Origin of the sequence: Microcoleus sp. A003_D6 (assembly GCF_036702825.1) — a bacterium.
Classification (GTDB): Bacteria; Cyanobacteriota; Cyanobacteriia; order Cyanobacteriales; family Microcoleaceae; genus Microcoleus.
This window is the reverse complement of record NZ_JAUBWA010000004.1, coordinates 57672-113183: the sequence shown is the minus strand read 5'-3', so window position 1 is coordinate 113183 and position 55512 is coordinate 57672. Positions and strand designations below refer to the sequence as shown.

Sequence of the window (55512 nt, the reverse complement as noted above, 5' to 3'; positions counted from 1 at the left end):
GAGTTTTTGAGCAACAGCTTGCCTTATATTCAAAGGCAGCTACTTTTAGATGAGCTCATTTTTAGTCTAAACTACAGCAAGAAGCGATCGCCCTCTAAAACATCAAATCATCTGAGAATATTTGTTATTGGGTGAAATAGCGATCGCCTACAGCAAACTTTAGAAGAAAGAGTGGTGGGGCGATCGCCCTCAGTGGCTTTTTACCCTACCCGCCAGTACCCGCAGTGATACTGATGGCGATCTGTTTGGTGGTAAGGCTGCGAAGTCAATCCAGAACGTCTGTCTAATTCTTAGGAGTAGAGTTGGCTATATGGAGTATTTTTGAGATCATAGGGACATTATCTCAACAGTGGCTTTAAGCACCGCCTGAGATACTATCGTTACTGCCACATACCTCAAAGGATTGAGATTTACCGATATGGAAATTAAACGGTTTACTTTAAATCATATCGGGCTATTTGAAAACCTAGAAATCGCCCTAGCTCCCACAGAGAAAAATCCTAGTAACATTACCATCTTGGTCGGTAATAACGGTAGTGGAAAAACCTCTATTCTGCAAGCCTTAGCTACCTCCCTCAGTTGGTTTATTGCCCGTTTACGCACAGAAAAAGGGAGCGGTAATCCGATCCGCGAAGATGCTATCCTCAATAGTGCCAACACTGCTGCAATTGAAATAGAAATCTGTGATTCCCTTGGCTCATCAGCCAATCCGAATAAAAGTGAGACAGGCGATCGCTTTCAGTGGACTTTAGCCAAAACCCGAACAGGGCGTAATACCCAATATACCAGTCAGTTACTAGACTGCACCCGACTAGCCCATCACTACCGCAGTGCGCTCACTGACAATGGCCAAACTAGCCTGCCCCTGATAGCGTTTTATCCTGTCGAGCGCAGCGTACTGGATATTCCACTAAAAATTAGAACTAAACATACCTTTTTGCAACTAGATGGTTACGATAACGCTCTAATTCAGGGTGTTGACTTTCGTCGCTTTTTTGAATGGTTTCGGGAGCGGGAAGATAGCGAAAATGAATCAGTAATTCCTGAAGACATTCTGAAGGAACTAAGACTACTAGCTGAAACCAATCAAGATGTATGGCAACGCTTAAACGAACGTAATGCCTCAGCAAAAGATCGGCAATTAACCGCAGTTCGTACCGCCATTCACCGATTTATGCCCCGCATGGACAACCTTAGAGTCCGTCGTAAACCTCGCCTCTACATGGCGATCGACAAAAACGGTGAAACCCTTAATGTTACCCAACTTTCCCAAGGCGAAAAATCCCTCATGGCTCTAGTCGGTGATATCGCTCGCCGTCTAGCCATGCTGAATCCCGCCCTAGATAACCCCCTAACCGGCGATGGCATTGTCTTGATTGATGAAGTAGATTTGCATCTGCATCCCTCTTGGCAACGTAGCTTATGCGATCGCCTAATCGAAACTTTCCCAAATTGTCAATTTGTGCTTACCACCCATTCACCTCTGGTGATCAGTGACTGTAAGAATGTTTTGGTTTACACCTTAACAAATGGTGAATTGCGCCAATTGCCCTCTCAGTATGGGCAAGATGCTAATACTGTCTTACTAGATGTCATGGATACCAGCATCCGTAATGAGAAAATTGATACTGAACTGAACGATTTACTGGATGCTATACAAGACTCAAAGCTAACTGAGGCTAAACAACTACTTGCAGAATTAACTGAGGAATTATCTGCAACTCCCAATCACCTCGAATTGGTCAAAGCTAAACTACTACTTCGCAAACAAGAATTGCGTCATGAGAACAATTATTAAAGGAACTGAACCGCCCTATTTAACAGTTTGGAAACGAAAAAACCCTCATAAAAAGTACGCAGACTTAGACGGCACAGAAGAGGGTAAAAGCATTCGTGCAACTATTCGAGGCCATGTACTCAAAGAACAATTCTATCTTTGCGCTTATTGCTGCCAACGAATCCAAGACATTGATGCTTGCCATAATGAGCATATAGAAGCTCAAAGCCAGAATCCCACACGCACGCTCGATTTTTCAAATATTGTCGCCAGTTGTAATACTCCTCATCAATGCGGCGATGCTCATAAATCTAAGTACCTACCCCTAACTCCCCTGATGACAGAATGTGAGACAGAGCTTCGATTCAAAATTAGTGGTCGGGTAGAAGGTTTGAGCGATCGGGCAACCGTGACAATTCAAGTCTTAAACTTGGGCGATCGTGAAAAAAACAACCGTGCCCTGATAGAAAAACGCAAGCAATTGTCCAATGTCTTATTGTTGACAAACGGTATAAATCCCGATGAAGGCTTAGAAGATGAAGACTTGTTAAAGATGTTAATCGATGAACTATCACAACCCCAACTGGAGCAGATGGAACCCTTTACTCCAGTGGTAATTAATATCTTGCAAAATTGGCTCCAATCCTAAGATAAAATGTCTTAATAAATTGGTTCTGAATTACAATCCAAAAACTGACAGATAACAGCTCAAATACAGAGGACTGACGGTAGTCTTCCTACTTCGTTTTAAATTCTCTGCTGCCGCTGATTAGAACCGTTACACCGACCCGATCGCTCCGTTTAAGTTATCTGTTTATAGCAGAGATTAAGCAAGCAAAAATAGTTGGCTTCGTTGTTAAGTTCGGAGAGGTGATCGGCGATCGCCCTATAAAACACATCAAATCATTTGAGAATATTTGTTTTTGGGTGAAATAAGCTAATCCGCATTTAAATTGCATAGTCAAATAAATTTTTCCTCTTGTGGGGTGGGCATCCTGCCCGCCCTCAACATACAAATTAAATGCACAACAGCTTAGCGATCGCCTATAGCCAACTTTAACGGTCAAGTCATCGACATTTCCTGCTTGCCCAAGTGGTTCGCCGATCGCCTTATCAATATCTATGGTGGCTTGCTGATAGTTGCGCTTCTGCTTCTTGCGATTAGATTGTTGAGTTGATGGGCAATCAGAATATCCGCCTGCGGATACATATATATATATGATGCGATCGCTATTCTGGATGATATAACCAAAAGCTTTTAACCAGTAACATACATCGTATTTTTAACCAAACCTTCACCGCCAAGTGCTGTATCTTGCCCTTTAAACCTTTAAAAACATGACTAAAATCCCAGAAATTTCTCTAGACGATTTGTGGGAATCAGCACCGAAGAGCGATCGCCCCTTCAATCCTGAATCATTAATCAATCTTCCGAATCTAGCCCGTCGCTATTTGGAGAATGCGATCGCCCCTAATACACCCCTCGCATCCGCCGTTCGATTGTGGATGCACGGTGAAATCAAACTCGATCAAAAATGGCATCCCTTCAAGGGAGAAGAAGTTATCTACGGTGATCGGGGGATGATCTGGCGGGCGACGACTTGGGCGAAGGGGTTGCCGATTTGGGGATGCGATCGCATTGTGGATGGTGTTGGCGAGTCGCAGTGGAAAATCCTCGGACTGTTTCCCGTAATGCAGGCATCTGGTGCTGATATCACCCGCTCTAGTGTGGGCCGAGTTCAAGTAGAGTCGATGCTGCTGCCTTCCATTCTCTGCAATCCCGACATCTCCTGGACAGAGTTGAACGCTTCACAGGTACAAGCAAACTTCACAGCCCTCGGCGAACCTGCCAAACTCACCCTCACAGTTAGCGATCGGGGAATGTTGGAGCAAGCCAAAATCGATCGCTGGGGCAATCCCGAAGGTGAAGCCTTTCACTACGTAGATTTTGGGGGAATTGTCGAGGAAAGCAGTACCTTTGACGGCTACACAATCCCGACTCGTCTTCGGGTAGGCTGGTTTTTGGGGAGCGATCGCTTTGAGTCTGAAGGCGAATTCTTCCGATGTTCGATCGATCGGGCAATCTATCAATAAAGGAGGCATCCATGTCTGAGTCAATGAACCAACAAATTCTGCTTAAAAGTTACCCGACTGGAGAACCCAAAGAGAGTAATTTTGCCTTAGTTGAAACGGCAATTCCAGAACCGGGGGAAGGAGAAATACTCAACCGCACCATTTACTTGTCCCTTGACCCGTATATGCGAGGACGAATGAGCGATCGCGAGTCCTATGCAAGTCCGGCAAAGTTAGGCGAAGTCATGGTGGGGAGCACTGTCAGCCAAGTAGTGAAATCAAACAACCCCCAATTTTCAGCAGGAGACTTCGTGCTGGGATATGGCGGTTGGCAAGATTATGCGATCGCCAAAGCCGAAACCTTGAGAAAACTCGACCCCAGTCAAGTACCAATCTCTTACGCATTAGGCATTACCGGAATGCCCGGAATGACCGCTTATTTTGCACTGCTAGATATTGGCAAGCCGAAAGCCGGCGAAACTGTCGTGGTTTCTGCTGCTTCTGGTGCTGTTGGTGCAGTTGTCGGTCAAATTGCCAAAATCGAGGGTTGTCGGGCAGTAGGCATCGCTGGCAGTGATGAAAAATGCGATTACGTTGTGAATGAATTAGGATTTGATGCCTGCATCAACCGCAAAACTCAAGACCTAAATTCAGCATTAAAAGCTGCTTGTCCCAATGGAATTGATGTGTACGTCGATCATACGGCGGGCCCGATTCTCGAAGCAGTTTTGCAACAGATTAATCTGGGAGCCAGAATTCCTTTAGTAGGTTTAATCTCCCAGTACAATGCCGAAACTCCACCTCCCGGCCCTAATCTGATGCCTCTACTGGTTAAACGTGCGCTGATCAAAGGGTTTCTGGTTGGCGATTACCAGCAGCGTCACGAAGAGTTTATCAATGATATGTCTCAGTGGTTACAGGCAGGCAAACTGAAGTACAGAGAAGACGTTGTAAAAGGGTTGGAAAACGCACCCCACGCTTTTATTGGTTTACTGCAAGGGGAAAACTTTGGCAAGTTAATCGTTCAGGTTGGTGACGATCCAACAAAGAATTGATAGCATCAAAAAAGATTGAGTATTTTGACGCGCATGACCTATTAGACTTTTTGCAAAAGTCCTTTTAATTAATTTGTGGGACGGGCAAAACGCCTATCCCACAAGAAATAAAAAAATGAGATGGGCATTTTTCCCGTTCTGGCTATTTTTACAAGAGGTTTATTTTTGAGGTTCTTGACTGCATTATCAGATTTTGATTGATAAATAAATCCACCTAATTAAACATCAAATACGAATCACTCAAAATGTCGCTGTGTATGTCTTCTTCCTTCTTCCTTCTTCCTTCTTCCATCGGACTGAAATCCGTTACATCCGTTACATCCGTTACATCCGTTACAAAATCCGTTGCCGAACTTCCTTCTTCCTTCTACTTAAATCATGCCAACTGCAACCGACTTCAAAGATTACTACACCATTCTGGGAGTCAGCAAAACTGCAACTCCTGAAGAAATCAAGCGAGCATATCGCAAACTTGCCCGCAAACATCATCCTGATGTGAATCCCGGCAATCCAGAAGCTGAGGATAAGTTCAAAGATTTGAATGAAGCCAACGAGGTTTTATCAAATCCTGAAACGCGCAGCAAGTATGACCAATTTGGGCAGCACTGGAAGCAAGCAGGAGCTGGCGGTGCTCCTCCGAGAGGAACTAGCACGAATGCCGGGGGATTTGATTTCGATCCGTCCACCAATTTCGACGAGTACAGCAATTTTGATGATTTTCTCAAGGATTTGCTGGGTCGCGGCGGCCAAAGCCGATCGCGACAAACTCATTCCGGCACCTCGAATCAGGCTGATGATTTTGCGGGATTTCGCACTCAAGCACCTGCACCTGATACTGAAGCGGCGATCGCGCTTTCGCTTTCAGAAGCATTTCACGGCGTCCAAAAACGCTTGCAGTTGGACGATGAAACCCTTAACGTTCGCATTCCCGCAGGTGCTAAATCAGGCAGTCGAATTCGGATTAAAGGAAAAGGTCGCGTCAGCCCTTTTTCTCAACAGCGAGGCGATTTGTATCTAACAATTGAACTATTTCCCCACTTATTTTTTAAGTTTTCGGGTGATAATTTAAGTTGCGAGGTTCCTATTCGCCCAGATGAAGCTGTTTTAGGTACTCAAATCCAAGTGCCAACGCCAGAGGGGGGTGTGATGATGACTGTGCCGAAAGGGGTGAGTTGCGGGCAATTGCTGCGGCTGCGCGGCAAGGGTTGGATATTACCCAAAGGCGATCGCACCGATCTAATTGTGAAACTTCAGATCGTTTCTCCGAAGGAGTTGAGTGAAATCGAACAGGATTGCTATGAAAAGATTAAGGCGAGTAGCAGTTTTAACCCGCGTTCTGCAATAGAAGAGGTGACACTATGAGCGAATTTAGCTTGTCCACTACGGTTGTTTCCGAAAATGGCGATCGGCTGTATACGTTTGAATATGCAGCTTTCGTGACGGAAACTTCAACAACCGTGATTGAGCAATTTGTGCAAGTGGGATTGATTGAGCCGATCGGCTCAATGCTGCACGCGCGGGAAATTGCGCGCATTGGTCAAATCCAACGGTTGCGTCAGGATTTAGGATTAAATCTCGTAGGAGCGGTAATGGTTCTAGATATGGCGCAAGAAATCGCCCAACTTCGAGCACGGCTAAAAGCATTGCAGTCTTAACTCGAAAAATTATTGATTCTGTTGCAAAAACTTGAAAGATGGTAAGGTGATGAGTTTCCTGTCCGATCTCTGTAGTATAATTTCGATGTCACCGGATTTGAGATTACGACAATTTGCGACTTTAGATAGGGGCGGGTTTTCCAAACAGGAAGTTAGAATTCTATAATCTCTCAAAACCGATCGCGCGCCCAAAAAAATGCACTCCCAAATATTGCGAAAACCAGACGGCCGCCCGCTGACACTCTACAGCCGCTACCCAATCCCAGAAGGCATCGCGGCAGTAAGTCCCAGCAACGAACCCGTACAGGCAAACCCGCATTTTCGCTGGCATCCTTTGCGGGGGGAATGGGTAGCATACGCCAGCCACCGCCAGGGAAGAACATTCATGCCACCGCCGGAATACAACCCGCTGGCTGCTACAATTAATCCCAAATTTCCGACAGAATTGCCGCCGGGAGATTACGATATAGCAGTGTTTGACAACCGCTTTCCCTCGATGACTTTGCAGGCAAAAAACGCACCTGCAAATATTGTCGAAACTCTGCCCGCTCACGGCATTTGCGAAGTGGTAGTGTTTACTCAAGATCCGCTGGCTTCCCTCGGTTCTTTAGAGTTATCTCACTTAGAATTGCTGTTAGAAGTCTGGGCCGATCGCACTTCAGTTATCGGCAGCAATCCCGAAATTCAATATGTTTTACCGTTTGAGAATCGCGGCGTAGAAGTCGGAGTAACTTTGCACCATCCCCACGGTCAAATTTACGCTTATCCGTTCGTGCCGCCAGTGCCAGCCCGGATGTTAGAATGTCAGTCGGTTTACTATCAAAAAAACAGTAGCGGTTTGCTGCAAGATTTGATTCAAAAAGAGATTGCTGACAAACAGCGAATTCTTTATTTAGACGAAGAGGCGATCGCCTTTGTCCCCGCTTGCGCCCGCTACCCTTACGAAGTTTGGATTGCGCCCATCGCCCCCGCTGCCACATTTATCGATTTGACCGAAAAACAGCGCCGATCGCTCGCTAAAGCCTTAAAAACAGTCACCCTCAAATACGACGGTTTGTGGCACCGCCCGTTTCCTTATTTGATGGCTTGGTTTCAAGGGCCGACAGACGGGAAACCCCATCCAGAGGCGCATTTGCACGCCCAATTTTATCCGCCCTACCGATCGAGCGATCGGCTAAAATATCTAGCAGGAACCGAACTAGCCGCCGGAATGTTTGCCAACGACGCTTTACCGGAAGAAAAGGCTAAAGAATTGCAAGCAGTAACGGTCAATCTATTTTAGATTTTAGATTTTAGATTTTAGAGATTGTAGCGATTTACCGTGGGGGGGCGGGTTTACGAGACGAGCATTTTTAGGGGCAATTATTGTTGGTAAACCCGCCCCTACAAGATTGCGGTTAATCCACCAGACACGATCTTACATCCGTTACATCCGTTACAAAATCCGCTGCCGAACTTTCATCTATGATAAACTCATTAAACCCAGAAGTCGATCGCAAACTCGAATTCATCCGCAAAGCCTTAACCGAAACAAAAGCGATCGCCCTTCGCCTGCGCGGCACAGACTGGTTTGCCTGGGCAACAGCCGGCGCTTCCCATACAGTATTGCTAACGGCAGAAACCGGAGTTGCAGAAATATTAATCACCGCCGAAAACGCTTGGGTTCTCACCGATGAAATCGAAGCCCAGCGCTTGCAAGATGAAGAATTGCCAGCCAACTTTCAAATGTACATCTATCCTTGGGCAGATGTTGCACAGCGCGAAGCTTTTGTCAAAGAAATAACTGATGGCGGTAACGTCATGAGCGATCGGCCAAATTCCCAAGAAACGCCAATAATCGCATCTTTACAGTCTCGCAAACAGACAATGATGTCAAGCGAATTAGAGCGATACCGGCGAGTCGGGCGTTTAGCCAGCGAAGCGATGACAGAGGTACTTTCCGCAGCAAAACCAACATGGACAGAATATCAGCTAGCGGGAGCCGGTGCAGAGGCATTGTGGACCAGAGGTTTGCATCCAGCCCTGACATTAGTTGCTGGAGAAAGGCGTTTGCCGCTGTACCGCCACGCCACAGCAACCGCCGAACAAATTGGGCGGCAAGCAATGTTAGTATTTTGCGCGAGAGGATGGGGTTTGTATGCAAATTTAACCAGATTTGTCAGTTTCGACTTTCTTGGGGAAAAGCATTCAGAGTTGCACCGACAAGTCAGAGAAATTGAAGCCGCCGCGCTGAATTCGTGCAGGCCGGGAGTATCGCTGAATGCAGTTTATGATACGCTGAAAACTGCCTACGAAGAACACGGATATCCTCAAGCAATTCGGGAACACCATCAAGGCGGAACTACCGGATATTTGGCGCGGGAAATTGTGGCGAATCCGGCTACTTCAGATGTTTTGGCAGAAAATATGGCTGTGGCTTGGAATCCGAGTTTGTCGGGAGCAAAAATTGAGGATACGTTTGTAATTCACAGCGATGGAACGTTGGAAAATTTGACATTCGATCCGAATTGGCCGAGTGTAGAAGTAGCGGGAAGGTTGCGGCCAATGCCACTGGAAATATAGCCGAAGGAAAGCACGACGCGGATTTTGACGCGGATACACGGATTAATTATCGAGTTATATCAAATCCGGTAGCATCGGAATTAATAATTACCCACAATCAGGACACGGCAGTGCCGTTTCCCTACAATTAATCGGGGTAGGGAAACGGCACTGCCGTGTCCTCTGGATTTAGTCTCATACTCTCAACACAGGCCTTTCAGGATTTTCGGGATTTGGAACTACACGCTGATTCTTGCAATCTACCAGCAAATCTAAAGTTTCTAACACAGTTTGACCGATTAGTACCATATCCCCTAAAACCATTGCCGCCTCAATCGTCTCCCGCCCTTCGATTTCAATAATCATAGGTTCAGTTAAGCCCACTGTTTCTTGTCTGCCATCAGCATACTTTGCTATTTCCTGACTCCGAATTATTAAACCAAGGTGTTCGCAAACTTCTACAGGAATTGCTGTGCGTACTGCACCAGTATCTATCAGTGCTTCTGCTTCGTAAACGCGCAAAAGATTCGGATTGAGCAATCCTCGACGCACTAAGGCTTCATCAATTGCATTCGTTAGCTTGACTTTGACTCGAACTGCACCCATATTGTTGCTGAGTTGAATTTTATCGCGCTCGATATTTATCATACCGTCTCTCTTTGCGTATAGAAAGTATACCTTCAATTATAGCGTTAAATGGGTGCAGCTACAGGTTTTATCCTGTAGGCTGCAACCGCAAATTATCGCTAAAAATTACTAATCTTCAGCATAGATATAGCGATACAGTTCGCTCGGATCGGGTTCGGGGCTTTTCTCAGCAAAATCTACAGCATCATCAATTACTGCTTGAATCTTATTCTCGATCGCCTTTAATTCCTCAGCAGTTGCCAAAGTTCGATCGATCAAATCAGCAGCCAACTTCTTAATCGGATCGCGGGGGAACCAATATTCCTTCTCTTCCTTAGAACGCAATTCGTCGGGATCTGCCAAAGAATGCCCGCGAAAGCGATAAGTCAAAGCCTCGATCAAAGTTGGCCCTTCGCCAGCGCGCGCGCGAGCAACAGCTTCTTTTGCGACTTCCCGCACTGCCAAAACATCCATCCCGTCAACCTCGACTCCAGCCATACCAAAAGCATGAGCTTTCTTGTAAATTAGCGGGTCAGAAGTAGCTCGCTCGTGGGCCATGCCGATCGCCCATTTGTTGTTTTCCACAACATAAAGAATCGGCAACTTCCACAAAGCCGCCATATTCAAACACTCAAAAAACTGACCGTTATTCGCAGCGCCGTCGCCAAAAAAACAAGCAGTCACGCCATCGGAAGTTTCATCTCCCAAGGCTTCGCGCCGGTACTTCGATTGAAAAGCCGCCCCCGTAGCTACAGGAATTCCCTCTGCCACAAAAGCATAGCCTCCCAACAGTCGGTGTTCGGCCGAAAACATATGCATCGAACCGCCGCGGCCCTTCGAGCAACCAGTTTCCTTCCCGAACAACTCCGCCATCACCTCCCGCGCCGGTACGCCCGCGCTCAAAGCGTGTACGTGATCGCGGTACGTGCTGCTGACGTAATCGGTGTCATCCCGGCGCATGGATCGAATCACCCCGGTAGAGACAGCTTCTTGGCCGTTGTACAAGTGGACAAAACCAAACATTTTGCCCCGGTAGTACATCTCAGCGCACTTGTCTTCAAAAAAGCGCCCCAACACCATATCCTCGTAGAGCATCAAGCCCTCATCCCGAGAAATGCTGACGCCTTGCGCGTCAAAAACTGGTAAAGTCCGTTCAACCATAAAAAATTAATACCCGATCGGCTTGGTAAACATCTAAATGTAAACCGACAGAGGACACAACCGCAGCAGAAAATGGTCGAACATTTTTTGTGCAGCAGTTCACAAGTTGTTAAAATCAGGTAGGCCGGGGGCAAAATGCCCGGACTGGCAGAACAGATTACCGTAGAACCCCGACTAAGTTATCACTAATGTTTTTGTTACAAACCAACCTTAGCTAAGATAGGCTAATTCAGTTGCTAGCGCTTTGGGGAAGTGGACGTAGTGTTAATTCCACTAGATTACTACCGGATTTTGGGTCTACCGATTCAAGCTACTGCCGAACAGTTGCAGCAGGCTCACCGCGATCGAACTTTACAGCTTCCGCGCAGGGAGTATTCCGAAGTTGCGATCGTCGCCCGCAAACAATTGCTCGATGAAGCCTGCGCCGTTCTGTCAGACTCAGACGGGCGCAAAGCTTATGATGCCAGTTTTTTAGCAAAAACTTACGATCGAGAGTCGGAAGCGGCAATTTGGGCCAAGCAGAGGTCGAAAACCTCAGCAGGCGCGGCTACAGTTTTGCAAGACGAGGCAGGAGAAACCGCTACCTCTGAGTCTAAGGATTTAGACGATGCTCCCGACCCCCACACTCCAAGTATTGAAATCGATGACAATCAATTCGTAGGAGCCCTGCTCGTACTGCAAGAACTGGGGGAATACGAACTCGTACAGAAGCTGGGTCGCCCGTATCTCAACAATGGCAGCATCGCGATCGCCGAAGGCCGCTTTGGCGACCCGCAGCTAGTGCGGCCAGATATAGTTTTAACAGTAAGCCTTGCCTGTCTAGAACTCGGCCGCGAACAGTGGCAGCAAGGTCAGTACGAAAATGCCGCCAAATCGTTAGAAGCAGGCCAAGAACTGCTGCTGCGCGAAAGCCTATTTCCAAGCGTGAGGGGTGAAATGCAAGCCGACATATACAAACTCCGTCCGTACAACATTTTAGAGTTGCTATCCCTTCCCGAAGAAAAGGTCGCAGAGCGCCGCCAGGGACTGCAAATCCTGCGAGAAATGCTCGAAGAACGGGGCGGTATCGACGGATCGGGAGACGACCGATCGGGTTTAGGAATAGAAGACTTCCTCCGCTTCGTCCAGCAATTGCGCAAACACCTAACCAGCAGCGAGCAGCAGACCCTATTTGAAGCCGAAGCCGGCCGCCCCTCCGCAGTCGCCACTTACCTCTCGGTCTACACTCTGTTAGCCCAAGGATTTGCCGCCAGAGGGCCATCGATGATCCGCCGCGCCAAGCTGATGCTGATGCAGCTCGGTCGCCGCCAAGACGTTCACCTCGAAAAAGCCGTGTGTTCCCTGCTGCTGGGCCAAACAGAAGAAGCCAGCAGAGCCCTCGAACTGAGTTCGGAAAAAGAACCCCTCGCCTTCATTCGCGAACATTCCCAAGATTCTCCCGATTTGTTGCCCGGACTGTGCTTGTACGCCGAACACTGGCTGCAAGAAGAAGTGTTTCCCCACTTCCGCGACTTGGCAAACCAGTCAGTCTCCTTGAAAGATTACTTTGCTGACCCGAAAGTACAAGCTTACCTAGAAGCTCTGCCGCAAGATGCAGAAACCGCCAACGAATGGGTGGTAGTGCAGCCTCGCTCCGGCAAGCCCCAGGGGCGGCTGCAACCAGCGGGCGATCGCCCGCCCGCCCCCCCACAGCCCCCCGCAGCCAAGCAGGGAGCCAGTACCGTCACCTTGACCCCCGTACCGAGCGACAGCTCCACCGCAGCTTCAGGTCTGAAATACCAGGCAACGGCGGTAGGACTAGGCGCGGCCTCCGTCGTTTCTAACCCGACAGCTACGGCGGGAGGCGCACCCTCGACCTCCAAACAGCGCCGGCGCTCACATTCAACCGGGCGCAACGGAGCGATCGGCCAGAAGGTAACAGGTGATTTGGTCGATCGGGCACGCACCACCGCAGCACAAATTTCCGCCCAAGTCAAGTCCATGCCTAGAAACAGGCTGGCTCTGTTTATCGTCGCAGGTGTCCTGAGCCTCTTAATTCTGTGGTTAATACTCAGTCTGTTGGCGAGCGCCCTGCAAGCCCTTTCGGGCCCATCCCTCCAAGGAGAACAAGCCTCCGTCAGCCTGGAAGCACCGCCCGTAGAAATCCCCGCTGTTTCCGCAGTCCCAGAGCCGAGCGCCGCCGCCCCAGCGTCGGGAGCAATCACTGAGGAAGCAGCGGGACAAATAGTTCAAAGCTGGCTGTCGGCGAAAGCAGCGGCTTTGGGCCCCAACCACGCTGTCGAAGAATTAAAGCAAGTTCTGACAGAACCGGCTTTGTCTCGCTGGCAATTGATGGCAGACGCTCAAAAGCGAAACAACGCGCATCAGCGTTACGTACACAAGCTGCAAGTTAAAGGAGTGACGGCGAATCCGACTAATCCCGATCGCGCCGAAGTAGAAGCCCAAGTAGCGGAAAAAGCCGAAGTGTTCGATGCCGATCGGCTAGTTACTTCCCGCAACGAAAACCTCCGCGTTCGCTACGACTTGATCCGCCAAGATGGAGAGTGGCGGATTATGGATTGGCAAGTGATGAAGTAAGGAATTGGTAATTGGTAATTGGTAATTGGTAATTTATGGTTGCTAGTTGCTAATTACCAACTGCTGATGATTATTTTAATTTTTAATTCCTAAAGCGGGATTTTTGAAGTGCAGATTATTGTTGAAGGCTGGCGTTTTATTTGTCATTCCTATTGCGTAGCCAATCAATTTCAACTACTAGAAATGCTCGTGAAGCGCAGCTATCCCGTAGGGAATCGCCCGCGAGGACAAATTGAGCTTTTCCACCGCGATATGCCCTATATAGACGCTGCTTGGGAGACAAAATTTAGTTTGTTCGATCGCCCAAATGAAACTTTACTCCGCAGCATTAACAGCCCTGCGGTAAATCAGTCAGCGGATGTGACGCTGCGAATGTACTGCCCGTGGGACTTCTCGGCATCCAGCAGCGCGGCAACTTGGGTATTTGCAGCGACAGAATGGGGGATTGTTACGAGTTCAGTATTGCAGGGGATGGGGGTTAAGTCGATCGCACAAACCCCCGTTAATTCAGAAGCAAAAATTATTACACCTTCGGCGTGGTCAAAAGCCGGCTTAATTCGCAGCGGAGTTGAGGGCGATCGCATTGCCGTCGTACCTTTGGGTGTCGATCCTCAGATTTATTATCCTCTCTCGGGCGATCGGCGTCAATTGCTGCGCCAAAGCTTCGGCTGGTCAAACTATTTTATATTTTTAAACATCGGAGGGCAAACCGATCGCAAAGGCATTCGCCCTTTATTAAAAGCCTTCGCTGCGGTAGTTGACAAATATCCAGATGCCAGATTAGTTTTAAAAGGTTCAGAACTGCTTTATCCCTCCAGAGACGAAATTGCCGAAGCCAGCCGAGTTGTCCTGAACGATGCCGAAAGAGCGAGAGTTTTGCCGAGATTAATTTATACTGGCAGCCAGCTATCCTTTGCTCAAATAGCTGAGTTTTACCAAGCAGCAGATGTTTATGTTTCTCCCTATCTTGCAGAAGGTTTTAATCTGCCTGTGTTGGAAGCTGCGGCTTGCGGTTTGCCGATAATTTGTACGGAGGGCGGCCCTACTGACGATTTTACGCGATCGGACTTTGCACAGCGAATTGAGAGTAAATTTACGGCTGTTACAATTGAGGGGGAAACCTTATTTATCTTAGCTCCTGAGTGGGAGCATTTGACTGATTTGATGCGAAGGGCGATCGAACAGCCTGCAATTGCTGCGAAAGCTAGGGTTGCGGGCCCGGGTTTTGTGGCTGAGAATTTTACTTGGAGGCGCGCAGTCGATCGATTGCTTGAAGTTATTTTACCATACAAAAAACAAGAAAAAATTGACTTATCAACTTTTGAACCAATAATTTTGTAATAATAAATCAATAGTCCGGACAGTTTTCAATCACTAACGGCAGCATGAGGGTTTGGGCCTCCTCAGCGAGATCAAATGCTAACGGTAGAATGAGGGTTTCAGCCTCTGTCTCAAAAACTGTCCGGAGTATTGATAAATAACAAATAAAGAATAAAGAATAACAAATGACTAATAAGTTAATTGTTGAAGGCTGGCGTTTTTTGCCGCACTCCTACGCAATCACCAATCAATTTCAGCTACTAGAAATGCTGAAATACCCCAACTTAGAAATTTTCCACAAAGACATCCCCTATCTAGATGAAAATTGGCAGCCAGTAATCGGTTTGTTAGATGCAACTGCTGAAGCAGCCATCAAAAATATTCCTCACCCTTCCAAATCTCTAGAAGCAGACGCTAACTTACGGATATCAGTACCTTACAATTTGACACCCTCAAATACAGAACGCACGTGCTTGTTTGCCACAACAGAATGGGGAATTCTACACAACGAAAACTTTAGAATAACGGGGGCAGATTCCCTCCGTGAAGGACACAGCAACTCCGATCTAATTATTATTACGCCTTCCCATTGGTCGAGAACCGGATTTATCCGCAGCGGTGCGAATCCCGATCGCACAATTGTCATACCCTGTGGCATCGATCCAAATATTTACAAACCTGTAACAAAATCGGAACGCGAAGCTTTGCGAAAACAGCTAGGATGGGACGGGTTTGTGTTTTTAAATATTGGTGCAGGGACGCCAAATAAAGGCATCGATTTATTGTTGAAAGCTTTCGCCGCTGTAGTTGAAATTTATCCCGAAGCTAGATTAGTATTGAAAGGAGAAGAATCAGTATATGGGTCGGATTCTTTGATAGCTCAAAACATAGACGAACTGACCTTTGAGGAAGCAGAAAAAATTTTGCCGCGCATCGCATACTTGGGAGAAACATTGACTTTCGCTCGAATGGCTCAACTTTATCAAGCCGCCGATGCTTACATCTCTCCTTATTTAGCAGAAGGATTCAATTTGCCAGTATTAGAAGCAATTGCTTGTGGCTTGCCGGTCATCTGCACTAAAGGCGGCCCGACGGATGATTTTACAACTCCTGATTTTGCTTGGCACGTCGAAAGTACGTTTCAAGAAGGTGTTTCTAACGATCGGCAGATATTCCGCCTGATGCCGAATTTAGAACATTTGATCGCTTTAATGAAAAATATTATAGAACAGCCGGAATTTTGCGATCGCGCCGGGGTTGCCGGCCCAAAATTTGTAGCGGATGGATTTACCTGGAAACACGTTGTAGACCAATTGCTAGATGTACTTTTGCCAACAATTCGCTCGCCAAATTCAAATAAGCTGTTCGGCGTTTAAAGGAGGATAGTAGGTGCGGAGGGTAAATAAGCGTTTCCCATGTATAGTAAGTGTTCTAGCTGACGCACCTTACCTGGATCGTTAATGGTTTAAATACTCCGCAGCTTAGTGCGATCGATAGTAGACCTCTTGCAAAAATAATTAGGACGGGCAAGATGCCCGTCCCACAAAATTTTTTTTCTTGTGGAATGGGCATCTTGCCCGTTCCATCAATTGATGAAAAGGATTTTTGCAAGAGGTACAGTAAAGCAATTTCCGCTCATTAGCCCTTGTAACGTGCTGCAATCTCAAATCCTAATTTTTCCCCGATCGCGCATAACACCGATACCGATCGCGCTACAATTGTCAATCGGGATGAAAATGGCCGATCTAAAAGTAGGGGATAGTTTCTATGGCTACAAGTCGTCGCATTGAGCGTGTAGCTTCAATGATTAAACGGGAAGTCAGCCTGATGTTGCTGAATGGAATCAAGGACGACCGTGTAGGTGCGGGTATGGTTAGCGTTACCGACGTAATTGTTTCGGGAGACCTTCAGCATACAAAAATTTTTGTCAGCATCTACGGTACTGATGAAGCGAAGGCTGAAACTATGGAGGGTTTGAAATCTGCGACTAGCTACGTCCGCAACCAGTTGGGTCAACGGGTGCAACTGCGCCGGACACCGGAAGTGATATTTCTCGAAGACCGTTCTTTGGAACGGGGCGATAAAATGCTGATACTGCTGAATCAGCTTTCCGCCGATCGCAAACCGGATATTCTAGATCCCGAAGAAGAATTCACCGAGGATGAAAGTCCCGATTGAAGCAAGAAGGAAGAGGGAAGAAGGAAGAGGGGAAGAGAAGGAGATAGGGAAAATTCCCACTTCCCAATGCCCGATGCCCTGTTTGCCCTGTTTGCCCGATGCCCGATGCCCGATTCCCAAATCTAAAATCTAAAATCTAAAATCTAAAATCGAATGATTGACAATCTTTCCTTACCAGAACTGGTGGCCCAGATGTTCGTGGTGCGCGCTTCCGGCTGCTTGTTCGACCACCAAATTCGGTATCCCGAATGGGAACCAACTGCCAGCAAACTCCGCTATTATCTGGAAAAGTTGGGCGTCGGCGGTGTGATTTTGGTGGGGGGAAGTGCTGCGGAGTTGGCGGTTCGATCGCACCAATTGCAGTCTTGGGCCAAGTTTCCGCTGCTGCTGGCGGCTGATATTGAGGAAGGTGTCGGCCAGCGGTTTGCGGGGGCGACTTGGTTCGGGCCGCCGATGGCTATTGCCGAAGTGGCGCGGCGCGATGCAGGTAAAGCCGATCGATATGCCGAACAAATGGGCGCTGTGACTGCGATCGAAGCTAGGGCGATCGGTTTGAATTGGATTCTCGCACCAGTAGTTGATGTTAACAACAATCCCGACAATCCGGTAATTAACGTCCGCGCTTTTGGCGAAACACCGGAAATTGTCGGCAAATTGGCCGGGGCTTTTATTCGCGGCGCAGGCCAACACCCGGTTTTGACTACAGCTAAGCATTTTCCCGGCCACGGGGACACTGCGGTTGATTCTCATTTGGAATTGCCGGTTTTGCCGCATTCGCCAGCGAGATTGGCTCAGGTTGAGTTACCTCCTTTTGTCGAGGCGATCGCGGCGGGCGCGGATGCTGTGATGAGCGCTCATTTGCTGATTCCGGCTTGGGATGCTGAGTTTCCTGCTACTCTTTCTCGCAAAATTTTGATTGGGAAGCTGCGAGAAGAGTTGGGATTTGAAGGTTTGATCGTGACGGATGCTTTGGTGATGGGCGCGATCGCCAATAAATACGGCGCTAATGAAGCTGCTGTTTTGGCGGCTGAGGCTGGGGCTGATGTTTTGCTGATGCCGCTTGACCCGGAAGGGGCGATTTTGGCTGTCTGCGAAGCTGTCACTCAAGGGCGAATCTCATTAGCACAAATCAAGGAATCTGTCAAGCGAATTTGGAAAGCGAAAATAAAGGTGGGTTTGCCGATTTCTGACCCCCCCCAACCCCCCCTTGTTAAGGGGGGGAGCAAGAATCTAGAATCGATCGAGTCGATCGACTTAAGTTTGCTGGCCAATCCAGAAGCAAGGGCAACGGCTGCCGGTATTTTGCGAGATTCTTTGAAATTTGGTGGTTCTCTGCCTTTAGTGCAGAAAAAAACCTCCCAGAAGCAGTTTTTGCGGAATTTGATTGTTGTAGATGATGTTTTGGGGTGCGAGTTTTTGGGCAAACAGACTCCGGCGATCGCCCTTCCCGAACAGTTTGGTTACGAATTGCAACTGATTGACGATCGCACAGGGGCGATCGCTGATAATGCAGGTGCAGAGCATTTTTCTCCGACACTGCTGCAAATTTTCATTCGCGGCAATTGCTTCCGAGGCAGTGCTGGTTTGACCGAAGCAGCTCGAGATTGGTTTGAGAAATTATTAAGGACGGGAGAACTGCAAGCTGTGTTAATTTACGGAAGTCCCTACGTTTTAGAGCAATTTTTGCCGCACTTGCCTCCGAGTATTCCTTATGTATTTTGTTTCGGGCAGATGCCCGTAGCGCAATCTCTCGCTTTAGAAGTGCTGTTGGGCCTTGATGGCACGGGCAATGCTTGAGTTGCCGGACTCCTGAATCTTTCCTCTGCTGCTGCGTCAGGACTTAAATTCCTCAACCCGGTTTCTCGCCTGAAATTTTGCCTTTGGCGGCGAAGCCTCCAGAAACCGGGAAGCGGGCGCGGGTTCCTAAATTCAGAATTGAGCTTTGCAGCAGATGGGCCGGCTAGCCGGGAAAATGTGCCACGTCTCAAAATCCCAAGACAAATCCCATCACTTACCGATCGTTCCTATAATTTTTTAAAATTGACCCAGTGAATTGTATACTTCTATACGGACAAAAATTTACTTGCATCTTTGTAAGTTTGGATTATATTATTACCAGGGCCATAATTTTTTTTTTACTAAAACCTTGAGGGCGCATTATGATTCAGTCCACTATCAAAATCCAATACTCTTTAGATGTCATCCAGGATGAAGCCCGCCACCTCGTGCACGAGGGCGTGCTGAGCCGGCAACAGCCTATCTACACGCTGTGCCAATTCATCCCGCCCCGGGAATGGGCCTGTGTAGAGTGCGAGTTAGAAAAATGCGACTTCTTGCTGCGCGATCGCATCGCCGACCTGATCGGTTCTGAAAACTGGGACAATGACTAAAGTTTGGTTCTCTTAAAAAAGTTTCCAAGTAAACTCCGGCTGTGTTAAAGATTCTTAATTCTTTAATCCTGGGAATTTTCGCCCCGCAAATTTTCCAATTCGACCCTCAGCGCTGCCATGCGTGCAGTTAATTCTTGAATCTCTAGCTTTACGTCGGGTTGTACAACCGACTCGGGAGAAGCGTCAGTCGCTGTATCCGATTGCTTGGGCGAGACGGATTCGCTTTCTGCATTCTCCCGATCGCCCGGTTGAGAGAAAATAGTCTCTACAAAATTCCGCGCTTCTCGATCGGTCATTTCTCCTTTTTCCAGCAACTCATCGGCGAGTAAGCTCAAATCTGACTTGAGTTTGTCAAGATTTTCTTCTCGCTTCAGGGGATCTTGCAATGTCTCAATTAAAAAGGAAGTTGCACCTAAAGTCAGGTGAAATCCTGTTTGCAGCATTTGAGGCAGGTTGTCGGGATTCATCTAAAAATGCCGCTAGAATGTTTTTCTGAGTTTTTGGTTCGCCAGTTGGTTGCTCCCAAGTCGGCGCATAAGACCGCTTTTGGGCAGGAAGATGCGAAGTTGTCGATCGCGATCGCCCCGAGTCAGGAAAGATACGCCTTTGAGATGATGCTTTTCTTTTGGGCGGATACTAATTCTATCATTACTTCGTAAATTGATAAATGTCAACTGTAAATTTTTGTAACTAGAAAGAGAAACCTCCCCACTAGACCTCTTGCAAAAATAATTAGGACGGGCAAGATGCCCATCCCACAAGAAAAAATAACTCTTGTGGGACGGGCATCTTGCCCGTCCCATCAATTGATGAAAGGATTTTTGCAAGAGGTCTATTTAAGATTTGAGACTTGGAGATTTGAGATTGAATCCAGTTAAGGATACAGCGCCTTACCGGTGGATGGGTCAAATATAAATAGTCGATCGAAGTCAAGCTGTACCGTCAGCCGATCGCCCGATCGCAAGCGAACACTCGCAGGTATTTGTAACTGTACAGTAGTTTCAGCGCTCAACGAAGGCAAACCCGCCCGAATTAAAGTTTCTCGCCCCAGAGGTTCCACTACCTTTACCTCTACATCGAGAGGGACTTTTTCTAATGCCCAAAAATCGGTTTTCAAATCATCTTTTTCTGCTGTTTGCGGCGTAAAGATTTCTATATTTTCTGGACGTATGCCCAAATCAAATCCTTGTCCTTCTCTCGCCTGTAATTTTTTTTGAATCGAGGGCGGACAGGCTAAAGATTGATTTCCCACTTGAAAAGATTCGTTAGTATAAATTGCAGGCAAAATGTTCATGGCGGGATTGCCTAAAAATGTGGCAACCATTCGGTTAGCCGGTTTAGCGTAAATGCTTTGCGGGTCTCCAATTTGCTGAATTTTTCCCCCATTTAAGACTACAATTTTATCAGCTAAAGTCATGGCTTCCACTTGGTCGTGAGTAACATAAACCGTCGTAATTCCTAACCGTTGATGGAGTAGTTTGAGTTCGGCTCTAGTGTCGTCTCGCAGTTGGGCGTCGAGGTTGGAAAGCGGTTCGTCTAAGAGGAATACTTTCGGTTCGCGAGCGATCGCCCTTCCGAGTGCTACGCGCTGCTGCTGTCCGCCTGATAGCTGTTTGGGCTTGCGCTTGAGGAGATGGTCGATCGAGAGCGATCGGGCTACTGTTTCGACTCGTTCTTGAATTTTAGTCTGGTCAACATTTCGCATCCGCAATCCAAAAGCCAGATTTTCTGCGACAGTCATGTGCGGGTAAAGCGCGTAATTTTGAAACACCATTGCTACATCCCGCTGTCTCGCCGGAATGTTGTTAACTAAATTATCTCCGATGTAAAGATTGCCGGAAGTTGCTGTTTCTAAACCTGCGATCGTCCGCATAATTGTAGATTTCCCGCAGCCGGATGGCCCGACTAATACCCAAAATTCCCCGTCCGGGATTTTGAAGCTGATGTTTTCAATCGCGGTAACGTTTTGGTAGCGTCGGGTAATATTTTCTAAGCGAACATTTGCCATTTTTTGACTGTAATTGGTAGTTGATAATTAGTGATTTTTACCTTCAGCCTTCAGCCTTCAGAAAACTGTTCTAATTCTAAAACTGTGCGGTCTAATTCTTCAACTATAGGCGTTAACTCAGCTTGGCGTAATGCTTCTACCACAGAACGATAATACCAGAGAGAACCTTCTTTGCCGCCTTTGAAGCGTTCCCAAACAGTATCGCCTAATTGACGGAAATCTTTCAGGATCGATCGAGCATTATAAAGTTTATCAGCAGCCGAGACTAATCTGACTGAGCCAGAAGCTGTGAGAATGCGATCGATGTAGGCTTCTTTTCGCTGACGCCAAGGGGGTTTCGGCGTTGCGTCGCTGTCTGTACAGCCGTCTACAATAGCTGTGACGTTATCGCCAAAGCGGGCGCGGATGGCTTCGCGGGTGGTGGGGCCGCCTCGATCTTCGATCGCATCGTGAAGCAAAGCTGCGATCGCCTCATCTTCCGAAGCCCCATATTCTAAAGCTATACTAGCAGTGCCCAACAAATGAGCGATGTAGGGAACACCCGAACCTTTGCGGACTTGAGTTGCGTGCAATTCGGCGGCATAGGTGAGGGCTTCAGAAAATCGGTTTGAGAGAATCATGAAAGTCACCTTTCTGAATTGGTATGATATATAAATTGTAGGGCTAAGTTGAAAAGACAAAAATTGGATTCGATCGATAGCTGATATCAACTCGCCTTGCTAAATTCAATAAGATCGTAAAGATGCGATCGAGAGCGATCGCCTGTAAACTTAGAATCATTAAAGAGAGGTTGCGCTTGTGACAGCTACTATAATTATACCCAAAAATGCCGACACTAAAATAGTTCCAGAGTCACAGACACAATTAGAAATTACAGCAGAAATTCAGCCCAAATCAGAGCCAGAAAAAGTCATATCTCTCGAAGAGTTTTTAGTCAAGCCCCCTGATAGAATGGAATGGGTTGACGGCAACTTAGTGGAGAAAACAGGAATGACATTCAAGCACAGTCTAGCTCAATCTAAATTAGCCCGTTTCTGGGGAAATTATAAAGACTCCAGCGGACAGGGAGGAGAAGTTCTTACTGAAATACTTTGTCGCACTGGCAAACAAGGCCGCCGTCCCGATGTCGCTTACATCACTTCTGAACTGCTGCCGCAATCAGGCAATTTTACAGCATTTTCCCAAAGTTTTCCCTTAATAGCAGAAGTTGCGTCCCCGGAAGATAGTGGGGAAGAGTTATTTGCGAAAGCTCAAGAATATTTGGAATCGGGATGTTTAGAAGTTTGGTTGCTGTTTCCTGAAGCTAGATTAATATTTGTGAATGCAGGGCTAAGCTGGCGGTTGTTTAATGCAGATGAAGTTGTTAACACTCAAACTGTACTTACAGGTTTTAGCGTGGCAGTCAGTGAATTGTTGGCTTGAGGAATTTGTTAAAATAATTTATTAAAACCATAAAAATAGAAACTCAAGGTGAGAAACTTTAGCTTAAGACTGGGTTTAATGAGAAGGTGGGAGCGATCGACCTACAGGTAAGTTTGAAATATTGCTACAGTCGAGCGCGATCGAGCTATATCGAGCTATATCGAGCTATAACGTAATGGGGTTGGGAGATTGTTGGTGAAGCGCGATCGCCTTGAAATTTGAGCCAGAACGATCGCCTGCGGATCTGGGCGTTGCTGAATACAGGTATGAATTCAAGATTTCCCAATAGCTATAAGCCCGCTTGATGGTGAGTTTTGTAACATCAAGCGAAAAGTTAATTCATACCGTGAATCAGCAACGCCACAAATCGTTGCAGCGGCGGTATAAAGATGATTAGTGATGCTGCAAAATATCTGCCCCCGCTCAACTCAACCGTTGTTATCGATAATACCATTAACGGAACAATTCCCAGTATGCCAGATGAATCATCGTTTCCTTTCTTCCCCAAGCTCTTTAAAGAAGTGCCATTACAGGCGATCCTAGTTGTCCCGTTTGTGGTTCAAACGGTGGGGGCAGTGGGTATTATCGGTTATCTTTCCTTCAGGAACGGACAGAAGGCAGTGAACGATGTAGCTGCTCAGTTGCGCCACGAGACGATCTCACGCATCGCACAAAATCTAACTCACTTGGTTGCCACTCCTTTTCAAGCGTTTGAAAGTTATGAAGCTGCACGAAGCCAAAACCGGATCGACCTTAATAACGGCAGGGATATAGAGAAGTTCCTGTGGCGGCAACTTCCTGCCTTTCCAAATCTCAGCCTGACAGCGTTCATTACAACCAACCAAGAGTTTTTTGGTGCTGAGCGGCTAGATGATGGTGCGATCGCGATCCGCACTTCTTCGGTAGAAACTAATCGTGCGCTGATCACCTACCGTACTAACTCAAGTGGCGATCGACTCGAAGTCATAAGCGCTGGCTGGCCGAACTTTGAGCCACACAAACGGCCCTACTACACAATTCCAGTCCAACAAAGGCAAGCAACCTGGGGAAAAGTGTTTCCGCACGTCAGTGGCAAAACGATGTATATTGCCCCCGGTCAACCCGTATACAACCAGGCAGGCGATCTGCAAGGCGTGTGGATAGCAAGCTTAAACCTGTCAGCGATTGGGGATTTTCTCAGAAGCCTCAAAATAGGAACAACCGGACAAAGTTTTATTCTGGAACGCTCTGGAGAATTGATTGCCACCTCTACAGGCGAAAAACCCTTCCGATATTATCCAGACAAAGTTGTGCAATTGCCAGAACAGCGGGTTGAACGACTCAATGCGATCGATAGCGAAAATTCCACCACTGAGAAAACAAGCCAATTTTTGCTAGAACAGTTTCAAGATTTCGACCAGATCCAGGGATTTCAGCAGCTTGAGTTTTCCATTAACGGTATACGCCAGTTCGTGCAGGTTGCTCCTTTTCGGGATGGCAGGGGCATTGACTGGCTGGTGGTTGTCACCGTTCCAGAATCAGACTTTATGGCACAAATTAATGCCAATACTCAAAGTACGATTTTGTTAAGTCTACTGGCGCTAGCTATCTCTCTGGGAATTGGCATACTCACCAGTCGCTGGATTACTCAACCGATTTTGCAGCTCAATCAAGCATCTTCGGCAATGGCTGCCGGATCTCTGAGCCAAGCGGTGACAAAATCATCTGTGTATGAGTTGCAAGAACTCACGCAGTCGTTTAACCGTATGGCTCAACAGTTACAGGAATCATTTAACACGCTGGAACAAGCCAACGAACAATTAGAGCATCGAGTCGAAGAACGCACGGCCCAGCTAAAAGCGGCAAAGGATGATGTTGAAACTGCCCTCAAAGAACTACAAATGGCCCAGACTCAACTGATTCAAAGCGAGAAAATGTCGAGTTTGGGGCAGCTAGTTGCCGGAGTTGCCCATGAAATCAATAACCCAGTGAATTTTATCTATGGCAATCTCGATCATGCCGATGAATACACTCAAGAACTATTAAAACTCCTGCAAGCCTACCAGACTCATTACCCCGAACCGATCGCAGCGATTGCAGAGCAGTCAGAGGCGATGGATTTAGATTTTATGGTTAACGATCTATCTAAGCTGATCGGATCGATGAAAGAGGGGGCGCGACGAATTCGAGAAATTGTCTTAGCATTACGAACATTCTCTCGACTGGATGAAGCAGAAGTTAAATCAATCAATATCCATGATGGAATTGATAGCACGCTGGTTATTCTGGGTAGCCGTCTCAAGCCCACGCTGAATTATCCAACAATAGAAATCCTGCGAAACTATGGTTCTCTTCCCCTGGTGGAGTGCTATCCGGGCCCGCTCAATCAAGTTTTTATGAACATCTTATCTAACGCCATTGACGCCATTGACATCGCGTTTAAGCAGGGAAAAAAAATGACTCCCGCAATCTCCATTCATACGGCCCTCATCGACAAGAGTCAGGCCCAGATCCGAATTGGGGACAACGGCAGCGGCATTCCAGAAGCTATTAAACAGCAAATCTTTGACCCCTTCTTTACAACCAAGCCGGTTGGAAGTGGCACTGGCATGGGACTGGCAATCAGTTATCAGATCGTCACCGATCGGCATCAGGGTACTTTAAGTTGCAGTTCACAATCTGGAGAAGGTACGGAGTTTGTAATTCAAATTCCGCTAAAACAGAAGTTGAGAGATTAGGGGCTATCTAGAGAGTGAGTAGTTGTCATTGGCGATCGCGATCGGCGCTTCACAAGGCACGCTCAGTCGATGAAACAAGCTACAAAGGAGTGGTTCACCACAGGAAGACGATCGTCATTAAAGGTTCTTTATTCTTTGGCTGCATTCTATCCGATCTCTCGAAGTGTTGGGCCAGATCGCTTCTTCAAACCATCCAAACTATTGATATAGTAGTACGCGGTGCAAAAAACGGTAAACCGTGACAGCAATAACTCTCGTAAAAAATTTTGAGTACCAACCTCTATAAAAACCCAATCAGTTAAGTTGCGGAACCCGGTAAACAGTGATTGTCAGCGGCCCGACGGTAAAAAGTGCGATCGTCTCGCCCGGGCTGCGCTAACGGCAAAAATTTACAAGCTCAAGAATATGCTGCGATCGGGTAACTTTACTAGGACTCAGGTTTTAGCGTAGCTGTCAACGAATTATTAGTTTGAAAAACTTGCCAAGAATGCCATCTTATGAAATAATTTAAAATGTTCAAATTTTCAACTATAGCGACCTTCAAAAATAAAAATATATATGGATAGATTTCGAGTAGAAGTTATTTCTCAAACGCCAAATCCTCAGCAAGTAATTTATGCAGCCCTCCATCAAGACTATACCGAGAATTTCGTATTTGACGATCGCGATTCCTGGCCCTCAGACGCAGAATGCGGCGAAATTATCGTAAAAAGGCTCCTCGCAGGCGATCGGGGGCATTACGGCCCCTTAGAACATCCCCAAATTATTTTTAATTGCGGCTACTTTCCCCACAGTGTCATGCAGCAAGCCAGGACACATCGTGTTGGAGTATCCTTTGATGTGCAATGTCTTGCTGCTGATACCGCAATCACTTTTGTTAATTGCGAGGGAAGTGCTGGCAAAAATTTGAGCAAAACAATTGGAGAACTGTATGACCTTTGGACTAATGGGGAAAAAGCGATTCGTTCTCGGTCTATTCGAGGTCGAAATGGTGAACCACCAGGCGAATATCGTCGTGACTGCAAGCAAAGAATCCGTAAAATGCGCTTGCGAGTTTTAAATGAACAAACTGGCTTGTTTGAAGTGGGTCATATCAAAGATGTAATGTGTAGCGGTATTCAACCCGTTTATAAAGTTACATTGGAAGATGGCAAGACTTTAGAGTGTACTACCAATCACCGTTTATTCACCGCAAGCGGTTGGCAAACAATGAAAGATGCGGTTGGATTGACAACCGCATCTGATGGCAATGTCGTTAGCATAGCCAAAAACTCCTATGTCATGTGCAATGGTTTATCAGTGACGGATGATAGGCTTTACACAGACAAATCATGGCTAGAAGCCCAAATCGCCAAAGGATTAACTATCAAAGAAATTGCTGGTTTATCGGCTTGCTCTATTGCTACGGTTAAAGTATGGATTGATAAATTTGAGTTGTCTTTAAAATGCTCGAGTCCACATTATCTTGACAATCATAAACCTTGGAATTACGATCCTAATGCCCTCTATCGCAACAAGGCTTGGTTGGTAGAGCAACTTAATCAAGGAATGCACGCCAATGAAATAGCGACTTTAGCTAACTGTTCAATTGATGCGGTTAAAAAATGGATATATGCTTATGGATTGTCTCTAAATAAGCGAAAACCTGGAAGAGATGAACCTTGGAATAAAGGTAAAGGAGGTTATCAACTTAACCTCTCTGAAGAAAGCCGCCAGAGACGAATCGAAAATGCAAAAATTTACACGCAAAGAGGTGCTGAGTCTAATTTTTGGAAAGGTGGTACTTCTACGGATCGAGAATTAATTGGCGCTTGGACGCGGCAAATTGCGCCCCAAGTTCATAAAAAGTTTGATTTTATTTGCCAGAAATGTGCTGTCAGAGGTGGTGTTCTTCACGCCCATCACTTAATACCAGTTTTTGCAGATAAATCTCTTGCTTATGATTTTGATAATCTAGTGACTTTCTGCAAAGAATGTCACGAATATATTCATCAAAACAACTTAGAGCTAGAATTTGCTAAAGCTTACTCGCCAATATTAGAGCCTGAAAATTGGCAAGTCAAGCCAAAGCAAAAAGGGAGAAAATTGCGTTCTCATCCCGTAAAAGTCAAGAGTGTTGAATATGTTGGCGAACAAATGACTTATGACCTAGAGGTGGATGGTGAATGGCATAATTTCGTTGCTAATGGTTTAGTAGTACATAATTCCCTGCGTTATACAGGCAATCAATTCCTGGATGCAGCAACCGGCAAAAAAGATATAGAAGATATTTTCTATTTGCGTCCAGTAGATTATTATACAGATCGCGAAGGCAAAAAATACTACTATTCTCCCGAACAAAGACAACAAGATTTACAGTGGTGTCTAGAAGCCGCTAAACGTTATAAAATTGACTTCGACGGCGGTATGTCCGAGGAACACGCCAGAGGCAAATTACCCTTTGACTACCGCCAGCATTTTGTAGTCAGTTTCAATTTAAGGTCTTTCCTGCATTTTGCTGACTTGAGAAACAAGAAAAATGCTCAACTGGAAATTCAAAAACTCTGCGAAATGATGTGGCCTCATTTTGAGAATTGGGCACCCGATATTGCCAAGTGGTACACAGCAACTCGTCTCGGAAAAGCCAGACTAGCCCCGTAATAATTGCGATCGTCGAAATTATTCATCACTCTCTTCTCCTCCTCTGTGTCCTCTGCGCTCTCTGCGGTTAAATAATTCCGATACAACTCAAATTGGGATAGCTAAAAACCTTTCTGTATAATCACTCTTCCTCGATCATTCCACTCACCAAACAAAATGAAATTAAAAATTCAGCAACTGCATGAATCAGCCATAATCCCCAAATACGCCCACGATACTGATGCTGGAATGGACTTATTTTCGATAGATGAATTAGAAATAACTCCCGGAGAAAGCCAGTTAATTCATACAGGCATATCCATAGAATTGCCCCAAAAAACAGAGGCCCAAATCCGTCCCAGAAGCGGTTTAGCTCTCAACCACCAAATCACTGTACTCAATGCACCAGGAACCATAGATGAGGGCTACCGAGGCGAAATCAAAGTAATCTTAATCAATCACGGTCAAACTTCTTTTCAAGTGACAAAAGGCATGAAAATTGCTCAAATGGTAATCGCGCCGGTAATTCGCGTGGAAATTGAAGAAGTAAAAATGTTGAGTACCAGTTCAAGGGGAGATAATGGATTTGGATCGACTGGAATCTCGCCATAAATCAATTGTCTCGATACAGTTATAATTCTACATTTTAAATGGACAATACACCAGACAACTACGAACCCCTTCAAAGACCAAATTGGGACGAATACTTTTTGATGTTGGCAAAATTAGCCGCCACTCGATCGACTTGTCTGGCATTTCCCGTAGGTGCGGTAATAGTTAAAGACAGGCAAATTTTAGCCACGGGTTATAACGGTTCGCCGTCAGGTTCAGCACACTGTACGACTCAAGGATTCTGCTATCCTGGTTTAAGCAGTTGCGACGCCAGCAAAATTTTGCCTTCGCGGGCGGTTCACGCAGAAGCAAATGCGATCGCCAAAGCTGCAAAACACGGCATATCTACCGCTGGGGCTAGTATTTACGTCACCTTAGAACCCTGCATCTATTGTTTGAAATTAGTCATTGCGGCTGGGATTCGAGAAGTGTTTTACGAAACGACTTTTAACAGCGGAGAAAAAGCCGCTTTGAGAGATACTTTTATCAGTGAAGGTATTGTTGAGTTAAAACAAATTCAGCTATCTGAAGATACAGCAAAAAAGGCGGCTTTGTTTTTGTTGAATCCTACATCAGTGTCCAAAAAATTAGTGTAAAATCAATCCTCCCCGTGGTTGTCGCCGCCACAGAAAATAACTGTGCTGTGTGCCTATAAATGATATTTATACCATTTCTCTAAAATCGTACAACACTCTTCGACCCCCCCTAGCCCCCCCTTGCTAAGGGGGGGAACAAGAATACTGTTGCATTCTTTTTTAAAATTGGTATTACAACAAATAGAGATGGCAATTCACCAAAAAACGTCCTTACAAATTGTGAATGCCGTGTAGTTCGCTCAATCAAACTCATTCACAGCTTGCAAATAGTCGATCGCCGCATCTATCCTCGAAGAATACCTAAAAGCAAACTGATCGAACCAATACCCCTCATCGGAATTTTTATCCAACTTTTTCAGCCAAACCTGAGCTTGCCTCACTTTCTGTCTGTGCGTTTGTACTTCCAACTGCGGCCCGGCGACTTTTTCTGCTGGCTGCGGTTCAAGTGAAGCCACTTCCTGAGCTTTATTTGGCGCTTCGTGCTCAGCCTTAAGCGGTTGCAGTGAAGCCACTTCCTGAGCTTTATTTTGTGCTTCGTACTCAGCCTTAATTTGAGCTAAATCCTTGTCTAAAGCACCAGCAGACAAATTTATATCTGATGTTTTAAATGTTTGATTTGACGGCACTGCTGCTGGTGCCAAAGGCGCTTGTGCTTGCACCAGCGGCTGACTTTTCAACTCATCAGCTTGTTTTTGAGATGCTTGATACTCTGCCTTAAGTTCAGCTAACAGGCGATCGATCGATTCCATAACTTAAACCCCCTAAAAAATGCTGTTGCGCCAACTAACACAAATACAATCGCGCGAAGTTTACCAGAAAGAATTGGTTTAAAGCCGGAACCCTTGTAGGGAGAAATTAAAAGAAGACTATTACATCACTCCAATCCTCTTGCTTCCAGGTAGAGGTCGCCCTCTTGCGGTCAACTGTCAACTGTCAACTGTCAACTGTCAACTGAATAAACCGCCTCCTCAATCAGTTATTGCATTCAGCAATACCTCTGTCAGGGTCATTCCTTCAATATCATCCATCGTGACAGTATCAACGATATCGAATTTAGCCCCGGCGCTTTGCAGTTCGTCGTCCAATATTTTGAGAAATTTAGTAGCTTCCGGCGCATTTCCTACTTGAATGAAAGAAATCGCCAACTCTTCATCTCGATCGAGCTTCCGCGAAGCCTCTATAATCGTTTTCATCACTTCTTTGCGATCGTCCGGTTCCCCGTCCGTCACCACTAATATAGTTTCCCCATTTTGCTTGGTCTTACCGGATGCTTTGCGCTGAAAAAAACTGTTCAGAGCGTCTTGCAGAACAGCACCTAAATTCGTGGTGCCGGAAGGTTCGTTTTCTTGGAATATTTGCACGACTTTAGCTGATGTTACGTTGTCGTAGCGCTTGAATCGACCGGAAAACACATAAACAGTTATGCCATCAGGATCGAGTTCTTCGCATTTATTCGCCAGTGCGATCGTCGATTCTTGCATTAGCGCCCACCGACTTTTTCCGCCCATCTGGTCTTTTGTGTACATACTGCCGCTTTTGTCAATGATTATGGTATAATCGCGGTTCTGAAGCATTAAATTTTTCCTGTTAATTAAGTTTTTCCAAAAAAGAGCAAAACCAGCGAGCAGAAGCTATGGAGCTTTTGTTGCTCGCTGCGTTTTTTTAGTTGATTTGCGATCGCAAATACCGGAATTTAAGCTGCAACTAAAGCATCTTTAAGCGGCTTCCAGCTAAAAGCTCGATCGCCCCCCATCTCCACTGCTATTTTAACTCGCGGTTCTAACGTCGGCAAAACAGTCAAATACTCAATCTCCTGACTCGACAAAATCTGCCCTTCAATAATCCACAGCACCAGTCCTTTTGCTTTCGGCGGCAAATTGTCTAATTGAGTTTTCAACATCGGCGGCACGTAGTACGTATAACCCACAGCCCCTTCGTTGCCTGTAGTTTTCTTGCCCAAATGCGGCGGTCGCACCCCGTGAACCCCCGTCAAATACATCGCCAAATCGCCCAAACCCCGCGCCGAAATCGTGTACGCACCGTAACCAGCAGCCCTCAGCCTGCGCAGGTAGCGCCCCTCAAATCCTCCCTCTAAAGGAACGTACAGGGCCAGCGACCCCGACTTTTCCAAATCCCGAATCAGATCCGATCCCGTCGTAATCAGTCCCATAAATTTGTCTTGCCTGCTATCTTAAATTTGGTCGATCGCTGCTTGCGAGCTTGAGATATTATAAATCCTCGCTTCTGAGGCGAAAAGTTATCTTCCCGGCCTTGACAAACTGCAAACACTTCATGTACTATAGTGAGTTGTCGCCGTAAAAGGATACTGAATAGTTTACTGCTCAAGTCCTGGCACAAACAAGCAAGACCGAGATAAAACTCGGAGATCGAACAGGTAAAAAGCCGCGAATCTCAACCCTTGCAAGACTTCCACAAGCTCGCTCCCAAATTTAAAACTCAAATTTTAAACACCGAGGAAGGCTGTTGGTTGATAACAGTTAATTGCAGGAACACTGAAATAAATGTTTCTGCACAAGAGCAAGCGGATTGACGTAAACTTCGCAATCCGAAACCTCTTGCGTAAATAAAAGGAAGAAAATCCGTGTCTGTAGGCATTCTTGGCACTAAACTAGGCATGACTCAAGTGTTTGACGCTGAAGGGAGAGCAATCCCCGTCACCGTCATACAAGCAGGGCCTTGTACAGTAACTCAAATCAAAACAAAACAAACTGACGGCTACGGTGCCGTTCAAGTCGGATACGGCGATGTTAAGCCGAAGGCTCTCAACAAGCCAGAATTGGGACACCTTGCCAAGTCGGCAGCGACACCAGTGCGCCACTTGCAGGAATACCGCTTGGAAGATACCAGTTCCTTTGAATTAGGTCAACAACTAAAAGCAGATACCTTTACACCGGGACAAATAGTAGATGTCATCGGTACAAGCATCGGTAAAGGTTTTGCAGGCTTTCAAAAGCGCCACAACTTTAAACGAGGCCCCATGTCTCACGGTTCCAAGAACCACCGCGAGCCAGGCTCGATCGGGCCTGGAACTACTCCCGGTCGCGTTTATCCCGGTAAAAAAATGGCAGGACGTATGGGCAACGTTCAAGTCACCGTCCGCAAACTAACAATTGTCCGGGTGGATACAGAGCAGAATTTGCTGCTAATTAAAGGAGCAGTTCCCGGCAAAGCTGGCGCCTTAGTCAATGTTGTGCCTGAGAAAAAAGTAGGACGTTAGTCAGTAGTCAGCAGTCAGTAGTCATTAGTCAGTAGTCATTAGTCAGTAGTCATTAGTTGGCGGTTAGTAGTCAGCAATAACTAAGAACTAAAAGCTGAAAACTAAAAGCTGAAAACTAAGAGCTAATAACAGACAGACAACAGATAGCTAAAAACAGACAACAGATCACTAAAAACAGACAACTAACAACAGACAAAGGACAAAAGATATGGTTAACTGTGTAGTGCGAAATTGGCAAGGCGAAGAAGTTGGGGAAACAACTTTAGAACTGCGCGTAGCCAAAGAAGAAAATGCGTCTCACATCGTTCACAGAGCATTGACGCGGCAACTGAATAACGCCCGTCAAGGAAATGCTTCCACCAAAACTCGATCGGAAGTCAGAGGCGGCGGCCGCAAACCCTGGCGTCAAAAAGGAACCGGTCGAGCCAGAGCAGGTTCTATCCGTTCTCCGCTGTGGCGTGGTGGCGGTGTCATCTTCGGGCCAAAACCGAGAGACTTTGAAGTCAAAATGAACAAAAAAGAACGCCGTCTCGCTTTGCGGACAGCATTCTACAGCCGTACCGAAGACATCATTGTGGTTGAAGAATTTGCAGAGCAATTTCAGAGACCGAAAAGCAAAGAATTGCTGAGTGCGATCGCCCGCTGGGGCATCGAACCCGATACAAAAGTTCTGTTAATCTTGCCAGAACCGCAACTAAACGTCTACTTGTCAGGACGAAACATCGAATTAGTAAATGTCATCTTGGCAACTTCCCTGAATGTTTACGACGTTCTTGCGGCGGACAAAATTATCGTCACATCTACAGCCATAGCAAAAATTCAGGAGATTTACGGTGAGTAAAATCGACCCCCGCGACTACGCAGATTTGATCCAGCGTCCGATTCTCACCGAGAAAGCTACCCGAATGATGGAATTAAATCAATTCACATTCGACGTAGCCCCCAAAGCGACGAAGCCTCAAATCAAAGCTGCAATCGAAGAACTATTTAAGGTTAAAGTCACCGCAGTTAACACCCAAAACCCGCCGCGCAAAAAGCGCCGAGTTGGTAAATTCGTCGGCTTTAAACCTTGTTACAAGCGAGCAACCGTAACTCTGACCGACGGAGACTCGATCCGCAAACTCCTATTCCCAGAAGTTTAGCCAATTTTGGATTTTAGATTTTAGATTTTAGATTGCGGTTAACTGGTGAAAATACCAAGCCCAGAAAGCTAGCCAGTTAACTGATAATCCCAAATCTAAAATCCAAAACCGCCAAGTCCTTGCATCCCAAATCTAAAATCTAAAATCTAAAATCGATTATGGGCATCCGTTCTTACCGACCTTATACCTCCAGCACCCGAGAACAAACCGTCTCGGACTTCGCTGAAATTACCAGATCAGAGCCAGAAAAGTCTCTAACCAGCAACAAGCACACCAAACAAGGCCGCAACAACCGAGGCGTCATCACCTGCCGCCACCGGGGAGGCGGTCACAAACGGCTGTATAGAGACATCGACTTCCGCCGCGACAAACACAGCATTCCCGCTACCGTCAAGGCGATCGAATACGACCCCAACCGCAACGCCCGCATCGCCCTCCTGTTCTACAAAGACGGCGAAAAACGGTACATCCTGCACCCGCTCAACTTAAACGTCGGTACAGTAATTGTCTCAGGCCCAGACGCGCCGATCGAAATCGGCAACGCCCTCCCCCTGAAGAACATTCCCCTCGGTACCAGCATCCACAACGTCGAGCTAGTACCGGGCAAAGGCGGGCAAATCGTCCGTTCCGCAGGCTCCAGCGCTCAGCTAATGGCAAAAGAAGGTAGCTACGTCACCCTCAAACTGCCCTCCGGCGAACAGCGCAAAGTCCGCGCCGACTGCTACGCCACCATCGGTCAAGTCGGCAACACAGACGCCAGAAACCTCAGCCTCGGCAAAGCTGGCCGCACCCGATGGAAAGGTCGCAGACCCACCGTTCGCGGTAGCGTCATGAACCCGGTAGACCACCCGCACGGCGGTGGCGAAGGCAGAGCGCCCATCGGGCGTCCGGGGCCTATGACTCCTTGGGGCAAACCAGCATTGGGTGCCAAAACTCGAAGCAAAAACAAGCGCAGCGACGCTTTAATCGTCCGCCGCCGCCGCAAATCTTCCAAGCGCGGCAAGGGCGGCAGACAAAGTTAAGGAAGAAGGAAGAAGGAAGAAGGAAGAAGGAAGAAGGAAGAAGGAACAACCAAAAAGTTTTCCGCGCTCTTTTATTCCTCCGACTTTCTTCCCAATTCAATTCCAACTGCTAATTACTAATTACCAAAACCATGTCTCGATCGCTAAAAAAAGGCCCGTTTGTCGCAGATCATCTGATGACAAAAATCGAAAAACTCAACGCCGCAGGCCAAAAACAAGTAATTAAAACTTGGTCGCGAGCTTCCACAATCCTACCCCAAATGGTAGGCCACACCATCGCCGTTCACAACGGCAGACAGCACGTACCCGTCTACCTCACAGACCAAATGGTAGGTCACAAACTCGGAGAATTCTCCCCCACTCGCACCTTTAGAGGTCACGCGAAAAGTGGTGATAAAAAGGCAAAAAGATAGCCGAATTAGGTGACAGGTAATAGGTAATCGGACAAACTTTTTCCCAATTACCAATTACCTTTTTCCCAATTACCAATTACCAATTACCCAAATCGAAATGGTTATAGATACCACATCCGAAATTAAGGCGATCGCCCGTTACATACGGACATCCCCCTTCAAAGTGCGCCGAGTTCTCGACCAAATTCGAGGCAAAAGCTATCAAGAAGCGCTGATTTTACTCGAATTCATGCCTTACCGCGCCTGCGAACCCATAGTTAAAGTTTTGCGATCGGCAGTAGCCAACGCCGAACACAACGCAGGATTGGACAAAGCCAAGCTAGTAGTTTCTCAAGCTTACGCAGACCAAGGCCCAGTCCTCAAACGCTTTAGACCCCGCGCTCAAGGTCGCGCCTACCAAATCCGCAAGCCAACTTGCCACATTACCGTAGTAGTAGCACCGCTCGTAGAAAACTAACCAGGGAAAAAGTAATAGGTAATAAACAGCTTATAAGTTGAAAAAAACCGGTAATCACCAATTACCAATTACCAATTACCAATTACCAATTACCAATTAACTCATCAACTTTTATGGGCCAAAAAATACATCCAATTGGTTTTCGCCTCGGCATTACCCAAGAGCACCGCTCTCGCTGGTTTGCCGACCCGAAAAACTATCCAGAACTCTTGCAAGAAGACTTTAAAATTCGCAAGTACGTCCGCAAAACCCTCAGCAATGCTGGGATTTCCTCGGTCAGAATTGAGCGCAAAGCCGATCAAATCGACCTAGAAGTGTTCACCGCCAGACCGGGCGTTGTCGTCGGCCGCGGCGGAGCAGGCATCGAAACCTTGCGCGTCGGTTTGCAGCAGCAACTCGGCAGCAACCGCCAAATCCGCATCAACGTTATCGAAGTTCAGCGAGTAGACGCCGATGCCACACTGATCGCGGAATACATTGCACAGCAACTAGAACGGCGCGTATCCTTCCGCCGAGTAGTCCGCCAAGCAATCACCCGCGCCCAAAAAGTAGGCATCCAAGGCATCAAAATTCAAGTCAGCGGACGGCTCAACGGTGCAGAAATCGCCCGTACCGAATGGACCCGCGAAGGCAGAGTCCCCTTGCACACGCTGCGGGCAGACATCGACTACTCCTACTGCACTGCTCAAACCATCTACGGCATCTTGGGCATTAAAGTTTGGGTTTTCAAAGGCGAAATTATTCCCGGACAGGAACCAGAGGCTGCACCAAATGCAGCGGTACCCCGCACCAAGCAAAAGCGCCGCCGCCAGAATTTTGAAGATCGATCGAACGAAGGCTAACAGTCAATTGACAGTTGACAGTTGACAGTTGACAGCGAAGGGCGAGTAAGTTCGTGCTGTCCGCTATACCGATTACCAATTACTGAATTCCCCAGCCATGTTAAGCCCTAAAAGAACAAAATTCCGCAAACAACAGCGCGGGCGAATGAGCGGTATTGCCACCCGCGGCAACACAGTTAGCTTTGGCGACTTCGCGCTCCAAGCCATCGAACCCGCCTGGATCACTTCTCGCCAAATAGAAGCCGGACGCCGCGCCATGACTCGCTATATCCGCCGGGGCGGCAAAATCTGGATTCGCATTTTTCCCGACAAACCAGTCACCCAGCGCGCAGCAGAAACCCGGATGGGTTCCGGTAAAGGTAATCCTGAGTTTTGGGTTGCCGTTGTCAAACCCGGCCGGGTAATGTTTGAAATTGGCGGGGTAACTGAAGAAACTGCCCGCGAAGCAATGCGTTTGGCATCTTTCAAATTACCAATTAAAACCAAGTTCATCACCCGCGAAGAAGCCCAGTCATAGCGATAATCGAAGGTAGAAGTAAGTCGGCATTGGTCAAATTTTTAAACGGCTACAGCAATTTAAAATCTGCCATTCATAACTTTTCTTTCCTTCGACATTCAGCATCTAGACAATTCTGTCTTCTGTCATACCGATCGCTAACGAGAAAGCACACAATTATTATGTCTTTGCCCAAGATTAAAGAAGCTAGAGAATTAAGCGATGCAGCACTAGCAGAGCAAATTTTAGCCGTCAAGCGCCAACTAATGGAATTGCGGCTCCAGCAAGCTACTGGCCGCATGGAAAAGCCTCACCTGTTCAAGCACGCCAAACACCGCGTCGCTCAATTAATGACAGTTGAACGCGAGCGCCAAGTTGTTGCTGAGGCAGAAGCGGCAGAAAAATTAGCCGCCTCAAAAGAGGCAGCACAGCCTGCTCCAACCGCAGCAGTCAGCCAAGAGTCAGAAGCAGCCGAGCCGACGATCGCGCAGTAGTTAAAAAAAACTCAATTGCACAACAAAAATAGGTAGGTATGGCAATTAAAGAACGAGTTGGCGTAGTAGTCAGCGACAAAATGGACAAAACCGTCGTGGTAGCGATCGAAAACCGCTCCTCCCACACCAAATACGGCAAAATCGTAGTCCGCACCAAGCGGTACAAAGCTCACGACGAAGAAAATCAGTGCAAATCGGGCGATCGCGTCCGCATCACTGAAACCCGCCCCTTGAGCAAAACCAAACGCTGGACTGTTGCTGAGATTTTCGGGACAAAAAACGGCTAACAGTTGACAGTTGACAGTTGGCAGTTGACAGTTGACAGTTGACAGTTGGCAGTAGTAACCAATTATCAATTACCAATTACCAATTACCAATTACTTTTTTCCCAATTACCAATTACCATGATTCAACCCCAGACATACCTCAATGTCGCCGACAATAGCGGAGCCCGCAAACTGATGTGCATCCGCGTATTGGGAGGCGGCAACCGCCGCTACGGCGGAGTCGGCGATGTCATCATTGCCGTCGTCAAAGACGCCATCCCCAATATGGCAGTCAAAAAATCAGATGTCGTCCGGGCCGTCATTGTCAGAACCCGCAAAGGTCTGCGCCGCGACAGCGGCATGAGCATTCGTTTTGACGACAACGCCGCCGTCATTATCAACGTAGACGGCAACCCGAGAGGCACTCGCGTTTTCGGCCCCGTCGCCCGCGAACTGCGCGACAAAAACTTTACTAAAATCGTTTCCTTAGCCCCGGAGGTACTTTAAAATGTACGGAAAAAAGGGTAAACCAACTAGCGAACCGCAGCGCTACAGAATGCACGTCAAAGCAGGCGACACCGTGCAAATAATTACTGGCAAAGAGAAAGGAAAAGTCGGAGAAATCTTAAAGACATATCCTAAAGTCAGCAAAGTAATTGTTAAAGGTGTAAATATCAGAACCAAGCACGTCAAGCCCCAGCAAGAGGGAGAGTCCGGGAAAATAGTCACGTTTGAGGCTCCCATTCACAGCTCAAATGTCATGCACTATTCCGAAAAAGAGAAAATAGCCAGCCGCGTCTGCTATACATTTAGCGAAGATGGCCGCAAACTCCGACAGCTCAAAAAAACAGGAGAAATCCTCGATAATTAGTCATTGGTCATTAGTCATCAGTCATTAGTCATCAGTCATTAGTGCTTAACTGACAACTGACAACTGACAACTGACAACTAACAACTGACAACGGCCAACTGACAACGGCCAACTGACAAGAGACAAATTCCCTGACCAAGCCCAGGGACAGTTAACGAAACACAAAAACTATGCCGGACAAACTCAAGGTTCTTTATCAAGGAAAAATCGTTCCCACACTGATGGATCAGTTTAAATATACTAATATCCATCAGGTTCCCAAACTCGTCAAAGTCACCGTGAACCGCGGTTTGGGAGAAGCATCTCAAAATGCTAAGGCACTGGATTCTTCGATCAACGAAATTGGCATCATCACCGGGCAAAAACCCGTGGTGACGCGCGCGAAAAAAGCGATCGCAGGCTTCAAAATCCGCAAAGGAGTACCCGTCGGCGTGATGGTGACGCTGCGCGGCGATCGGATGTACGATTTTCTCGATCGGCTGATCAACCTCGCACTCCCCCGAATCCGCGACTTCCGCGGCATCAGCCCCAAAAGCTTCGACGGTCGCGGTAATTACAGCTTGGGTCTGAGAGAACAGCTAATTTTTCCAGAAATAGAATATGACCGCATCGATCAAATTCGAGGCATGGACATTTCAATTATCACCACAGCAAACACTGACGAAGAAGGACGCGCTTTGCTTAAAGAAATGGGAATGCCGTTCCGGGACAACTAAGCACTAGAGTAAGAAGCAAAAGATGGCAGCTAACGATACCATAGCAGATATGTTGACGCGCATTCGCAATTCTTGCATGGCGCGCCACCAAACAACGCAAATTCCAGCTACAAAAATGACCCGCAGCATCGCCCAAGTCCTCAAAAGTGAAGGCTTTATCAGCGAATTTGAAGAAGCAGAACCAGAAGGGATCAAGCGACATTTAGTGCTTTCTCTAAAGTACAAAGGTAAAACTCGCAAGCCCATCATAACGGCACTTAAGCGAGTCAGCAAACCAGGACTGCGCGTTTACTCGAACCGTAAAGAATTGCCCAGAGTATTAGGCGGAATTGGCATAGCCATTATTTCCACCTCCAGCGGCATTATGACCGATCGAGAAGCCCGACGCCAAGGTTTGGGCGGTGAAGTGCTTTGTTATGTTTGGTAGTCATCAGTCATTAGTCAGCAGTCATTAGTCATTAGTTATTAGTTATGGGTTAGTAGTTAGTAGCAAATAATGACAGCTAACAACTAACAACTGACAACTAAAAACTGACAGCTAACAACTGACAACTGGCAACTAACAACTGACAACTGACGACTAATTAACTAAAAACAAAGGACAAAAAATTATGTCGCGAATTGGCAAGCGTCCGATTAGCATTCCCACGAAAGTCACCATCACCCTAGACGGTCAAAAAGTAGCCGTCAAAGGCCCTAAAGGTGAACTTTCCCGAGTTATCCCAGCCGAAATCCTCATGGGACTCGAAGGCGAGACTTTACTCGTCACCCGCCGCGACGAATCTCGCGTCGCCAGACAACTGCACGGCTTGTGCCGCACCCTAGTCGCCAACATGGTCGAAGGTGTATCAGAAGGTTTTCAGCGGCGTCTCGAAATTATCGGCACAGGTTATCGGGCCCAGGTTCAAGGACGGAACCTGATTTTAAACGTCGGTTACAGCAAGCCCGTTGAAATGCCCCCTCCAGAAGGCATCACAATGGCAGTTGAAGGCAACACCAACGTCATCGTCTCCGGCATTGACAAAGAACTCGTAGGCAATACAGCAGCCCGCATCCGCGCGGTGCGTCCGCCCGAAGTCTATAAGGGCAAAGGCATTCGCTACAGCGGCGAAGTCGTCCGGCGCAAAGCTGGTAAAACAGGCAAAACAGGTAAGAAGTAACCATGAAGCTTACTCGCAAAGAATCAGTCCACCGCAGACACCGCCGGGTGCGGCGCAAGGTGTTCGGCACCGCCGAACGTCCCAGACTAGCGGTATTTCGATCGTCCCAGCACATCTACGCCCAAGTAATCGACGACACGGCACAGCACACTTTGGTCGCCGCGTCAACCCTAGACCCGGATTTGAAGTCCGTTCTCACTTCGGGAAGCAACTGCTCCGCGAGCGTGCAAGTCGGTCAGTCGATCGCGAAACGCTGTGCCAGCGCTGGCATAACCAAAGTTGTATTCGATCGCGGAGGCAACCTCTATCACGGTCGCGTCAAAGCCCTCGCAGAAGCAGCTCGCGAAGCCGGGTTAGACTTCTAGAGGAGGTAATGGGTAGCGGGTAATGAGTAATTAAAAAGTAAAAAGTCAAAAGTTGAAAGTTAAAAGGCAAAAACCAGATTTCTTCTATTTTTACTTTTTACTCAAACAATTACCAATTGCCGATCGCCTTTCACCAATTACTAATTCCCACAGGACAAAACTATGGCAGAACAAAAAGAACAGCGCAACAAGAAAAAAAGCAGCAGCAACAACAAAGGGCGCGAAAAAGAATCCGAATGGCAAGAACGGGTCGTTCAGATCCGGCGCGTTACCAAAGTAGTCAAAGGCGGTAAAAAACTCAGCTTCCGCGCCATAGTCATTATCGGCAACGAACGCGGTCAAGTTGGAGTGGGAGTCGGCAAAGCTAGCGACGTAATCGGTGCCGTTAAAAAAGGCGTCGCCGACGGCAAAAAGCACCTAATTGAAGTCCCCCTCACCAAATCTAACTCGATCCCTCACCCCATCAACGGTGACGGCGGCGGAGCTAAAGTGATGATGCGGCCGGCAGCACCCGGAACCGGGGTAATTGCAGGGGGAGCAGTGCGAACAGTTCTCGAACTAGCCGGAGTCCGCAACATCTTAGCCAAACAGCTAGGTTCCGGAAATCCCTTAAACAACGCCCGAGCAGCAGTCAATGCCCTCTCCACCCTCCGCACCTTGTCCGAAGTTGCTCAAGAGCGCGGAATTCCAGTAGAAAATCTCTACGGTTAGGGCACGCGAGAATGGGAAACTGTAAGTTTTGAGTGTTAAGTGCTTGCGGTGAAAATAAAAAAATCCGCAACTTAAAACTCACGCACTCAAAACTACTGCGTACCCGCTCTCTAAATACCAATTACCAATTACCAATTACTAAAACTATGAGATTGCAAGACGCCCGACCCAAAGCAGGCTCCCAAAAGCGCCCCCGACGCTTGGGCAGAGGTATTTCTGCCGGGCAAGGCGCGAGTTCCGGCAAAGGGATGCGCGGTCAAAAATCTAGAGCCGGTAGCGGCACTAGACCCGGTTTTGAAGGCGGTCAAAATCCTCTTTACCGCCGCCTCCCCAAGCTCAAAAGCTTCCCTCTAGTGAACCGGAAAGAGTACACTACCATTAATGTAAGTAAATTAGCATCGCTGCCAGCAAACACAGAAGTTACTCTCACCTCTTTGATTCAAGCAAAAATTGTCACCACAGACGACGGGCCGCTGAAAATCTTAGGAGATGGCGAACTAAATGTGCCTCTGCAAGTACGCGCCAAGGCTTTTACCGCAGGTGCTCGCACCAAAATAGAAGCGGCAGGCGGAAGTTGTGAATTAGTTGCCTAAAGATTTGAGGTTTGAGAATCTGTCCAAATCTCAAATCCTCAACCTTGCTATCAGAAAATGATTTAGTCGAAAATCCCAAATCTAAAATCCAAAATCGTAACTATGGACGTTAGTAGAGAGAAAGCGCCAACTGCACAAGAGACGTTCATGCAGATGGCTCAAGCTGCTGGTTTGCGAGGCCGTATCCTCGTAACCATTGGCTTATTGATTTTAGTGCGCCTGGGTGTCCACTTGCCAGTCCCCGGCATCGATCGAGTCGCCTTTGCCCAAAACGTCCAAAATAGCCCTTTAATTGGCTTTCTGGATTTGTTCTCAGGAGGCGGCCTGTCAGCTTTGGGGATTTTCGCGCTGGGGATTTTGCCCTACATTAATGCTTCAATTATTGTGCAACTTCTAACTGCGGCTCTGCCAAGTTTAGAAGACTTGCAGAAAAATGAAGGGGAAGCAGGACGGCGCAAGATTTCTCAAATTACTCGCTACGTTTCTTTGGGCTGGGCAATTCTGCAAAGCGTGGGCATTGCGATTTGGGTCAGCCCTTTTGCTCAAGCTCCCTCGCCTTTATTCATACCACAAACCGCTTTGGCTCTCACAGCCGGATCGATGTTTGTAATGTGGATATCGGAAGTGGTGACGGAACGAGGTATCGGGAACGGAGCATCGCTGTTGATCTTTATCAACATTGTGTCGGTCTTGCCGCGTTCTTTGGGACAAACTTTTGAGTTAGCCCAAAGTGGCGATAACGCGATAGTCGGCCGCGTAATTGTGCTGCTGCTGGTATTTTTGGTGACGATTGTCGGGATTGTTTTTGTTCAGGAAGGTACTCGCCGCATTCCGATTATTTCGGCCCGCCGCCAAGTCGGAAAAAAGGTTTATCGGGAGAGTCGCAGTTATCTGCCCCTGCGCTTGAATCAAGGCGGAGTGATGCCGATTATTTTTGCATCTTCGGTGTTGATTGTGCCTTCTTTCCTCGCTCAGTCTCTCAATAACCCGTTTTTGGTTCAAGTGGCTAATGTCTTGAGTCCAAACGGGCCGGCGCCTTGGGCTTACGCGCTGTTTTATCTGACTTTGATTCTGTTCTTTAGCTATTTCTACGCTTCGTTGATTGTCAACCCCGTAGATATGTCTCAGAACTTAAAGAAAATGGGTGCCAGCATTCCTGGGATTCGTCCAGGTCAGAAAACCAGCGATTATGTGGAGAAGGTTTTGAACCGTTTGACTTTCTTGGGAGCGATTTTTCTCGGTCTGGTGGCTATTGTACCAACTGCTGTGGAAAGCGCGATCGGCGTGCAAACTTTTAGAGGCTTTGGCGCAACTTCCCTACTCATTCTAGTAGGTGTGGCGATCGAAACTGCTAAGCAAATTCAAACTTACGTCATCTCCCAACGATATGAAGGAATGGTGAAGTAATCGCAATGCAATTTATTTTCATGGGGCCTCCAGGGGCGGGAAAGGGAACTCAGGCTCAGATATTAGCCGCTCTCTGGAAAATACCCCACATTTCTACGGGCGAAATCCTGCGCGCCTGCGTGGTGGCGAAAACTGCCTTGGGCCTAAAGGCGCAAGCTTACATGGACAGGGGTGAGTTGGTTCCCGACCAATTGCTGATGGATATCGTGCAGGAACGCTTAAATGAACCGGACGCGAATGCGGGCTGGATTCTCGACGGTTTTCCCCGCACTGTTGCCCAGGCAACTTTTTTAGACAAACTGCTGCACGAACTTAGCGGTGCGGGGGGGAGTACACCGAATGCGAAAGTTAGTCTAAAAGCTGTGAATCTCGACGTGCCTGATGACATTTTGGTGGCTCGCCTGCTGTCGCGCGGTCGCCAGGATGACAATGAGGAGACGATCCGCCGCCGGTTGCAAGTTTATCGCGAGCAAACTGAGCCTTTGATTGATTTTTACAGCGGCCGTCAACAGTTAGTTGCGGTTGATGGCGATCGATCGATGGAATTAGTTACCGCAGAACTTCAAAAGGCTCTCTCTGGCGACTCTTGAACCCTCTCAATCAAGCTTGTTACTCACCAGCTTTTGCTAAGATATGTTAACTAGGAGCTTTTTGTGCTATCAGGTTTTGTGAGGGTTGCTAAAAACAGGATTGAACTCGATACTAATTGCCGCAACTTTACTCGAATAAAGCTAAAGCGAGCGGTTGGTTGAGTCAAGAAGTCGATCGAGTCGCCCTAATTATTGCCCCCCTTCCCGTTTGACTCCTACCAGTAAATAGGTTTTGAGGTCAACGCTGGAACACTCCTAGTTAATCAAATGTAGAGTTGAGGTAAATACCAAATTGTCTAAGCAAGATTTAATTGAAATGGAAGGGACAGTGACGGAATCCCTGCCCAATGCGATGTTTCGCGTTGACCTAGATAATGGGTTTAACGTGCTAGCTCACATTTCCGGCAAGATCCGCCGCAACTACATCAAAATTCTGCCTGGCGATCGCGTCAAAGTCGAATTGACTCCCTACGACTTGACCAAAGGCAGGATTACTTATCGCCTTCGGAAAAAATAGGCTTAGATAAAACTTTCTAAAAACTAATTCTAAGTTTAATTAGAGAGAATTTGGTAAAAAGCTTCAAATTTATGCTATAATGCTACGTTTGTAGTGTTGCCGAGAAGGGCGTCAACAACCCAGCGGCGTACCGGGTTAAATCATTGATACGCCGCCTAAGTATCGATCGCCAACATTTTTGTGCAGGCGAACTTTACCCCAGCAATGGGAGTGGGTGCAAGCGGGCTCCTTCATGAAACAACCCGCACTTTATACAATTTAATCGAGGAGAGGCCTACACCTTGCCCAGCCTCTCCTCCCACCGCTCGCTCGGGCAGTCCCAGCGTGCCTGCTATCCGGTAGAGCGGGGTTCTCCAGGCAGGAAGAAAGATGAAAGTTCGAGCATCTGTCAAAAAAATTTGTGAAAAATGTCGCGTCATCCGCCGTCGCGGTCGAGTGATGGTGATATGTACTAACCCGAAACACAAACAGCGCCAAGGTTAGAAAACAGGAAGATTGGGCACTGCACGCAAGTGCTGCCTAATTGAATATTGTAGCCAAACAGGAAAACTAGGGAGACAAAAAGTGTGGCACGGATTGCCGGGGTAGACCTTCCACGCGATAAGCGCGTCGAAATAGGTCTGACATACATTTACGGAATAGGCCTGTCGCGGGCCCAAAAAATTATCGCTGCAACAGGCGTAAATCCTGACACTCGCGTCAAGGATTTAACAGAGGCCGACGTGACAGCTCTGCGGGCTCATGTAGAAACCACATACCAAATCGAAGGAGACCTCCGGCGCTGGGAGTCAATGAACATCAAGCGCCTGATGGACATCGGAACTTATCGCGGTCGGCGTCACCGTTTGGGTCTGCCGGTGCGGGGACAACGAACCCGTACCAATGCCAGAACCCGCCGTGGCGTCCGCCGAACAGTTGCGGGCAAGAAAAAGGCACCTTCCAAGAAGTAACATCTTTTTTGGAAAAATACGCTGGGGGCTGCTGGCTCCTAGCGCTTCGGGACATTAGTTGAGAGAAACGTTAAAGAGACTAATATGGCGCGACCACAAACAGGCAAGAAATCTGGTGCAAAAAAGCAGAAACGGAATGTACCCAATGGGGTAGGCTACATCCAGTCTACCTTTAACAACACGATTGTAACTATTACCGACCTCAACGGCGAAGTAATATCCTGGGCATCCGCAGGTTCCAGCGGTTTTAAAGGAGCTAAAAAGGGGACTCCCTTTGCAGCTCAAACAGCAGCAGAAAGTGCTGCCCGCAGAGCCAACGACCAAGGAATGCGCCAAATAGAAGTAATGGTGAGCGGCCCCGGAGCAGGTAGAGAAACTGCAATTCGGGCGCTGCAAGGGGCGGGACTGGAAATCACCCTGATTAGAGATGTTACCCCAATTCCTCACAACGGCTGTCGCCCTCCCAAGCGGCGTAGAGTCTAAAACGATTTGAGATTTTAGATTTTAGATTTTGGATAATGGCTAACTGCTTAAAGTCAAAAACTAATGGTTCTAACTGTTGCCCCGTCCATCCAAAATCCGAAATCCGTTCAGGGGTATGCTCTGCAATCTAAAATCCAAAATCAAAAATCCAAAGTGGAAAAGGGAGGTCACTCCGTGGCGCAGTTTCAAATTGAATGTATAGAGTCTAACACTGACAAAGACCGCAGTCAGTACGGAAAATTTGTCCTGGAACCGCTCGATCGCGGTCAGGGAACAACTGTTGGGAATGCGCTTCGGCGAGTTCTGCTGTCAAATTTGGAAGGAACGGCAGTAACTTCAGTCCGAATCGCGGGCGTCAATCACGAGTTTGCCACGATCGAAGGGGTACGTGAGGACGTTCTGGAAATTCTCCTGAACATGAAAGAGGTTGTCCTCAAAACTCATTCTCAGCAGCCGCAAATCGGCAGGTTGCGGATTGAGGGGCCAGTCACAGTTACGGCCGATAGGTTCGATTTGCCCTCTGAGGTGGAATTGATCGATAAATCGCAGTACATTGCGACTCTCTCGCCCGGCTCAGTTCTGGAAATGGAATTCAGAATTGAAAAAGGCATCGGATACCGAGCAGTAGACCGCAGTCGCGATGATGGGTCGGCTTTGGATTTTCTCCAAATTGACGCCATTTTTATGCCGATTCGCAGAGTCAACTACAGCGTTGAAGATGCTCGGGTAGGCGGCACAGTCGAGAAAGACCGGCTGATTATGGAAATCTGGACTGATGGCAGCGTGACTCCTCAAGAAGCTTTGAGTCAATCTGCCCACATCCTGGTAGATTTATTTGCACCTCTCAAAGACATCACCCAAGATTCTCTCAAACCCGAGTATCCAGGTGAGGCCGATCCTACGAGCCAAATTCCGATCGAAGAATTGCAGTTGTCCGTCCGGGCTTACAACTGTCTCAAGCGGGCTCAGATCAACTCAGTCGCAGACTTATTGGATTATACCCAAGAAGACTTGCTCGAAATCAAGAATTTCGGGCAGAAGTCCGCAGAAGAAGTGATTGAAGCTTTACAAAAACGCTTGGGCATTACCTTGCCACAGGAAAAATCAGCTAAAAGTTAATCAACGGGTAACGGGTAAAAAAGTTCTGAATTTTAAGTAGGTGAGTTTTTAAGTTAAAGAAATCACCGCTCAAAACTCGCGGACTATCCCGGCGCCCAATTACCACTTACCAATTACCAACTGCCATGCGTCACCGCTGTCGCGTTCCCCAACTCAACAAACCGGCTGACCAGCGCCGCGCCATGCTGCGCTCGCTGACCACCGAATTAATCCGCCACGGTAAAATTACTACCACTCTCGCCCGCGCCAAAGCGCTGCGCCCAGAGGCGGACAGAATGATTACCCTGGCAAAAGAGGGCTCCTTGGCTGCTCGCAGGCAAGCTATGGGCTTTATCTACGACAAACAGTTAGTACACGCCTTGTTTGAGGCGGCCGGGGAACGGTACGGCTCGCGCAACGGGGGCTACACCCGCGTAGTGCGAACTGTCCCGCGCCAAGGAGACAATTCCGAAATGGCGATCGTTGAACTGGTTTAATTCAATTTTGGGTTGGAGATTTGTGATTTATGACTGACAATCCAAAATCCCCAATCGAAAATCCCCAATCGATACAGCGCGTTGCTCTGGTGATCCAATACCTCGGCACTAACTTTCACGGTTGGCAGCGACAGCCGAACCAGCGTACAGTACAAGAAGAAATTGAAACAGCAATATCGACTGTTCTGGAACGCCCGGTAACGCTGCACGCTGCCGGGAGAACTGATGCGGGAGTTCACGCTGCTGCTCAAGTAGCCCATTTTGACGCCCCGGGCCCAATTCCGGCTCACCGCTGGGCAAGCGTTCTCAACTCTCGACTGGCAAAAGATATTTTAATTCGAGCTTCGGCAAAGGTGGAACCTACCTGGCACGCTCGGTTCTCAGCCAGTTGGCGGCGCTATCGCTATACCCTTTATACAGACCCGACCCCTAATTTGTTTGTGCGTCCTTTTGCTTGGCACTGCTACCGGGCCCCTGTGGATGAATCTTTGATTCAGACAGCATTGACACCGCTAATCGGGCGGCATCACTTGGCTGCTTTCCACCGTGCGGGGTCTGCCCGGCCTCATTCTTGGGTGGACGTACAAGCAGCAGAGTGTCACCGTTCTGGGCCTCTTGTCTATATTGAGGTTCAGGCGAGCGGGTTTTTGTACGGGATGATGCGGCTGCTGGTGGGGTTGCTGGTACAGGTGGGTCGCGGGGAAAGGTCGATCGACAATTTCACAGATGTTTGGGTCAACGAACGCCGAGAAATGGTAAAATATGCCGCTCCCGCTCAAGGTTTGTGCCTGCTGCGGGTTGGCTATTGTGAATTTCCCTTTCCCCCAGATGTCTGGTACGACACTCAGCCAAAATTAGTCATTAGTCATTAGTCATTAGTCATTAGTCAGTGGTCAGTGGTCAGTGGTCAGTGGTCAGTGGTCAGTGGGTAACTATGAATAAAAAACTAATTACTGACAACTAAATAACTGACAATTGATAACAACTCAAAAATTGCCAACTGACCACTGCCAACTGCCAACTGCCAACTAACAACTGACAACTAACAACAAACAATGAACAAAACTTACGTCCCTACTCAAGACTCCCTAGAGCACAAGTGGTACGTGGTCGATGCCGCCGACCAGCGGCTGGGCCGTCTGGCAACAGAAGTTGCCATGTACCTCCGGGGAAAACACAAACCGACTTACACTCCTTCTATGGATACCGGCGATTTCGTAATTGTCATCAATGCTGACAAAATCGCTGTTACTGGCAAAAAACGCACCCAGAAAATCTACCGCCGCCATTCTGGAAGACCGGGCGGCATGAAAACAGAAACTTTTGCCAAATTGCAAGCACGTTTGCCCGAAAGAATCGTCGAAGAAGCTATTCGGGGAATGCTGCCTCACACTTCTTTAGGCAGACAACTGTTTACGAAGCTGAAGGTGTACGCTGGCCCAAACCACCCGCACCAAGCTCAACAACCAGAAGAATTAATTGTTCACACGATTCCGGGAGGAAATGAGTAATGCAAGCAACAGATACCGGCCGCGCTGTGTACTGGGGTACCGGCCGCCGCAAATGTTCAGTAGCGCGGGTACGTTTGGTTCCCGGCACTGGCATACTGACTGTCAATGGTAAAGAGGGGGATTTGTACCTGCAATTCAACCCTACTTATTTGGCTCTCGCTAAGGCCCCTCTGGAAACTTTGGGTCTGGAAAATGAGTACGATATTTTGGTAAAAGTCGAAGGCGGTGGCTTGACAGGTCAGGCTGACTCGATTCGCTTGGGTGTCGCTAGAGCACTTTGTCAATTAGACCCGGACAACCGCAAGCCTCTCAAGACTGAGGGCTATTTGACTCGCGACCCGCGCGCCAAAGAACGGAAAAAGTACGGTTTGCGGAAAGCTCGCAAGGCCCCTCAATACTCGAAGCGGTAATCGAGGGCAGTTCGGCAACGGATGTAACGGATGTAACGGATGTAACGGATGTAACGGATGTAATGGAAGTTCGGCAACGGATTTTTTAACGGATGTAACGGATGTAACGGAAGTTCGGATTGACGGATTGACGGATTGACGGAAGAAGGAAGAAGGAAGGAAGAAGGAAGAAGGAAGAAGGAAGAAAGAAAGAAAAGGCAAGAATCATTCAGATTTTATCTGCCTTTTTTTGAAGTTTATTTCCGATTCCTGATTCCTGGTTCCAAAAGGTATAAGAGAAAATTGGTGCTGTTGTTGGTTTAGAAGTCCTGCGGCAGCTAAAATGGTTGTAAAGTCAAAAATTAGAGAGTAAAAAAAATGGCGAAAGATGGCATTCACCCTGAGTGGTATCCCGAAGCTCAGGTTTATTGCAACGGGGAACTTGTGATGACTGTGGGTTCAACTAGACCAAAGCTTCAAGTTGATGTCTGGTCGGGAAATCATCCTTTTTATACTGGCACTCAGAAGATTATTGATACTGAAGGTCGTGTGGAGCGCTTTATGCGGAAATACGGCATGACGGAGGTAGAAATGCCGAAGGCAGATGCTTCCTCGGGACCTCTGAAAATGGAAGAGCCGAAAGCAGATGCTGCTAAGGCTGCTGGTAAAGGCAAAAAGAAGAAGTAGCCGGATTGTCATTTGTCCGCAGTTTGTTGAAAGTAGTTCTTTCTACTGGCAACTTACCGCCCTCGGATTTTAGATTTTAGATTGAAGACTGGCTATGCAGGCAGTTGAGTTCGATCGACATTCTATCCTAACTGCTCTTGAGTTCTAAAATCTAAAATCGCTCCGCCCTCGGATTTTAGATTTGAGATTGAAGACTTGCTATGCAGGCCAGTTGAGTTGGCAGAAAATTGAGTTCGATCGAGATTCTATCGCAACTGTTCTTCAAATCTAAAATCTAAAATCTAAAATCTAAAATCTAAAATCGATTGACAAAGGACAACTGACAATGGCTGAATCTTATTTGCTGGATAAATTGAAGTCGGTAGAGCAAACTTTTAATGAGTTGACTCGCCGCATGGCTGACCCGGATGTGGCTAGGGACAATCAAGAGTTTCAACGGGTGGCAAAAGCTCGATCGTCCTTGGAGGAAGTGGTCGATACTTTTGATCTGTGGAAAACCACTCAGGAAGATTTGGTGGGCACGCGACAGGTTCTCAAGGAAGCCGCGGGCGATCGAGAAATGCAGCAAATGGCCGCGCTGGAAGTTGAGGAACTTGAATCTAAGCTGGAAAATTTGGAAACCCGTTTGAAGGTTTTGCTGCTCCCCCGCGACCCGAACGATGACAAGAATATTATGCTGGAAATTCGGGCGGGTACTGGCGGAGATGAGGCCAGTATTTGGGCGGGAGATTTGCTGCGGCTGTATTCCCGTTACGCTCAAACTCAAGGCTGGCAGGTGAAGTTGGTGAGCGAGTCGCTGGCTGAAATGGGCGGCTTTAAAGAGGTGATTCTGGAAATTACGGGCGATAGCGTTTACAGCAAGCTGAAGTTTGAGGCTGGGGTACACCGGGTGCAGCGAGTGCCTGTGACTGAGGCTGGCGGCCGGGTGCATACTTCGACGGCGACGGTGGCTGTGATGCCGGAGGTTGATGATGTGGAGATTCACATCGATCCGAAGGATATTGAGATGAGTACGGCTCGATCGGGCGGTGCTGGCGGCCAAAACGTGAACAAGGTGGAAACTGCTGCGGATTTGTTTCACAAGCCGACGGGAATTCGGATTTTCTGTACTGAGGAGCGCAGTCAGTTGCAGAATAAGGAGCGGGCGATGCAGATTTTGCGGGCTAAGCTCTATGAGATGAAGTTGCGGGAGCAGCAGGATGAGGTGAAGTCGCGGCGTTTGGCTCAGGTTGGTACTGGTTCGCGATCGGAGAAGATCCGCACTTACAACTATAAGGACAATCGGGCTACGGACCACCGTTTGGGGGAGAATTTCTCGCTCAATACTGTTTTGGAAGGGGATATTGAGGGGATTATTCAGACTTGCATTTCTCAGGATCAGCAGGAACGTTTGGCTGAGTTGGCTGCTTCTACTAATTGATGGAGTGATGGGGGACTAGGCGCATTGTTTGCTCAGCCTCAGTTCCCTTGTTACGCGGGAGATGTGGTTGAGTAGGGCTTCCCAAATTGCATCGGCGATCGCCACTGGATATTTGAAATGTTCGAGGTCGTACTGTACTATGATTTCTAGGGGTGCGAGAGTTTGCTGGTTTTTGCAACTGGCTATGGCTGCGATCGCCTCTTGCTGCCATCTGGCAAATAGGCGGTAACTGAAAAAGGAACTGCATTTTTGTCCTTTCAGGTTCAGGTAAACTACTATTACTTGATGTTGTTTGGGGTAGACTTTGACTATGCGGTTGACGGGCATTCTCAGGGCTTCGGCTGCTTCTTTTTTGGAGATTTGCCAGCACTGGGGTTTGAGCCAACCGGAGGCGGTGAGGCTTTGACGGTTGCGACGTGAATTGTGGGTGTTTTGGCTGCGTCTTTTGGTCATTTTTGGGGACTCCTGGATCGTGAGGGGCGCTCCGATGCAGTAAAACTATATCTATACTTTGTATTTTAGACTAAGCTTAGTTGTATGTCAATAGTTACAAGTTAAGATTTAAATGATAATTATTTATAAACTGATAAGTTTAGTTGTAGGTAAAGCCGAGTAGCTTTTAAGTCGTGAACAACATCCAAAATAGAGAAAAACTTAGTGAAATTATCAAAACAGCGCGCGGGACAATGAGCCAGCGAGCGTTTGGTAAGCTTTTGGGCGTTTCCGCTACCGCTGTTCAGCTTTGGGAAAGAGGTGATACGGTTCCCGATACTGAAAACTTGGCTAAGCTCGCTGCGAGATCAGGTTATACGCTGGAAGAGTTTCTCAGCATTTTGGATGGCAATCCAGTCTCGCAAGCCCCAGAAATTAACGATATTGTCAAAAAAATTCAGTTTTTGCCTCTGAGTCAGGTGGCGCTAATTGCTAAAGCTGTAGCGGATAGATTCGCTGCGTCGGCTGAGGCTGCTGGAGAATGAATATGAGGCAAATTTATCTGTAAACTAGGAGTTGTGTTTATCTGGTGACTAATACTGTGGACGCAGAAGCTAAGAAAAAAGGCGTTGCTTAATCAGGGTATGAAAAAATAATTTTAAAATCCAGAAACTGTGTCGAAAATGGTTTCTATGACTTGCAGATTTTGCCTTGCATACCGTAAATCAGCAACGCCAATTTTTTTCTTGTGGAATGGGCCGGAGAGCCCGTTCCAGAATTTGATTAAAAGGATTTTTGCAAGAGGTCTAATATATCTCAAATGGGTTCTATATAGCCATAATTGGATAGTTGCTTTTCATGAGTGTCAAGAATGGGTTGAGGAATCAATCACTTCTCTTCGCAATAAGCGCAGATTGTATCAAAAGGGCTTGAGGGCTATAAACCTCATACAGCAACCATTCTAGGATGCTTGTCGCCCCCTGAAGCCAGAGGCTTGGAAAGGCGAAGAATGAAAATTGGAATTGAGAATGAAACAACCATGCGTCAGGTCAGGGGGGCGACCTCTTGGCTTAGGTATCCAACTATGCTCTTAGGGCAAGTTAAATGTGGAACAGCTTATTAAACCTACCAACTTATTTTGCTAAGATTTGAAGTTGGAGTCGATCCAATTCCATCCAAGTAAATAAAGCGACTATTAGGGAAACTAAAATATCCACAGCAGTTAAGCTATAATAAATCCCATTTATTCCTATGAATAGCGGCAATATTAACACTACTGGTATAAACAGAAATACTTGTCTAGCCACAACTATAATTCCCGCAATTTTACCATTGCCTATGGACTGAAACAAAGTAATGCTACAGAATACAAAAGACAGTAGGGGTAGCAATATAGTCACAATCCGAAAGTTTAACAGATCGTTAGCACTGAAAGCAACCTTCGGTAGCAACCAACTTAGAAAAGTTGCAGGATATAATTGTAGAGGCAACCAGATTATGCTTAACAGAATAGTACCGCCAATACCAAAAATAAAATATGCTTTCTTCATTCTGTGATGATTTCCCGCTCCATAATTTATTCCAATTACTGGCTGTAGAGCTTGTACGAAGCCATAGACAGGAGTTACTGCTAAAGAATACAGGTTCAATGTTGCTCCAGCGAAGGCAAGATCGGTATCGGTTCCATAGTAGGCGAGCGATTTAAAAATCATTACCTGTTGAACTACAGTCATTACTTCCATGATGAATACCGATATACCCACCGATAAGATTGGTGGCAGTAAATCTACTGACAAAGTTAACTTTTTTACTTGAACCGGGATCGAACTTTTACCGGAAAGAAAATAACTACAATTTACGATCGCGTAAACGAAATTAGCAACAATCGTCGCGATAGCTATTCCTTGAATACCCCAGTGAAAAACGCCTACAAAGAGAGGATTTAAAATCGTATTAGTCACAACCGAAATAGCAGCAAAGATGGTCGCTAAACCGATTTTCCCTTCAGATTTGATTAACTGACTAGAACCTACCGCTAGTACAAAAAATACCGAACCCAACATATAGGTTTTAAAATACTCCGAACCTAAGGAGGCAACTTCACCTTTCCCTCCCATAAATGAGATTAATTGTTCGCCAAAACTGTAACCTAAAATGGTGATAAAAAAGGAAACAATCAGACTCAGAATTACGAAAGTACCGAAGATGTTAGATTGAGTTTTGATATCTCCCGCGCCAATGGCGCGGCTGAGAACCGAAGCAGAACCTATCCCAACTAATAAAGCACATCCAACTACAACGATCGTCAGAGGCAGCGCGATGGAGATAGCTGCCAAAGCGTTTTCACCAATTAGTCGTCCTGCAAATAAAGCATCAAGAAAAGGGTTCAAGCCAATCAGCAGCATTCCCACAATACCGGGAATGGATAATTTCAACATCAGTTGAGTTAGATTGCCTTGGAGGATTTCATTTGTAAGTTGTGTTTCCTGTTTTGAAGTCATTATTTGCTATGGTTTTATAACGAGGTCAGAAACCGGGTTTCTTCGTAGATTTCTAGGTGAGAAACGCAGATTTTTCATAGAAACCCGGTTTTTTTGCGTAAGTCCTGAAATTTTAGCTGGCTTGTAATTTGTATACGAATGTCAATTAATAACATTCGTATACAGATCGCTAAAGATAGCAGCAAAAGAAATTACTGCCAGAAATCACCTTTTATCAAATTTCAAGTCTCTTTCTACAAACGAATAAAAAATGTTATAAAAAAGCCGAGTAGGAAAGAACTTGTTACAGGTCAAGAAAAAGAGGTCTTCCCCGACAATATAGTGCCTTTTGGGTTTACGATCGTCCAAAGACTTTAAAATCGTATTTGCGACTTTTTCGGGTGGCATTCCTTCCTGATTTTCCTTGACCACTTCCATCATATAAGCTTTGTGATTGTTGCCATACATCGCTTTGGCTTCGGGTGACATATTGGCGATCGTTTTCAAATAGCCAGCCTCCACTTTCTCGGAAACTTCTGTATTAATTGGGCCTGGTAGGATCGAGATGACTTCAATTCCCCAAGGAGTTAATTCCATTCTCAAAGAATCTGTGAGTGCCTCCAATGCAAATTTAGAAGCAGACAAGGCGGCGAAATATGGCAGAGCAACTTTACTAGCAACCGAACCAATATTAACGATCCGACCTTTGGCTTTTCGGATCGCGGGGAGAAATGCTTGCATGACAGCAATTTGACCGATAACATCGACTTCAAATTGCAACCTCAAGTCATCGATCGGAATACATTCCAACGGCCCGTCTACGGCAACACCCGCGTTGTTCACTAATCCTACCACTCCTTTATCGCCCACTATTTGCGAAACAAGTTCTGCGGCAGATTTAATTTGTTCCGCTTTTGTGATATCGAGGATAATAGGT

65 protein-coding genes (1 of these 65 cut by a window edge) are annotated in these 55512 nt (G+C 47.1%); 54 read left to right on the top strand and 11 right to left on the bottom strand.

Annotation, left to right across the window (positions count from 1 at the left end; all coding sequences use genetic code 11):
• The first annotated feature begins 418 nt into the window (after window positions 1-418).
• From QUB70_RS02625 to QUB70_RS02590, 8 genes are all read left to right on the top strand, one after another.
• Window positions 419-1798, top strand: a complete 1380-nt coding sequence (locus QUB70_RS02625; protein WP_332978178.1) for an AAA family ATPase — start codon at window positions 419-421, stop codon at window positions 1796-1798.
• Window positions 1782-2426 carry a TIGR02646 family protein gene (locus QUB70_RS02620; protein WP_332978177.1) on the top strand — a complete coding sequence of 215 codons (645 nt, stop codon included), beginning with the start codon at window positions 1782-1784 and terminating at the stop codon, window positions 2424-2426. Before QUB70_RS02625 ends, QUB70_RS02620 begins: the two co-directional genes overlap by 17 nt.
• Before the next feature lie 689 nt (window positions 2427-3115).
• Entirely contained in the window at window positions 3116-3871 is a 756-nt protein-coding gene (locus QUB70_RS02615) for a DUF6920 family protein (RefSeq protein WP_332978176.1), read from the top strand.
• 11 nt (window positions 3872-3882) lie between these two features.
• Window positions 3883-4905 carry an NADP-dependent oxidoreductase gene (locus tag QUB70_RS02610; RefSeq protein WP_332978175.1) on the top strand — a complete coding sequence of 341 codons (1023 nt, stop codon included), beginning with the start codon at window positions 3883-3885 and terminating at the stop codon, window positions 4903-4905.
• Window positions 4906-5283: 378 nt separating this feature from the next.
• The gene (locus QUB70_RS02605; protein WP_332978174.1) at window positions 5284-6267 is read left to right on the top strand and encodes a J domain-containing protein; all 984 of its coding nucleotides are present in this window, start codon (window positions 5284-5286) and stop codon (window positions 6265-6267) included.
• The gene (locus QUB70_RS02600; protein ID WP_332978173.1) at window positions 6264-6560 is read left to right on the top strand and encodes a chaperone modulator CbpM; all 297 of its coding nucleotides are present in this window, start codon (window positions 6264-6266) and stop codon (window positions 6558-6560) included. Before QUB70_RS02605 ends, QUB70_RS02600 begins: the two co-directional genes overlap by 4 nt.
• 196 nt (window positions 6561-6756) lie before the next feature.
• Window positions 6757-7842, top strand: a complete 1086-nt coding sequence (gene galT, locus QUB70_RS02595) for a galactose-1-phosphate uridylyltransferase (RefSeq protein WP_332978172.1) — start codon at window positions 6757-6759, stop codon at window positions 7840-7842.
• Window positions 7843-8024: 182 nt separating this feature from the next.
• Window positions 8025-9122 (top strand): M24 family metallopeptidase, encoded by a 1098-nt coding sequence (locus tag QUB70_RS02590; RefSeq protein WP_332978171.1) that lies wholly within the window; start codon window positions 8025-8027, stop codon window positions 9120-9122.
• Window positions 9123-9296: 174 nt separating this feature from the next.
• Here QUB70_RS02590 and QUB70_RS02585 read toward each other — a convergent pair whose 3' ends face one another.
• A complete protein-coding gene (locus QUB70_RS02585; RefSeq protein WP_332978170.1) occupies window positions 9297-9749 on the bottom strand; it encodes a clan AA aspartic protease in 453 nt (150 codons plus the stop codon).
• 108 nt (window positions 9750-9857) lie between these two features.
• Entirely contained in the window at window positions 9858-10889 is a 1032-nt protein-coding gene (pdhA, locus tag QUB70_RS02580) for a pyruvate dehydrogenase (acetyl-transferring) E1 component subunit alpha (RefSeq protein WP_332978169.1), read from the bottom strand.
• Between the two features lie 261 nt (window positions 10890-11150).
• Between pdhA and QUB70_RS02575 the strand changes: the two genes are divergently transcribed.
• The 7 genes from QUB70_RS02575 (at window position 11151) to QUB70_RS02545 (ending at window position 19354) form a co-directional block, all read left to right on the top strand.
• Window positions 11151-13466: an IMS domain-containing protein gene (locus QUB70_RS02575; RefSeq protein ID WP_332978168.1), complete on the top strand. Its 2316-nt coding sequence runs from the start codon at window positions 11151-11153 to the stop codon at window positions 13464-13466.
• 108 nt (window positions 13467-13574) lie between these two features.
• Complete coding sequence (locus QUB70_RS02570; protein WP_332978167.1) at window positions 13575-14807, top strand: glycosyltransferase family 4 protein; 1233 nt, start codon at window positions 13575-13577, stop codon at window positions 14805-14807.
• A 164-nt stretch (window positions 14808-14971) separates the two neighbouring features.
• Entirely contained in the window at window positions 14972-16162 is a 1191-nt protein-coding gene (locus QUB70_RS02565; RefSeq protein WP_332978166.1) for a glycosyltransferase family 4 protein, read from the top strand.
• A 391-nt stretch (window positions 16163-16553) separates the two neighbouring features.
• A complete protein-coding gene (rbfA, locus tag QUB70_RS02560) occupies window positions 16554-16964 on the top strand; it encodes a 30S ribosome-binding factor RbfA (RefSeq protein WP_332978165.1) in 411 nt (136 codons plus the stop codon).
• Window positions 16948-17097, top strand: coding sequence for a hypothetical protein (locus QUB70_RS02555; protein ID WP_332978164.1), 150 nt, complete (start codon window positions 16948-16950; stop codon window positions 17095-17097). The genes rbfA and QUB70_RS02555 overlap by 17 nt, the downstream gene beginning before the upstream one ends.
• A gap of 20 nt (window positions 17098-17117) precedes the next feature.
• Complete coding sequence (locus QUB70_RS02550) at window positions 17118-18761, top strand: glycoside hydrolase family 3 protein (RefSeq protein WP_332978163.1); 1644 nt, start codon at window positions 17118-17120, stop codon at window positions 18759-18761.
• Window positions 18762-19123: 362 nt separating this feature from the next.
• Window positions 19124-19354, top strand: coding sequence for a DUF4327 family protein (locus QUB70_RS02545; protein WP_242719673.1), 231 nt, complete (start codon window positions 19124-19126; stop codon window positions 19352-19354).
• A 62-nt stretch (window positions 19355-19416) separates the two neighbouring features.
• Here the strand turns inward: QUB70_RS02545 and QUB70_RS02540 are convergent, their stop codons facing one another.
• Entirely contained in the window at window positions 19417-19821 is a 405-nt protein-coding gene (locus QUB70_RS02540) for a hypothetical protein (protein ID WP_332978162.1), read from the bottom strand.
• A gap of 6 nt (window positions 19822-19827) precedes the next feature.
• Between QUB70_RS02540 and QUB70_RS02535 the strand changes: the two genes are divergently transcribed.
• Window positions 19828-20013, top strand: a complete 186-nt coding sequence (locus QUB70_RS02535; RefSeq protein WP_332978161.1) for a hypothetical protein — start codon at window positions 19828-19830, stop codon at window positions 20011-20013.
• 215 nt (window positions 20014-20228) lie between these two features.
• Here the strand turns inward: QUB70_RS02535 and QUB70_RS02530 are convergent, their stop codons facing one another.
• Entirely contained in the window at window positions 20229-21362 is a 1134-nt protein-coding gene (locus QUB70_RS02530; protein ID WP_332978160.1) for an ABC transporter ATP-binding protein, read from the bottom strand.
• A 50-nt stretch (window positions 21363-21412) separates the two neighbouring features.
• Window positions 21413-21982: an HD domain-containing protein gene (locus tag QUB70_RS02525; protein WP_332978159.1), complete on the bottom strand. Its 570-nt coding sequence runs from the start codon at window positions 21980-21982 to the stop codon at window positions 21413-21415.
• Window positions 21983-22160: 178 nt separating this feature from the next.
• On the opposite strand from QUB70_RS02525, the gene QUB70_RS02520 reads away from it, so the two are divergent.
• The 6 genes from QUB70_RS02520 to QUB70_RS02495 all read left to right on the top strand — a co-directional run bounded on the left by QUB70_RS02520 (window position 22161) and on the right by QUB70_RS02495 (window position 29328).
• Window positions 22161-22784 carry a Uma2 family endonuclease gene (locus tag QUB70_RS02520; RefSeq protein ID WP_332978158.1) on the top strand — a complete coding sequence of 208 codons (624 nt, stop codon included), beginning with the start codon at window positions 22161-22163 and terminating at the stop codon, window positions 22782-22784.
• Window positions 22785-23173: 389 nt separating this feature from the next.
• Complete coding sequence (locus tag QUB70_RS02515) at window positions 23174-25501, top strand: ATP-binding protein (RefSeq protein WP_332978157.1); 2328 nt, start codon at window positions 23174-23176, stop codon at window positions 25499-25501.
• 14 nt (window positions 25502-25515) lie between these two features.
• Window positions 25516-25743 (top strand): hypothetical protein, encoded by a 228-nt coding sequence (locus tag QUB70_RS02510; protein ID WP_332978156.1) that lies wholly within the window; start codon window positions 25516-25518, stop codon window positions 25741-25743.
• Window positions 25744-26059: 316 nt separating this feature from the next.
• On the top strand, window positions 26060-28141 hold the full coding sequence (locus QUB70_RS02505; protein WP_332978155.1) for an FAD-dependent thymidylate synthase: 2082 nt from the start codon (window positions 26060-26062) through the stop codon (window positions 28139-28141).
• A gap of 156 nt (window positions 28142-28297) precedes the next feature.
• Window positions 28298-28732, top strand: coding sequence for a dUTP diphosphatase (gene dut, locus QUB70_RS02500; RefSeq protein ID WP_332978154.1), 435 nt, complete (start codon window positions 28298-28300; stop codon window positions 28730-28732).
• Between the two features lie 38 nt (window positions 28733-28770).
• Window positions 28771-29328 (top strand): deoxycytidylate deaminase, encoded by a 558-nt coding sequence (locus tag QUB70_RS02495; protein WP_332978153.1) that lies wholly within the window; start codon window positions 28771-28773, stop codon window positions 29326-29328.
• A 239-nt stretch (window positions 29329-29567) separates the two neighbouring features.
• Here the strand turns inward: QUB70_RS02495 and QUB70_RS02490 are convergent, their stop codons facing one another.
• The 3 genes from QUB70_RS02490 to QUB70_RS02480 form a co-directional block, all read right to left on the bottom strand.
• Complete coding sequence (locus tag QUB70_RS02490; protein ID WP_332978152.1) at window positions 29568-30077, bottom strand: salt stress protein, Slr1339 family; 510 nt, start codon at window positions 30075-30077, stop codon at window positions 29568-29570.
• 219 nt (window positions 30078-30296) lie between these two features.
• Window positions 30297-30902 (bottom strand): vWA domain-containing protein, encoded by a 606-nt coding sequence (locus tag QUB70_RS02485; RefSeq protein WP_332978151.1) that lies wholly within the window; start codon window positions 30900-30902, stop codon window positions 30297-30299.
• Window positions 30903-31021: 119 nt separating this feature from the next.
• Entirely contained in the window at window positions 31022-31498 is a 477-nt protein-coding gene (locus QUB70_RS02480; protein WP_332978150.1) for an NAD(P)H-quinone oxidoreductase subunit N, read from the bottom strand.
• A gap of 432 nt (window positions 31499-31930) precedes the next feature.
• Between QUB70_RS02480 and rplC the strand changes: the two genes are divergently transcribed.
• The 31 genes from rplC to prfA all read left to right on the top strand — a co-directional run bounded on the left by rplC (window position 31931) and on the right by prfA (window position 51663).
• Complete coding sequence (rplC, locus tag QUB70_RS02475; RefSeq protein WP_332978149.1) at window positions 31931-32566, top strand: 50S ribosomal protein L3; 636 nt, start codon at window positions 31931-31933, stop codon at window positions 32564-32566.
• Window positions 32567-32774: 208 nt separating this feature from the next.
• Window positions 32775-33407, top strand: a complete 633-nt coding sequence (gene rplD, locus QUB70_RS02470) for a 50S ribosomal protein L4 (protein ID WP_332978148.1) — start codon at window positions 32775-32777, stop codon at window positions 33405-33407.
• Entirely contained in the window at window positions 33400-33708 is a 309-nt protein-coding gene (locus tag QUB70_RS02465) for a 50S ribosomal protein L23 (RefSeq protein ID WP_172190395.1), read from the top strand. The genes rplD and QUB70_RS02465 overlap by 8 nt, the downstream gene beginning before the upstream one ends.
• A 158-nt stretch (window positions 33709-33866) precedes the next feature.
• The gene (gene rplB / locus QUB70_RS02460; RefSeq protein ID WP_332978147.1) at window positions 33867-34730 is read left to right on the top strand and encodes a 50S ribosomal protein L2; all 864 of its coding nucleotides are present in this window, start codon (window positions 33867-33869) and stop codon (window positions 34728-34730) included.
• A gap of 131 nt (window positions 34731-34861) precedes the next feature.
• Window positions 34862-35143 carry a 30S ribosomal protein S19 gene (gene rpsS / locus QUB70_RS02455; RefSeq protein WP_332978146.1) on the top strand — a complete coding sequence of 94 codons (282 nt, stop codon included), beginning with the start codon at window positions 34862-34864 and terminating at the stop codon, window positions 35141-35143.
• Window positions 35144-35240: 97 nt separating this feature from the next.
• Entirely contained in the window at window positions 35241-35600 is a 360-nt protein-coding gene (gene rplV / locus QUB70_RS02450; protein WP_332978145.1) for a 50S ribosomal protein L22, read from the top strand.
• 113 nt (window positions 35601-35713) lie between these two features.
• Window positions 35714-36442: a 30S ribosomal protein S3 gene (gene rpsC, locus QUB70_RS02445; RefSeq protein WP_332978144.1), complete on the top strand. Its 729-nt coding sequence runs from the start codon at window positions 35714-35716 to the stop codon at window positions 36440-36442.
• Window positions 36443-36539: 97 nt separating this feature from the next.
• The gene (rplP, locus tag QUB70_RS02440; protein ID WP_332978143.1) at window positions 36540-36959 is read left to right on the top strand and encodes a 50S ribosomal protein L16; all 420 of its coding nucleotides are present in this window, start codon (window positions 36540-36542) and stop codon (window positions 36957-36959) included.
• Window positions 36960-37120: 161 nt separating this feature from the next.
• A complete protein-coding gene (rpmC, locus tag QUB70_RS02435; protein WP_332978142.1) occupies window positions 37121-37432 on the top strand; it encodes a 50S ribosomal protein L29 in 312 nt (103 codons plus the stop codon).
• A gap of 38 nt (window positions 37433-37470) precedes the next feature.
• Window positions 37471-37719 carry a 30S ribosomal protein S17 gene (rpsQ, locus tag QUB70_RS02430; RefSeq protein ID WP_006634992.1) on the top strand — a complete coding sequence of 83 codons (249 nt, stop codon included), beginning with the start codon at window positions 37471-37473 and terminating at the stop codon, window positions 37717-37719.
• Window positions 37720-37836: 117 nt separating this feature from the next.
• Window positions 37837-38205: a 50S ribosomal protein L14 gene (rplN, locus tag QUB70_RS02425; RefSeq protein ID WP_172190401.1), complete on the top strand. Its 369-nt coding sequence runs from the start codon at window positions 37837-37839 to the stop codon at window positions 38203-38205.
• 1 nt (window position 38206) lies between these two features.
• On the top strand, window positions 38207-38569 hold the full coding sequence (gene rplX, locus QUB70_RS02420) for a 50S ribosomal protein L24 (RefSeq protein WP_265233163.1): 363 nt from the start codon (window positions 38207-38209) through the stop codon (window positions 38567-38569).
• Between the two features lie 170 nt (window positions 38570-38739).
• Complete coding sequence (gene rplE / locus QUB70_RS02415) at window positions 38740-39285, top strand: 50S ribosomal protein L5 (protein ID WP_006634989.1); 546 nt, start codon at window positions 38740-38742, stop codon at window positions 39283-39285.
• Window positions 39286-39307: 22 nt separating this feature from the next.
• A complete protein-coding gene (gene rpsH / locus QUB70_RS02410; RefSeq protein ID WP_332978141.1) occupies window positions 39308-39712 on the top strand; it encodes a 30S ribosomal protein S8 in 405 nt (134 codons plus the stop codon).
• Window positions 39713-39896: 184 nt separating this feature from the next.
• Window positions 39897-40445 carry a 50S ribosomal protein L6 gene (rplF, locus tag QUB70_RS02405; RefSeq protein ID WP_106333885.1) on the top strand — a complete coding sequence of 183 codons (549 nt, stop codon included), beginning with the start codon at window positions 39897-39899 and terminating at the stop codon, window positions 40443-40445.
• Window positions 40446-40447: 2 nt separating this feature from the next.
• Entirely contained in the window at window positions 40448-40810 is a 363-nt protein-coding gene (gene rplR, locus QUB70_RS02400) for a 50S ribosomal protein L18 (protein WP_332978140.1), read from the top strand.
• Between the two features lie 162 nt (window positions 40811-40972).
• Window positions 40973-41521 (top strand): 30S ribosomal protein S5, encoded by a 549-nt coding sequence (rpsE, locus tag QUB70_RS02395; RefSeq protein WP_190745441.1) that lies wholly within the window; start codon window positions 40973-40975, stop codon window positions 41519-41521.
• 146 nt (window positions 41522-41667) lie between these two features.
• Window positions 41668-42114, top strand: a complete 447-nt coding sequence (gene rplO / locus QUB70_RS02390) for a 50S ribosomal protein L15 (RefSeq protein ID WP_332978139.1) — start codon at window positions 41668-41670, stop codon at window positions 42112-42114.
• Window positions 42115-42216: 102 nt separating this feature from the next.
• Window positions 42217-43521 (top strand): preprotein translocase subunit SecY, encoded by a 1305-nt coding sequence (secY, locus tag QUB70_RS02385; RefSeq protein WP_332978138.1) that lies wholly within the window; start codon window positions 42217-42219, stop codon window positions 43519-43521.
• A gap of 5 nt (window positions 43522-43526) precedes the next feature.
• A complete protein-coding gene (locus QUB70_RS02380; RefSeq protein WP_332978137.1) occupies window positions 43527-44111 on the top strand; it encodes an adenylate kinase in 585 nt (194 codons plus the stop codon).
• 292 nt (window positions 44112-44403) lie between these two features.
• The gene (gene infA, locus QUB70_RS02375) at window positions 44404-44628 is read left to right on the top strand and encodes a translation initiation factor IF-1 (RefSeq protein WP_006276978.1); all 225 of its coding nucleotides are present in this window, start codon (window positions 44404-44406) and stop codon (window positions 44626-44628) included.
• A gap of 369 nt (window positions 44629-44997) precedes the next feature.
• Window positions 44998-45111 carry a 50S ribosomal protein L36 gene (rpmJ, locus tag QUB70_RS02370; protein WP_015178722.1) on the top strand — a complete coding sequence of 38 codons (114 nt, stop codon included), beginning with the start codon at window positions 44998-45000 and terminating at the stop codon, window positions 45109-45111.
• An 83-nt stretch (window positions 45112-45194) separates the two neighbouring features.
• On the top strand, window positions 45195-45578 hold the full coding sequence (gene rpsM, locus QUB70_RS02365) for a 30S ribosomal protein S13 (protein WP_006634981.1): 384 nt from the start codon (window positions 45195-45197) through the stop codon (window positions 45576-45578).
• Window positions 45579-45662: 84 nt separating this feature from the next.
• Window positions 45663-46061 (top strand): 30S ribosomal protein S11, encoded by a 399-nt coding sequence (gene rpsK, locus QUB70_RS02360; protein ID WP_332978136.1) that lies wholly within the window; start codon window positions 45663-45665, stop codon window positions 46059-46061.
• A 174-nt stretch (window positions 46062-46235) separates the two neighbouring features.
• On the top strand, window positions 46236-47180 hold the full coding sequence (locus QUB70_RS02355) for a DNA-directed RNA polymerase subunit alpha (RefSeq protein WP_332978179.1): 945 nt from the start codon (window positions 46236-46238) through the stop codon (window positions 47178-47180).
• 125 nt (window positions 47181-47305) lie between these two features.
• Window positions 47306-47656 (top strand): 50S ribosomal protein L17, encoded by a 351-nt coding sequence (rplQ, locus tag QUB70_RS02350; RefSeq protein ID WP_332978135.1) that lies wholly within the window; start codon window positions 47306-47308, stop codon window positions 47654-47656.
• Window positions 47657-47685: 29 nt separating this feature from the next.
• On the top strand, window positions 47686-48528 hold the full coding sequence (gene truA / locus QUB70_RS02345; RefSeq protein ID WP_332978134.1) for a tRNA pseudouridine(38-40) synthase TruA: 843 nt from the start codon (window positions 47686-47688) through the stop codon (window positions 48526-48528).
• A gap of 183 nt (window positions 48529-48711) precedes the next feature.
• On the top strand, window positions 48712-49167 hold the full coding sequence (gene rplM, locus QUB70_RS02340; protein WP_332978133.1) for a 50S ribosomal protein L13: 456 nt from the start codon (window positions 48712-48714) through the stop codon (window positions 49165-49167).
• The gene (gene rpsI / locus QUB70_RS02335) at window positions 49167-49577 is read left to right on the top strand and encodes a 30S ribosomal protein S9 (protein WP_106147490.1); all 411 of its coding nucleotides are present in this window, start codon (window positions 49167-49169) and stop codon (window positions 49575-49577) included. Before rplM ends, rpsI begins: the two co-directional genes overlap by 1 nt.
• 357 nt (window positions 49578-49934) lie before the next feature.
• Window positions 49935-50243: a 50S ribosomal protein L31 gene (rpmE, locus tag QUB70_RS02330; RefSeq protein ID WP_332978132.1), complete on the top strand. Its 309-nt coding sequence runs from the start codon at window positions 49935-49937 to the stop codon at window positions 50241-50243.
• 325 nt (window positions 50244-50568) lie between these two features.
• Window positions 50569-51663 carry a peptide chain release factor 1 gene (gene prfA, locus QUB70_RS02325; protein WP_332978131.1) on the top strand — a complete coding sequence of 365 codons (1095 nt, stop codon included), beginning with the start codon at window positions 50569-50571 and terminating at the stop codon, window positions 51661-51663.
• A gap of 15 nt (window positions 51664-51678) precedes the next feature.
• Here the strand turns inward: prfA and QUB70_RS02320 are convergent, their stop codons facing one another.
• Window positions 51679-52116, bottom strand: coding sequence for a hypothetical protein (locus QUB70_RS02320; RefSeq protein WP_332978130.1), 438 nt, complete (start codon window positions 52114-52116; stop codon window positions 51679-51681).
• Between the two features lie 173 nt (window positions 52117-52289).
• Between QUB70_RS02320 and QUB70_RS02315 the strand changes: the two genes are divergently transcribed.
• A complete protein-coding gene (locus QUB70_RS02315; protein ID WP_332978129.1) occupies window positions 52290-52640 on the top strand; it encodes a helix-turn-helix domain-containing protein in 351 nt (116 codons plus the stop codon).
• A gap of 588 nt (window positions 52641-53228) precedes the next feature.
• On the opposite strand, the gene QUB70_RS02310 is transcribed toward QUB70_RS02315, so the two are convergent.
• On the bottom strand, window positions 53229-54596 hold the full coding sequence (locus QUB70_RS02310) for an MATE family efflux transporter (RefSeq protein ID WP_332978128.1): 1368 nt from the start codon (window positions 54594-54596) through the stop codon (window positions 53229-53231).
• Between the two features lie 204 nt (window positions 54597-54800).
• Window positions 54801-55512: the 3' portion of an SDR family oxidoreductase gene (locus QUB70_RS02305; RefSeq protein WP_332978127.1), read on the bottom strand. Its footprint extends 191 nt past the window's final position; only the last 712 of its 903 coding nucleotides appear in the window; its start codon lies off the right edge, out of view — the gene reads right to left on this strand; it ends in the stop codon at window positions 54801-54803.

What these genes read in the sequence shown, in the direction of transcription:
- QUB70_RS02585 (WP_332978170.1), bottom strand. Translation starts at nt 9,749, where the DNA reads ATGATAAATATCGAGCGCGATAAAATTCAACTCAGCAACAATATGGGT.
- QUB70_RS02320 (WP_332978130.1), bottom strand. Translation starts at nt 52,116, where the DNA reads ATGACCAAAAGACGCAGCCAAAACACCCACAATTCACGTCGCAACCGT.
- truA (WP_332978134.1), top strand. Translation starts at nt 47,686, where the DNA reads ATGACTGACAATCCAAAATCCCCAATCGAAAATCCCCAATCGATACAG.
- rpsK (WP_332978136.1), top strand. Translation starts at nt 45,663, where the DNA reads ATGGCGCGACCACAAACAGGCAAGAAATCTGGTGCAAAAAAGCAGAAA.
- rpmC (WP_332978142.1), top strand. Translation starts at nt 37,121, where the DNA reads ATGTCTTTGCCCAAGATTAAAGAAGCTAGAGAATTAAGCGATGCAGCA.
- rbfA (WP_332978165.1), top strand. Translation starts at nt 16,554, where the DNA reads ATGGCTACAAGTCGTCGCATTGAGCGTGTAGCTTCAATGATTAAACGG.
- rpsS (WP_332978146.1), top strand. Translation starts at nt 34,862, where the DNA reads ATGTCTCGATCGCTAAAAAAAGGCCCGTTTGTCGCAGATCATCTGATG.
- secY (WP_332978138.1), top strand. Translation starts at nt 42,217, where the DNA reads ATGGACGTTAGTAGAGAGAAAGCGCCAACTGCACAAGAGACGTTCATG.
- QUB70_RS02545 (WP_242719673.1), top strand. Translation starts at nt 19,124, where the DNA reads ATGATTCAGTCCACTATCAAAATCCAATACTCTTTAGATGTCATCCAG.
- QUB70_RS02625 (WP_332978178.1), top strand. Translation starts at nt 419, where the DNA reads ATGGAAATTAAACGGTTTACTTTAAATCATATCGGGCTATTTGAAAAC.
- rplX (WP_265233163.1), top strand. Translation starts at nt 38,207, where the DNA reads ATGTACGGAAAAAAGGGTAAACCAACTAGCGAACCGCAGCGCTACAGA.
- rplM (WP_332978133.1), top strand. Translation starts at nt 48,712, where the DNA reads ATGAACAAAACTTACGTCCCTACTCAAGACTCCCTAGAGCACAAGTGG.
- rplQ (WP_332978135.1), top strand. Translation starts at nt 47,306, where the DNA reads ATGCGTCACCGCTGTCGCGTTCCCCAACTCAACAAACCGGCTGACCAG.
- QUB70_RS02485 (WP_332978151.1), bottom strand. Translation starts at nt 30,902, where the DNA reads ATGCTTCAGAACCGCGATTATACCATAATCATTGACAAAAGCGGCAGT.
- QUB70_RS02615 (WP_332978176.1), top strand. Translation starts at nt 3,116, where the DNA reads ATGACTAAAATCCCAGAAATTTCTCTAGACGATTTGTGGGAATCAGCA.
- QUB70_RS02600 (WP_332978173.1), top strand. Translation starts at nt 6,264, where the DNA reads ATGAGCGAATTTAGCTTGTCCACTACGGTTGTTTCCGAAAATGGCGAT.
- QUB70_RS02495 (WP_332978153.1), top strand. Translation starts at nt 28,771, where the DNA reads ATGGACAATACACCAGACAACTACGAACCCCTTCAAAGACCAAATTGG.
- rpsE (WP_190745441.1), top strand. Translation starts at nt 40,973, where the DNA reads ATGGCAGAACAAAAAGAACAGCGCAACAAGAAAAAAAGCAGCAGCAAC.
- QUB70_RS02565 (WP_332978166.1), top strand. Translation starts at nt 14,972, where the DNA reads ATGACTAATAAGTTAATTGTTGAAGGCTGGCGTTTTTTGCCGCACTCC.
- QUB70_RS02480 (WP_332978150.1), bottom strand. Translation starts at nt 31,498, where the DNA reads ATGGGACTGATTACGACGGGATCGGATCTGATTCGGGATTTGGAAAAG.
- QUB70_RS02525 (WP_332978159.1), bottom strand. Translation starts at nt 21,982, where the DNA reads ATGATTCTCTCAAACCGATTTTCTGAAGCCCTCACCTATGCCGCCGAA.
- QUB70_RS02535 (WP_332978161.1), top strand. Translation starts at nt 19,828, where the DNA reads ATGCCGCTAGAATGTTTTTCTGAGTTTTTGGTTCGCCAGTTGGTTGCT.
- QUB70_RS02380 (WP_332978137.1), top strand. Translation starts at nt 43,527, where the DNA reads ATGCAATTTATTTTCATGGGGCCTCCAGGGGCGGGAAAGGGAACTCAG.
- QUB70_RS02555 (WP_332978164.1), top strand. Translation starts at nt 16,948, where the DNA reads ATGAAAGTCCCGATTGAAGCAAGAAGGAAGAGGGAAGAAGGAAGAGGG.
- rplD (WP_332978148.1), top strand. Translation starts at nt 32,775, where the DNA reads ATGGTTAACTGTGTAGTGCGAAATTGGCAAGGCGAAGAAGTTGGGGAA.
- QUB70_RS02540 (WP_332978162.1), bottom strand. Translation starts at nt 19,821, where the DNA reads ATGAATCCCGACAACCTGCCTCAAATGCTGCAAACAGGATTTCACCTG.
- rpsC (WP_332978144.1), top strand. Translation starts at nt 35,714, where the DNA reads ATGGGCCAAAAAATACATCCAATTGGTTTTCGCCTCGGCATTACCCAA.
- rplF (WP_106333885.1), top strand. Translation starts at nt 39,897, where the DNA reads ATGTCGCGAATTGGCAAGCGTCCGATTAGCATTCCCACGAAAGTCACC.
- QUB70_RS02310 (WP_332978128.1), bottom strand. Translation starts at nt 54,596, where the DNA reads ATGACTTCAAAACAGGAAACACAACTTACAAATGAAATCCTCCAAGGC.
- QUB70_RS02505 (WP_332978155.1), top strand. Translation starts at nt 26,060, where the DNA reads ATGGATAGATTTCGAGTAGAAGTTATTTCTCAAACGCCAAATCCTCAG.
- QUB70_RS02550 (WP_332978163.1), top strand. Translation starts at nt 17,118, where the DNA reads ATGATTGACAATCTTTCCTTACCAGAACTGGTGGCCCAGATGTTCGTG.
- rplP (WP_332978143.1), top strand. Translation starts at nt 36,540, where the DNA reads ATGTTAAGCCCTAAAAGAACAAAATTCCGCAAACAACAGCGCGGGCGA.
- rpsH (WP_332978141.1), top strand. Translation starts at nt 39,308, where the DNA reads ATGGCAGCTAACGATACCATAGCAGATATGTTGACGCGCATTCGCAAT.
- rplV (WP_332978145.1), top strand. Translation starts at nt 35,241, where the DNA reads ATGGTTATAGATACCACATCCGAAATTAAGGCGATCGCCCGTTACATA.
- rplN (WP_172190401.1), top strand. Translation starts at nt 37,837, where the DNA reads ATGATTCAACCCCAGACATACCTCAATGTCGCCGACAATAGCGGAGCC.
- pdhA (WP_332978169.1), bottom strand. Translation starts at nt 10,889, where the DNA reads ATGGTTGAACGGACTTTACCAGTTTTTGACGCGCAAGGCGTCAGCATT.
- rpsQ (WP_006634992.1), top strand. Translation starts at nt 37,471, where the DNA reads ATGGCAATTAAAGAACGAGTTGGCGTAGTAGTCAGCGACAAAATGGAC.
- rplO (WP_332978139.1), top strand. Translation starts at nt 41,668, where the DNA reads ATGAGATTGCAAGACGCCCGACCCAAAGCAGGCTCCCAAAAGCGCCCC.
- dut (WP_332978154.1), top strand. Translation starts at nt 28,298, where the DNA reads ATGAAATTAAAAATTCAGCAACTGCATGAATCAGCCATAATCCCCAAA.
- galT (WP_332978172.1), top strand. Translation starts at nt 6,757, where the DNA reads ATGCACTCCCAAATATTGCGAAAACCAGACGGCCGCCCGCTGACACTC.
- prfA (WP_332978131.1), top strand. Translation starts at nt 50,569, where the DNA reads ATGGCTGAATCTTATTTGCTGGATAAATTGAAGTCGGTAGAGCAAACT.
- QUB70_RS02605 (WP_332978174.1), top strand. Translation starts at nt 5,284, where the DNA reads ATGCCAACTGCAACCGACTTCAAAGATTACTACACCATTCTGGGAGTC.
- rplB (WP_332978147.1), top strand. Translation starts at nt 33,867, where the DNA reads ATGGGCATCCGTTCTTACCGACCTTATACCTCCAGCACCCGAGAACAA.
- rplE (WP_006634989.1), top strand. Translation starts at nt 38,740, where the DNA reads ATGCCGGACAAACTCAAGGTTCTTTATCAAGGAAAAATCGTTCCCACA.
- QUB70_RS02610 (WP_332978175.1), top strand. Translation starts at nt 3,883, where the DNA reads ATGTCTGAGTCAATGAACCAACAAATTCTGCTTAAAAGTTACCCGACT.
- QUB70_RS02490 (WP_332978152.1), bottom strand. Translation starts at nt 30,077, where the DNA reads ATGGAATCGATCGATCGCCTGTTAGCTGAACTTAAGGCAGAGTATCAA.
- rpmE (WP_332978132.1), top strand. Translation starts at nt 49,935, where the DNA reads ATGGCGAAAGATGGCATTCACCCTGAGTGGTATCCCGAAGCTCAGGTT.
- QUB70_RS02530 (WP_332978160.1), bottom strand. Translation starts at nt 21,362, where the DNA reads ATGGCAAATGTTCGCTTAGAAAATATTACCCGACGCTACCAAAACGTT.
- rplR (WP_332978140.1), top strand. Translation starts at nt 40,448, where the DNA reads ATGAAGCTTACTCGCAAAGAATCAGTCCACCGCAGACACCGCCGGGTG.
- QUB70_RS02515 (WP_332978157.1), top strand. Translation starts at nt 23,174, where the DNA reads ATGATTAGTGATGCTGCAAAATATCTGCCCCCGCTCAACTCAACCGTT.
- QUB70_RS02620 (WP_332978177.1), top strand. Translation starts at nt 1,782, where the DNA reads ATGAGAACAATTATTAAAGGAACTGAACCGCCCTATTTAACAGTTTGG.
- QUB70_RS02590 (WP_332978171.1), top strand. Translation starts at nt 8,025, where the DNA reads ATGATAAACTCATTAAACCCAGAAGTCGATCGCAAACTCGAATTCATC.
- rpsI (WP_106147490.1), top strand. Translation starts at nt 49,167, where the DNA reads ATGCAAGCAACAGATACCGGCCGCGCTGTGTACTGGGGTACCGGCCGC.
- rpmJ (WP_015178722.1), top strand. Translation starts at nt 44,998, where the DNA reads ATGAAAGTTCGAGCATCTGTCAAAAAAATTTGTGAAAAATGTCGCGTC.